Source organism: Sulfitobacter sp. PR48, assembly GCF_028807335.1.
Classification (GTDB): domain Bacteria; phylum Pseudomonadota; class Alphaproteobacteria; order Rhodobacterales; family Rhodobacteraceae; genus Sulfitobacter.
Genome location: NZ_JARAMM010000005.1, coordinates 1 through 57671, shown reverse-complemented (window position 1 = coordinate 57671; position 57671 = coordinate 1). Strand labels below are relative to the sequence as shown.

Below are 57671 nucleotides of genomic sequence, written 5' to 3'. Positions count from 1 at the left end.
TACCGTCGAAGTGTCGCCAACAGCTTTGACACGCACGCTCAGGTCACCTGGCCGGAACTGTCAAGAAACTGGCCGCAAGTGCCGTTCCCGGCTGTCCCGCGACCCGGTAACAATCAGTCACGTTTTGCCGCGGCTCCGCAGGTGGCCGGGTATTAAGACCATCGCGTCTTGCTGCCCGGGCAAGGGCCCGCGGCCTGCCCTGCAGGCGGGCGAACGGCACGAAAGACCAGGAGGAAGAAGCCATGAGTGTTTCCACCAAGATCGATTTCATCTACCTGTCCGAACCGGACATGGTCCGCGCGGGTGTGACCGATATGCCCGCCTGCGTGGATGCAATGGAAGAGATGTTCGCACTCCTGTCCAGGGGCGATTACCGCATGGCAGGCACGAACAACAGCTCGCACGGATCGCTGATCCTCTTTCCCGAAGACTCGCCATTTCCCAACATGCCAAAGCCCACGGTGGACCGGCGGTTCATGGCCATGCCCGCCTATCTGGGCGGCAACTTCGGCACCGCCGGTGTGAAATGGTACGGCTCGAACATCGAAAACCGCGAACGTGGCCTGCCGCGGTCAATCCTGATGTTCATCCTGACAGACACCGACACCGGCGCGCCCCTTGCGCTGATGTCGGCGAACCTGCTTTCGGCCTACCGGACAGGCGCCATTCCGGGCGTCGGCGCGCGCCATCTTGCACGGCAAGATTCACGGGTGGCAGGCATTCTCGGTCCTGGCGTCATGGGCAAGACCTCTCTCAGCGCCTTCATTGCGGCCTGCCCCGGGATCGACACGGTGAAGGTGAAAGGGCGCGGCCGCAAGAACCTGAAAAACTTCCTCGAATGGGTCAGGGAGACCTATCCCCAGGTCACGACGATCCGCGAAGTTGAAACCAATGAAGAACTGGTGCGGGGCTCCGATGTCGTGGCCTATTGTTCTTCCGGCGCGACAGGCGATCCGTCGGCCTATCCGCATGTTGAACGGGACTGGATCAGCCCCGGCACGTTTCTGGCCATGCCCGCACTGGGGAATTTCGACAAGGGCGTCGAAGGGCCGGAGGTGCGCAAGGTGCTGGATTATACCGGCCTGTACGAGGCCTGGTTTGATGAGGTGCCCAAACCGACCCACAATTCGATCCCCGTTGTCGGTATGCGTTTCATGGACCTTGTCGACGAAGGACGTCTGACAATGGACGATCTGGAGGATCTGAGCGACATCGTCGCAGGCATCGCACCCGGGCGCAGGAACGATGAAGAGATCATCATGCTTTCCGTCGGCGGCATGCCGGTCGAGGATGTGGCATGGGGGACGGTCCTTTATCGCAATGCGATCGAGAAGGGGATCGGCGTGAAGCTCAATCTCTGGGATACGCCGGTTCTGCGCTGATGCGTCGGACCGGGACCCGACACGCAGATATTGCCCGATGGAGTCCCGAGACGGGCCTGTCCGATGCCTGTTGCGGGCGGTCCTTGAAAAACCGGCCTTCAGAACGGCCCGTTCTGCCCCCAAACACCAAAAACTAACGTTTTTTCTGCGCTGACCAATAGGCATGGCTCTCTGCGCGGATGGCCTCGTAAGAAGCGATTCGCTGTCGCGCCGCATCGCCCCTGGCCGCCACCAGCTGGGTGATGAGCGCCTCGATAAGAGCCATGGCGCCGGCATAACAGCTGAAGTAATGCGGCGACAGGACAGAGGCGATCATGGTTTCGTCGGCACTGAAGTCCGGTGCGACGATCTCGCTGTCTGAAATCATGATAAGTTTCACACCCTTGCGCCGCGCCAGCTTGCAGGCCTCGATGGTCTCGCGGGAATAGGGGGTAAAGGTCAGGGCGATCATGACGTCCCCCGGCTGCGCGTCGTGCAGCTCGTCGACCGGGCTGTTCATATGTCGCGGGATCAGTTGCAGCGAGGGCAGCGCCATCCGGCCGACATAATGCAGGTAATAGGCCAGCGCATAGGTCGCCCGCACCGCGGTAAGGTAGACCGTCGGTGCCGCCATCAGCATGGTCACCACCCGCTCCATCTGCGCGGCGTCCTGCTGCTCAAGCGTGCGCTGCACGATGCTCATGCTGTTGAGCGCGGCCTCCGCCTGGATGCGCCCCACCTCATCCGCTTCGCGCAGCCGGTCGATCCACGCGGGCTTTTCCATCACACCCGCCGCCGAAACCAGCGCCTGACGGAAGGGTTCGCGCATCTCGTCGTAGCCGCCAAAGCCGAGACGTTCGGCAAGCCGGACAAGGGTATATGTGCTCACGCCCGCCTTCTTCGCCGTCTGCCGGATCGGATCCAGCCCGAAGTCGGACGGGTGATCGACGACATATTTGGCCACGGTGCGCAGCCCTTTCGGCAGATCCGGGATCTGGTCCTTGAGGGTCGCGAGGATGCGGCTGCGCAACGTGGGATCCATGTAAAACGGCTCCTCCGGACATAACATTCGTTATTTTGTGATGATATTGACGGAATTCGTTTTCGCCGCAAGGGTGAAGACAGACACAGCAACCCCGAACCGCCGCAAGACAAGGCAGGAACAGATGGCCGACACGCTCCCCCCGCACGCTTCCGTTGTCGTCAACGGCGGCAGCGCGGGAACGAACCGCGCCCATGACCCGACAGCAACCGCAGGAGGGTCTGAGCCATGACACGCCCCTTCATCATGGTCGCCCCGAACGGGGCCCGGCGCAGCAGGGCGGATCACCCCGCCCTGCCCGTCACCACCGATCAGATCGCCGCCACTGCCCTGGCCTGTGCCAACGCCGGGGCCGATGCCTTGCACCTGCATGTGCGGGACGACGACGGGCGGCATTCGCTCGACGCCGGACGCTACCGCGAGGCGCTGGCCGAAATCGCGGCTCGGGCGCCTGCCCTGCGGCTTCAGATCACGACAGAGGCGGGCGATATCTTTGACGTGGCCGACCAGCTTGCCTGCCTGAAGGCGGTGAAACCTGGCTGGGCCTCGATCTCGGTGCGCGAAATCGCCCGCGACCCGGCGCTGGCGGCACAGGTCTATGGCACCTGCGCCGACCTGGGGACCGAGGTTCAACACATCCTTTATGACACCGACGACATCGCGCTGCTGAACCGCTGGCAGGCCGAGGGCAAGGTGCAGCCGGATCAAACCGAAGTGATCTTCGTGCTGGGCCGCTACACGCCGGGCCAGGCGTCTTCCCCCGACGATCTGCAACCTTTCCGTGATGCCATGCCAAAGGCTGCGGGATGGATGGTCTGCGCCTTTGGCAGCCAGGAACACGCCTGCCTGCTGGCCGCAGCCCGCGCAGGTGGCGCGCTGCGCGTGGGGTTCGAAAACAGCCTGACCGATCACTGCAACCACCCCCACCCTGACAACGCCGCCTCCGTCGCGGCGCTGCGTTCCTTATTGGAGAACCATCTGTCATGACCCAGAGCCACGTCTTCCCCCGCCATTGCCACGCCACCCTGCCGACCGCCATCGGCGGTGAAGGCTGCTATCTGATCGACGCCGACGGCAAGCGTTACTTCGACGGCTCCGGCGGTGCTGCGGTCTCCTGCCTCGGTCATTCCAACGCGCGGGTGCGCGAAGCGATCAAGGCGCAGGTCAACCAGCTGGCCTTTGCCCATACCGGCTTTTTCACCTCCGACCCCGCCGAGAAACTTGCCGATCTGCTGATTGCCAATGCGCCGGGTGACATTGACCGGGTCTATTTCGTCTCCGGCGGTTCCGAGGCCGTTGAAAGCGCCATCAAACTGGCCCGCCAGTACCATGTCGAAAACGGCGAACCGCAGCGCCGCCATCTGATCGCCCGCCGCCAAAGCTATCACGGCAACACCATCGGCGCGCTTTCGGCGGGCGGCAACGCCTGGCGCCGCCAGCAATTCGGCCCTCTGCTGGTCGAGATGAGCCATATCGCCCCCTGCTACGAATACGCCGACCGCCCGGAAGACGAGACCCCGGAGGCTTACGGTCAGCGCGTCGCCAATGAACTTGAGGCCGAGATCCTGCGCCTGGGCGAGGACAGCGTCATGGCCTTCATCGCCGAACCGGTGGTCGGCGCAACGCTGGGCGCCGTGCCCGCCGTGCCGGGATACTTCAAGCGCCTGCGCGAGATCTGCGACCGCTACGGCGTGTTGCTGATCCTCGACGAGGTGATGTGCGGCATGGGCCGGACGGGCCACCTCTTTGCCTGCGACGGTGACGGCATCGCGCCCGACATCCTGTGCATCGCCAAGGGCCTTGGCGCGGGGTATCAGCCTATCGGGGCCATGCTCTGCTCGGCCCGGATCTACGACACCATCGCGGCGGGCACCGGGTTCTTCCAGCACGGGCACACCTATATCGGCCACCCGGTCGCGGCCGCCGCCGGGCTCGCCGTTGTCTCCGAACTGCTGGAAAGGGACCTGCCCGCGCAGGTCCGCACGCGGGGGCAGCACCTGCAGGCGGCGCTGGAACAGCGCTTCGGCCAGCACGCCCATGTCGGGGACATCCGCGGTCGCGGACTTTTCCGGGGGATCGAATTCGTGGCTGACCGCAGCACGAAAGCACCGCTCGACCCCGCACTGGGCATTGCCGGCAAGGTAAAGAAAGCCGCCTTTGCCGAGGGGCTGATCTGCTACCCGATGCCCGGCACCCGCGATGGACGCCACGGCGACCATGTGCTGCTGGCCCCGCCCTTCATCGCCACCGAAGCCGAACTTGACGAGATGGTCGACCGCCTGTCGCGTGCCGTCGATACCGTGATCCTGGGTCTCTGACCCGTCACACCATCTGCATCGGCGCAGCATGGCTGCACCGGTTTATCCGGTCATGACGCCGCAGTCAGGAACGACAACCGCTCGTCCGTACGTGCCGGGGCGACTTCCTGAATCTCGGGGATGGCGATACCTTCCTGTACAAAGGGGTCATCCGCAATGCGCTGCTCCAGCGCCGCCCGATCACTGCCTGCGGCAAGAATGGCGCCGCCTCCCTGGGGTTTCAGGCTGCCCACAAGAAGAAAGGCACCCTCATCAAAACCACGGGCGATCCAGGCATTATGGGCCGCCATGAACTCCGATGCCCTTGATTTCTGTGCCGTGAGGGAAAGCGTGACGATATACATGATCTGTCCTCGTATCAGTGGTGGTTGTTGTGCTGATCTGCCACGGCATCAAGCCACGCCAGCATCTGCGCGACTTCCCTCTCCAGGAAATCCTCGTCCGGATAGGCATTGGCCAAGGTCGCCACACCCTGGCTGCGGGCCAGAATATGCAGGGCAAGCGCATCGGCCTCTTTTCCGCAGCCCATGTCCTGAAAGCGGTGGCGCAGCCACACGCGGAACAGGTCGAACAGGCCGCGCGCACCGGTTTCCCCGGGATGGTCAAGCCTGGCCAGTTCCGAAAACAATGTGCCGACAGGGCAGCCGAAGGACCGGATTTTCCTGTTGTTCTTCAGCAGGATACCGATGAAATTCGCGATACAGTCCCGGGGCGGCTGGCCGTCATCGACCCAACCGCAAAGCATCTCGTGCCGGTCCCTGATACGGCGTTCGATCACCGCATCCAGAATCTGATCCTTGGTTTTGAAGTGATAATAGAAGTTACCGCGCGAAATGCCGACCAGTTCCGCGACATCCGCAAAAGACGTGGCTTCGAACCCCCGTTCGTAAAACAGCCTGTCCGCCGCCGTTACGATTTTCTCCCGCGTCGCTGTTGGTTTCGCTGTCATGCTTGCGCCCCGGATAATGCCTAGGTCAAACGTCCTAGGCATTATCATTAGGTCGCTTGTCCTAACCTGTCAATGGTGTGTTCACTGGCAGGCAAAGCAGCCGCGATCAGCCCGGGAAGAACCCCAGGATGGCCTTGGTCTCCAGACATTCCTCCATGCCAAAGACACCGTATTCGCGGCCATTGCCCGATTGCTTGTAGCCGCCAAAGGCCGCATGGGCATCCCAGGCCGGATGGTTGATATGGACCTGACCGGAGCGGATCTGGCGCGCGACGCGCCGCGCGCTTTCCAGATCGGCAGATTGCACGTGGCCGCCCAGACCAAAGACCGTATCATTGGCGATGGCCACGGCCTCCTCCTCGCTCTCATAGGGCAGGATGCACAGCACCGGGCCAAAGATTTCTTCCTGCGCGATGCGCATGGCGGTCTGCACACCCGAAAAGACCGTCGGCCGCGCATAAAGCCCCTGGGTGATTCCTTCGGCCCGGCCCGGCCCGCCGCAGATCAGCCGCGCGCCTTCCTCAATCCCGACGCGGATCATCTGCTGCACGCGGTCATATTGCGCCCGGTTGGCCACCGGTCCCATGGTTGTCTCCGGGTTCTTCGGGTCGCCGACAACCAGGGTGGCGACATGTTCCCGCGCCAGCGCCTCGACCTCCTCCAGACGATCGGCCGGCACGATCATCCGTGTCGGCGCACTGCAGGACTGGCCCACATTGCGCATGCCCGAAGCGATACCAAGCGGCACGACGCGGGCAAAATCGGCATCAGGCAAGAGGATATTGGGCGATTTGCCCCCCAGCTCCTGCACCACCCGCTTGACCGTCACCGCAGCCGCCTGCGCCACCTGCACACCGGCGCGCACCGAGCCGGTGATCGAAACCATATCCACACCCGGATGCGAGGCGATGGCGGCACCCACCTCCGGCCCGGTGCCGGTCACCATGTTGAACACACCCGCAGGCGTGCCCGCATCATGCATGACCTGCGCAAAAAGGATCGCACTCAGCGGTGACAGCTCACTGGGTTTCAGAACCACCGTGCAACCGGCGGCGATGGCGGGCCCGACCTTGGCGGTGATCTGATACAACGGCCAGTTCCACGGGGTGATCAACCCGCAAACGCCGATCGGCTCGCGCAGGATGGCGGTTGTGCCCTGCCGGACAAGAAAGTCGTAATCTCCCAGCACTTCGATGGCGGCACGGATATGGGCAATCCCGAAGGGCACCTGGGTGCTGCGGGAAAAGCTGATGGCCGCGCCCATTTCCCGGGTCATCGCCTGCGCAAGGTCTTCGGCCCGCGCCTCCAGCTGCGCCTGAATACGCCCCAGCAGGGCGCGGCGCTCTGCCACCGTGGTCAGCGAAAAACTGTCGAACGCCCGGCGCGCGGCGATGACGGCGCGGTCCACATCCGCAGCGGTGCCTGCCGCAATACTGCCTGTCTGCTGCTCCGTCGCGGGATCGGCAAAGGCGATACCGGCATCGGACGATGCATCGACCCATGCGCCGTCAATGTAGAATTGCCTGGTTCTGGTCATATCCATCGGGCTCACCTCTTTCATCATCAGTGCAGGTAATCCTGCAATTTGTAATAGGCCCCCACGAAGGGCAGGAACCATGTCGGGCCAAAATGCCCCGGGATCGCGGGCCAGTCGAAATCGCCCCAGGGATTGGCAGTGGTATTGCCGTCCATCACCTCTGCCATGATCTGACCCATGTAGGTCGCCATCTGCGTCCCGTGCCCGGAATAGCCCATGGAATAGAACAGCCCCTCGCGTTCACCCGCACGCGGCAGCCGGTCGGCGGTCATATCGACCATCCCGCCCCAGCAATAATCGATCCTGGTATTGGCAAGGTCCGGGAAGATCTCGACCATGGAGCGCCGCAGGATGGCGCCGCTTTTGACATCCGACCTGGCGTTGGATCCGGCAAACCGGGCGCGCCCCCCGAACAGCAGGCGGTTGTCGGGGGTGACGCGGAAATAGCTGACAAAGTTGCGGGTGTCCGTGGCATTGCGGCGGCCCGGCACCAGAGCGTCAAGCTGCTCTCTGGACAGGGGCTCGGTGACAATCAGGAACGCCCCCACCGGCACGATCCGGCGGCGGAACCACGACAGCGGCCCGACAGCCGAGGTGCCCGTGGCCAGCAACACCTGTCTGGCATTGACTGAACCGCGTGGCGTGGTCAACCGATGCGCCTGACCGTTCAGCCGCCTGATACCGGTGACCGGGCTGTTCTCATGCAGATGCGCGCCGTGGCGCGCCGCAGCGCTGGCCAGTCCATGGACATATTTGCCCATATGCATCTGTGCCGCATGCGGAAAGATCAGCCCCCCGAAATAACGGTCGGTGCCCACTTCCGCCCCCAGCTCCGCGCGCGAGACCAGCCGCGCATCGGGGTCTGCCCCCTGCACCATCAGCTCATGCGAACGGGCCAGCTTGTCATAATGGGCAGGCTTGGCCGCCATCTTCAGCTTGCCGACGCGCTGAAAGTCGCAATCGATGTTCTCCGCGCGGATCAGGGCTTCAACCGTATCCACGGCGGTGTTGAAGCTTTGGTAAAGCCGCAGGCTGGTTTCGGCCCCCAGCTTGCCGACCATACCGGCATAATCCTGGGCAAAGCCATTGTTGCACATGCCGCCATTGCGCCCCGAGGCGCAGCCGCCAAGCCGGTCGGCCTCCAGCAGGACCACGCTTGCGCCCTTGCGCGCCAGGGCAATGGCAGCGGACAACCCGGTAAAGCCGCCGCCGACCACGGCCACGTCATAATCGCCTTCCACAGGCCCCGTTTCGCAACCCTGGAACCTGGGGGCGGTGTCGTGCCAGTAAGGAACAAGTTTCATTTCTTTGCCTCAACCAAAGGATTGACTGGCCAGAGCGAACAGCCGCTCCGGCCCGGGAATTGCAGGGCGCTTGCCCCGCATCATGGTAGTGACCTGATCCACTTCGGGTAGGCCCAGCTCCGTCAGCCAGGCGCCCAGCCCGCTGTCGCCGCCGATGTCGATGCGCCGGACCTGACCGGCCCTGGACCGCAGGAAATACCGGATCAGCGCCTTGGCGTCCGCCGCACCGCCTGCCACCACCGGCCCGATCACCTGGCCAAGCCCGAAGGGGCGGCAGATGGCATAGGCCTGCGGGCCCGCGTCACCCGCGATCACCATGACGGAACCGGTCTGGAAGAATTCCGCGATCATCCGCTGACGGTCGGCCCCAAAGGCGCGCCGGTCCATCTGCAGGATCGCCTGCATGTCCTCGGCGCGGGCGGCACGCACCTGCGGATCTGCCGCATCCGGTGCCACGTTCAGGCTGGCCGGTGCCAGATGCTGATGAACCGTTCCCTGTGCCTCAAAACCGAAACTCTGATACAGCCGCATCCCCTCGGTCGTGGAATTCAGCATCACGGCGCGCCTGCCGGTAAGTTCCAGCAAACGGGTCAGCAAGACCCGCCCCAACCCGCGCCCCTGCATGGCGGGTGACACGATGATGCTGCCGCAGGTGGCAAAACCATCCCCGTAGGGCCAGCACAGGGCAGAGCCGATGACCGCGCCGTTTTCTTCGGCCAGAACCCCCTGCCCAAGGATCTGCGCGATGCGCCAGTCCTCCAGGCGATAGGCCCAGCCGACCGCTTGTGACAGGTGCAGCGCACTTTCCAGATCAGGCTGCGCTGCGGTCATCGGGCGCAGGGTTAAGGGCAATGTCTTTAGATCCATGTCTTCTCCTCACGCATGGCAGGCGGCGATGGCGTCGATTTCAACGAGATAGCCGTAGTGCAGCTCGGGCACCGGCACGACAGAACGGGCCGGGCGCAGATCGCCCAGCATCTGCGCATAGATCGCGTTGAAACGCGGCCAGTTGGCGACGTCCACAAGATAAACCGTCACCTTCAGCAGGGTCTCGGCCGAGGCCCCGGCGGCCCTGGTGACAGCCAGCAGGTTGGCGATGGCTTGCCGCGCCTGGGTCTCGAAATCCGCCTGCGGGTGGTGGCTGCCATCCGGGGCGACGGGCAGCTGCCCCGAGACATAGACCAGCCCGCCATGCCGCAGTGCCTGCACGTAGTGGCCTGCAGCAGCGGGGGCATCCTTGGTCGAAACCGGGGTGATCTCTGCCGCGCGCATCACCAGCCTCCGAACCGCGGCCAGACCGCTTCGACATCGCGGCTGTCACTGCGCAGCACATGATAGCGGTCATGCTGCGCGCCGGTGGCGCAGGCGTGATTGGGCAGGATCCGCAGGCGGGTGCCGATCGGCAGATCGGGCAGCACAGCGCCTGATCCGGGCCGCAGGGCAAGAATGCCATGTTCCTGATTGGCATCCACCATGATCAGATCCGCCAGCGGCGCACCATCAATGTCGCAGACCAGCCCATAGCCCTGATCAAGCGTCTGTTTCGATGTGCCCCGGTCGCGCGACATCGCCATCCAGCCGGCATCGACCAGGATCCAGCCCTTTTCCTGCTGATGTCCGATCACCGTGGCCAGCACCGAAACCGCGATGTCGTCTACCGCACAGACGCCGATCCCGGCCATCACCAGATCGAAGAAGACAAAGACACCGGCCCGCACCTCGGTCACACCGTCAAGGTTCTCGGCAAAATGCGCCGTCGGGGTCGACCCGACGCTGACCACCGGACATTCATAGCCGGCCTCGCGCAGAATGGTGGCCGCCGCGACCGCGCTGGCCCGCTCGCCCTCGGCACAGGCGCGCAGCGCCGCGTCGCCGCGCGCGCCATAGCTGTCACCGGCATGGGTCAGCACCCCGCGCAGGGCGCCCGCCTCTGTCAGCGCCCCCGCAATGGCCAGCAACCTCTCGCGGTCATGCGGCAGCACGCCGGAGCGATGGCCGTCACAGTCAATCTCGATCAGCGCCGGAATCGCAGCACCCGCCCTGCGCGAAGCCTCGGCCACGGCCTGCGCCTGAACCACCGTGTCCAGGGTCACCGCCAGATCCACCCCTGCCCCGCGCAGCGCCAGCACGCGGTCCAACTTGTCGGGAGTGATGCCCACGGCATAGGTGATGTCGGTGACACCGGCGGCGGCAAATTCCTCGGCCTCTTTCAATGTCGAAACCGTCGCCGGACCTGCTGCCGTGGTCATTACCCGCCGTGCGGCCTCGGGCGATTTGCAGGTTTTCAGATGCGGACGCAGCTCGGGCCCAAGCTGCGCCAGCCGCCCCCGCAACCGCGTCACATTGCGGTCCATACGGTCACGGTCAAGAACCAGACAGGGGGTGGCAAGGGTTTCCAGGCACTGACCGGCCTCAGATGGTGGATTTGCTGGGATTGAGGACATCTTCAGGCTCCGTAACTTGGGGTAATCGGCAGTGCCCGGCTCCGGCCCGGTCGCAACGCCGGTGATCCGGCCGGCGCGGCTTCCCACCAATGGGGCGTGTTCTTTCCGGCGGTTCTGTTGGCTGGCATCTGCATATCTTCTCTTTCGGGCGAACCGGACGGCCCTGGTGCCCTTGGGATCAGAATGACCATTCGCGCGCCGCAGGATTCTCCGTTTCCGCAGCCGGTCGCGACATCTTCTTTCGTACTTCCATGAAAAACCGCAGGGTTCACACTTGCCGCAAAGCTGCGGAAGTTTGCCTTGGATGGGAGGGTCAGCCCGGGGTGCGGTTCTCCGCGGGGAATACAATCCGGCAAGGGGATGGCGTGGCTCAGCCCCGCCCGATCAACTCAGGGCGTGGCCCGCCAGAGCAAAGACCCAGGGTGCGGTCGCAGAGCGGTTCAGGAACCTGCGGCCCTTCGACATCGTGATCGTCGTCTCGACCGGGGCGAGCCCGCATTGGGTCAGAAACTCGGCAAACGGGCCGGATTCTTCGCGGGTGTCGATCCGCACCTGACACCCCTTCATCGTTTTCAGATGCCAGGTGGCAAGCTGGATCGCATCTTCATCGCTGCTGGCGACAATCGGGCCAATCACCTCAAGCCCCCCGAAGGGACGGCGCATCGAATAGCCAACCACTTTTCCATCCCGGCGCAGAACGCAGATGGAAGACGTTTCCGCCAGTTTTTCCAGCACCGGCGCACGGTTCACGCCAAAGCCCTGGCTGTCGCAATCCATGATCTCATCGATCTGGGAGACAGGCAATTTGCCCAGACTTCCCTGCGCGGGGCCCAGTTCCGGCACAGCGGACACTTTGCCCGCGTTCAGGAAAACCGTCGCCTCATGTTCAAAGCCCAGAGAAAGATAAAGCGGATAGGCGGCCTTTGTCGCATTCAGGGCCAGGTTGCTGACTTTGCAACGCTCCAGCACCTGCGCCATCAGCCAGCGGCCCGCCCCCTGCGCCTGCGAGCGGGTCGTCGTGATCACCAGCCCGATTGTCGCAAAGTCTTCGCTTTGCTGAAACCACATCGCACTGCCAAAGACGCGACCAATCTCGTCTACCGCGACGATCCCCTCGCCAACCTGCCGCAGGAATTCCCAGTCGGCGGGCCGGTGCGGCCAGCCCACCCCGGCTGAAAGGGCATGCAACAGGTGAACATCGACATCGGAAATATCCTGCGCGACCAGTTCGAAGGACTTAATGCGAACGGATTTTCCCATCGAGACTCCTCCTCCAGCGATCTGATCCGCTATTTTCCCGGTCACATCCCACCGGTGAGTTTAGCGCGGGAACAATAGTTGTTGTCCTGATAATGGCTTCAATGCATCGGTAGAATTCACTTCATTTGGCCTGGCCAGCCAATTATTCTGCTAAACTGGTTTGATATTACGCACAACCAACATTGCCATCGGCTGTGAGCGATAGCTGAACCGCGCTTCCTGTTCCAACCGACGGGCATTTCCGGTGCAAGCCGGGCCACTGACAGTACATTTCAGGTTTCAAGCCTGCGGAGCAGCCCGATGGCCTCGTCCAACCCGGTCTTGTCACGCTCTGCGATCAGGACAAGTCGGCAGACGGGATCCACCCCTTCTTCTGCGCGGGCCAGCGTGGCGCGGTTGCCTGAAAGCTGGAACAGCATCATCTCAGTCTGGCCCTTGAACCGAATGAACCCTTTTGCCCGCAACAACCCCGGCGCGAGCTGGCCCATCACTTTCTGAAATGCGCCAAGATCAATGGCACCTTCATGGATCCATTCCGCATGGGCAAAGCGATTGTCCGGCGCCGGGTTTGTCCTGGGGAAGTTGCGGTTTGTCTCCTGCAGCTCAAGCAAGGCGGATATCGAGGGCGCCTCCGAAAGGTCGAGGATGGTCTTTCTGAAGCTGACGGACAGGCGGCTGCGCAATGCGCTCAGCGCTTCAGTGGTCGTGCAATCGCCCTTGGCCAGAAGCAGCACATCCGAGCCGCGGACCTGCGTCTGCCACAAGGGGTCATCCATACGGTGCGGGGCATCTGTGGCGTCGACGACGCCGATGACCGTCTGCAGGCGCGCGGACTGCCAGATCACCGGGTCCATGAGGGACTGGATGATGCCGGTGGGATCTGCCACACCGCTGGCTTCGACCACGATCAGTTCCGGTACCGGTGTCTGGCGCATGACCGTGCGCAGCGTGCGCAGCAGGTCGCCCTGAAGCGAGCAGCAGATGCAGCCGTTCTTCAGCCCGATCACCCCATCTGCCGATGCGCCGATCAATGTGGCGTCGATGTTGATCGACCCGAAGTCATTGACAATGGCCGCGATCCGCAGGCCATGACCGCTTTGCAGCAATGTGTTGATGAAAGTGGTCTTCCCGGCGCCGAGAAACCCGGTGACGACCAGGATCGGTACGCTCATGAGGTCTCGCGTCTGATCGGCCTGCCCGGCGCGGCATCGGGGTTGAGCATACCATCCGTGATGACAGCCACCCCGTTGACCAGCAGATGGCACACACCCACCGACGGGCGGTTCATTGCGGTGAAATCGGCCCGATCCTCCAGGGTTTCGAGGTTGAAAACGACGATATCGGCATCGCACCCTTCCTGCAGCCGGGCCTTGCGCGTCATCTGCGCTGCACATCCTTCGATGACCCGGGTGGGCAGGATCGTGCATTTTGCCAGACCTTCCATCAGGGACATGGTCTGGCGGTCCCGCACATAGCGGCTGATAAACCGTGTGAACGTGCCGGATGAACGCGGATGCGCGGAAAGGGTATCGGGCAACGGCCATTCCAGCCCTTCATAGATGCTGCCGTCCTCGTTGATCCAGGGCATCGCGTCCGAGGCGATCGAGCCGCCCGCATAGGTCACCGACAGGTCCAGCAGGCGGCGGTGCTCATCGTTCACCTCCACATCCAGGAAATGCCACATCACCAGGTCGGAAGGGGCGTTTTCGCGGGCTTTTTCAATATCCTCGCGTCCGGTGAACCGGTGGTGTTTCCGGATCAGCTCGACATTGGAATAATCGCTGCCGGTGCGCCGGGTAAAGTCCGGGTCACTGAAAAAACCGGCGCTGACAACAGTGGCCCCCGTGCCGTAGGGGTAGGCCTCGGTCGTGACCGGCAGGCCCTGGGCCTGCGCCTTGGCGACCAGTTCCGTCACCCGCTCGATGTCCATCAGCGAAGTCGAATTCAGGTGACAGATATGCATATGCGCACCGGTTGCCCCTGCCAGTCCAATCAGCCGTACATAGCTGTCGACCGAGCTTTGCGGGTCGATGTTGCTGAGATAGGCGATATGGGTGAAGGTCGGTGTGCCGTATTCAAAAGCCAGATCGCAGATTTCGGTCATTTCCTTGACCCCCGCGCCGGGGGCATAGCCGTTGGGGATACCGATGCCTATGGCACCTTCATCCAGCGCCTGCCGCACATGGGCGACGATGGCTTTCGTTTGATCCGCATCCGCAGCCTCTGTCGACCAGCGCATATCTTCCGCACCGGCGCCCATCTGGTCGATCGGATGCACGCCGGCGTCCAGTGTGATGGCACCCATCACCGCCTTGCGCCCGAACAGCCAGGCCGCTGCGGTGCCATAGTTCAACGCGCGTGGAATACCCGCCTGCCTGTCGTACCATCCCGCCACGGGAAGCGCGCCGACCTCCAGTTCCAGCGTTGTGGTAACACCGTCAAAAGCCTGCATCCGGTCCGCCGCTACCGACTGGCCATGTGCATGAATATCCACGAAACCGGGAGAGACGATCAGCCCGGTTGCGTCGATCTCTGTCTTGCCCTTGTCAGATACCGCGCCGATCCGGGTGATCTGCCCGCCCGAGATGGCGATGTCGCAGACCTGATCGAAGCCGCTGTCCGGGTCCATCACCCGGCCATTGCGGATTATGATGTCGGGGATATCTGTCATGGATTATTCCATTCTATGAGAAAGGGTTATCGACCCTTGGCCAATAGTTCCCGTCGCGTTTGGTCAGCGGAAGCCTGGTGAAATCCGGGGTGATGGCACCGGGGGTGCCGAGGTGGATAACCTCTGCCGCCATCGGGGCGAAGCCATCGTAGAAATGCTGTGAGGATTTCACGACCACGTATTTCATCGCGGCAAGGTTGATGCCAAGGTTTTCGAAGGCTTCAGGGTGGAAGGTCTGGGTGCGGCGCGTGTTCAGGACAAGATGCACACCATCCGCTTCGAGCCAGACGCAATCGCCCATGTTCATTTCCGCCTTGCCCAGATGCTGCACGGCATCATGGGCGATGCCGCGCACCGTCACGGTCAGATCGACCGGATCGCCTGACATGGGTCCGATCTTGCCCCCCACGCGCACGGCCATTGTGGCCCCGATGCCCGCGTCGATGCACATGCCGACAAGCACAGGATCCCAGAAGGTGCCGATGGCGACATCTTTCAGCCCGCGCTCCAGCACGGCCTTGAGGACATAGGTGGAATCCGAAGGCGCCCCGCCCCCCGCATTATCCGCGAAATCCGCCAGCACGACGGGTGCGGCGTTGGATGCAACGGCACGGTCGATCCCTTCGTCCATGCCGGGAAAGCGGCGCAGGTCGCCGCGCATGTCCCAAAGCTCCCGGCCCAGGGCTTCGGCCCGTTCTGCGGCAAGATCCGCGTCGCCATCGGTGATGACCAGCGTCCTTGTCCCGCAGCGCGGATTGTCCCCCCATGGAAAGCCATGCACCAGTGAGACAGAGAGGATACCGCCTGTCCCTTCCATCGCGCTCATCCGGTCCACGTAGCTGCGCACCGGCTCGAACGGCGTGTGATACATGGCCATCATCCGGCAGTCATAGTCGCGCATGACCGGCGTGACCCGGCCCGCCGCTGCATCGGCGCAGATGGTGAACAGTTCTTCGGCGCGTTCGGTCACGTCGATATGGGGGTATTCCTTGTAGCAGATGATCGCGGTGGCATTGTCCAGCATCGCTTCGGTAAGGTGGCAATGAGGGTCAACCTCCAGCCCCACTTTTGCATCGGGCCCGACGATGCCGCGCACCCGGTCGAGCAGGTCACCTTCGCAATCGTCGTAGCCTTGTGCGATCATCGCGCCATGCATCGACAAGAGCACCACGTCGACCGGCATGGCAGATCTGAGATCGCTCAGGATGTCATCGCGCATCGCCTCGTAGACATGCCCGACGGTGGGGCCCGCCGGTTGCGCATAGGTCGACAGGCTTTCGGCCACTTCCCATCCCAGCGCTTCGGCGCGGTGTCGCCAGACCGTTACGGCAGCGGCGTAAAGCCCCGCTTCGCCCCGAGATGCCTGCTTGGTGTAAAGATGTTCCTTGAACCCGCTCCACCCCGTCGGGATCGGGGAGAACGAATTGGTTTCAGTTGCCAGCGAAGCCATGAAGAGTTTCATCGGGTGTCTTTCAGTTCGGCGATGGCCCGCGCGATATCGGCCAGCACGTGCAGGAGAATGAGCGAAAAGGCGAGCGGGATCGCTATCCCGAAGACCACCATCGGCAGGTCCATCGTTTCGGTTTGCCTGCCCGCCAGCCGCGCGAGGTAGCCGCGTGCCGGATCGGCGCCGGGCCCGAGGAAGCTGAACCAGAGGATCGGCAGGATAAAGCACAATACGCCGAAGACGCGGACCAGAGTGGCCGCAAACCCGCGGGTTCCGGTGGCTTTCAGGGCGTCGGGGAAAAGGGTCGGGTCGCTGCGGAACCGAAAGGCGCAGGTCGCGCCCAGCAATCCGCCCCAGACCATGGAGAAGCGCGCAAGCTCTTCAGTCCAGATCGGAGGTTGGTTCAGAAGGTAGCGGGCGATGACCTGCCAGCCGGCCGCGAAGAGCATCAGCGCGACCGCCAGGGCAGCGCCCAGCAGTGCCACGCGGTTCAGCCCGCCCGACAGCCGGTCCAGCAGATTTGCCACCGCCCGCATGGGATCAGCGCCCGACCGCTGCGTTCCAGGCGGCAAGCGCGCCATCGGGCATTTCGGTGGATTCATAAAGCGGCTGGCTGGCGTCACGGAATTTCTGACGCTCCTCCGGTGTCAGTTCGATCACCTCGATTCCCGCCTCACCCAGTTGCTTGAGCACTTCGGTATCGTCGGAAACCAGCTTGCGGTTCGCCTCATGGGCCGCTGCGACGGCCGCCTGCACGGTCGCGCGCTCTTCGTCCGTCAGACCTTGATACCAGTCCTCGGAAGCAATCGCGACGCGGACAGACGGGCTCATCCGGGCATTGGTGAAATAGTTGATGAAGGAGGTGTGCCCGTAGGTCAGCGGCACGAAGGCCGGGTTGATATAACCGCCCGCGACGCCGGTTTGCAGCGCATTGGGCACTTCGGACCAGGATACGATGGTCCCTTTCGCGCCCCATTGTTCGAATGTGTTGATCTGCACCTCGTCCAGGGCACGCATCCGCACGCCACTCATGTCCTCGAAAGTGCGGATCGGCACTTCTGTGGTGAAGATACCCGTGGGGGTGCCGGTATAGACGATATCCAGCACGCGCACGCCCTTGGGGGTGGTGCCCGCGTTGATCTGCGCCAGCATGCCGCCTGCGTCCAGCGCCATGTCCAGTTGCGCCATGTCGTCGAAGAAGTAAGGCATCATCGAACCGTTGATCGTGGTGTCGAGCGCCCCTGCCGATTTCGCGTCGGACATGGAGACTTCGAGCAACCCCTGGCTGACCTGGTCCAGACGCTCTGCCTCTTCGCCCAGCGAGTTGCGTTCAAACTCCGTGGCTTCGATGCCATTGGCGTTGAGGTATTCGCCAAAGGTATGGGCCCACATGTAGGTGCCTGATTTCTCCAGATCAGGCGGGCTGTCGAGCGCAATCTTGACTTCCGCCGTCGCAGGCAGTGTCAGGGCGACGGTGATGGCTGAAGCGGTCAGAATGGTTGTCATTCTCATTTTCTGGTTCCTTCCCTTGTTGGTGTGGTCTTGAGCTATTTCCAAAGCCCCAGCGTGCGGGGCAGCCAGAGGCTGATCTCGGGCGTGAAAACCAGCACGCCCAGGACAATGATTTCGGCAAAGACAAAGGGCATGACCGCGCGGGCAAGCCGCCAGTAATCCACGCCCGTCACGGTGGAGACGATCAGCAGGCAGCCGCCCAGCGGGGGCGATACCAACCCGATGCAGAGGTTGAAGCAGATGACGATGCCCAGGTGTACGGGGTCGGCCCCGTTGGCCAGTGCGACAGGTGCCAGCAGCGGCACCAGCAAGGCCAGTGCAACGGGCACGTCCATCACCATCCCGGCAAAGATAAACAGGATGTTCATCACGATCAGGAAACCGACGGGGCCAAGGCCCATCTGATCGACCAGCCCGGCAATCGCCTGCGGAATTCTTTCCAGTGCGGCGAGATGGCCAAAGGCGGCCACGGCGCAGAGGATCATGAAGATCGACCCGGTCAGGACGGCGGTGCGCGAGAAACTCTCCCAGACATCGGAGGCCGTCAGCGGCGAATAGAAGAATGATGCGACGATCGCGGCGCCTACCGCGACGGAGGCCGCTTCGGTCGGGGTCATCCAGCCCAGAACGATGCCACCCACAATGACCAGCGGCAGGCACAATGCCGGAAGGGCGGCAAAGACTGCGGACAGCAGGTTCGGCGCTTCGCCTTTTTCGACGCGCGGGTGGTCGTCGCGCCAGGCAAAGAAACCATTGACCGCGAAAAGCGCCACAGCCAGCAGCAGGCCCGGCAGAATGCCCGCAACGAACAGCGCCGCAACCGAGGTCTGCATCAATGCGCCGTAGAAAATCAGGATGATGGAGGGCGGCACAATCGGGCCGATGATCGACGAGGCCGCAGTGATCGCACCGGCATATTCCGCCGTATAGCCCCGTTCCCGCATCGCCGGGACCAGGGTGTTTGACAGCGCCGCCGCATCGGCCACGGCCGACCCTGAAATGCCCGCGAAAAAGACAGAAGTCATGATATTCACATGCCCCAGCCCACCGCGCAGCCGTCCAATCAGTGCCATCGAGAGGTCGATCAGCGACTTGGTCACGCCCCCCCGGTTCATCAATTCGCCTGCAAGTATGAACAGCGGCATCGCCAGCAGTGAAAACACGCTGATCTGGGAAAACACCTTTTGCGGCAGGACTGCCAGGTAGCGGGTGTTGTCGGAAATGACAAAGCTGAGCACCGCCGCGCCGCCGATGACATAGGCAAGCGCAAGGCCAGAGGCCAGAAAGGCCGCAGCGATGAAGGGCACGATCCAGATCATGCCGGCACCGCCAGCCGGTTGGGCGAGACCTGCGAAGGGTCAAAGCCGGTGTCGGTCACCACCGCGGGCATCTCCGCGCCCAGGATCAGGGCCGCCGCAACCTCGGCGGCGGCGGGGGCGGACTGGATACCATAGCCACCCTGCGCCGCCATCCAGAAAAAACCGTCAACCCTCTGGGAGAACCCGATCACCGGCTCCTTGTCGGAGACGAAACTGCGCAGTCCCGCCCATTTGTTTTCGATCCGTCTGATATCCAGATCGAAGGCTGTCATGATCCGGTCGGCGCAGATGGCGACATCCATCTCTTCGGGCTGGGCATCACAGGGATCAGTTGGTGTTTCATCGGCAGGCGAGATCAGCAACCGGCCCGCGTCGGGCTTCAGGTAGAATTCTTCGTCAATGTCGATTGTGATGGGGGCATCGCGCCGGGTGAAACCTGCCGGTTCCGCCACAACCATCGCCGTACGCCGCTTGGGCACCAGTCCGATGTTTTCGGCACCTGCCAGCTGCCCGATCTGATCGGCCCAGGCCCCCGCCGCGTTGACGATCATCGGCGCGGTCATGTGGTCTTGGCCAGAGGTGCGGACAACCCAGGTGTTGCCTTCCCTCTTCAACTCCTCAACAGCGGCTTTTGTACGGGTCACACCGCCCCGCGCCCTGAACAGCCGCAGATAACCTTGATGGAGCGCGGCAACATCAATGTCCTGCCCGCCACAATCCAGCATCCCCGCAGTTGCATAGCCTTCGCGCAGCAAGGGTTGATGGGCGCGCAGACCGCTCGCATCAAGCCACTGCACCTTGGTCCCGGTTGCCACCGCAGCAATCGAGCTTTCCAGCGCGGCAAGCTGATCTGCACGGGCGATCATCAGGATCTGGCGGGGCGTCAGCAGCGCTTCGGATGCAAAACCTTCGGGCGGCTGATCGTAAAACCCGCGAGAGGCACGGGTCAGCGCGCGCACGGCTTCGGGCCCATAGCTGGGGGCAAAGACGGCGGCGGAACGCCCGGTAGTGTGATAGCCCGGCTGGCTTTCCATCTCGACCAGCACAACCCGCAGTGTGGCAGCCAGATGCGCCGCGACCGATGCCCCGGCAATGCCTGCGCCGATGATGATCACGTCCGCCGAGTGGGTCTGTCCAGCCATTGCAGCACTTTCTATGGGGTCGATTCCATTGCCGTCAGGCTAGGCAGGTTCTCGCAGGATGCAACAAAAATTTCTCACATACGAAAATAATTTCCTTCCAGGAGAATCCGGCTTAAAAGTATTCCGAAGCCTATCGGAGACCCGGAATCCATGACCACTGCCCAAGCTCTTGGCGCGCGCCTCAGGCATTTGCGCAAGTCGAAACAGATGACACTGACGGACCTGGGATCGCTTTCGGGTGTCTCCGTTTCAACCATTTCCAAGATCGAAAACGGCGCGCTGTCACCAACGCTCGACAAGGTTCTGCGTCTGGCCGAGGGGCTGGAACTGTCTATCGGGCAATTGATCGGGGATGAACAAAGCGCCTATGACAAGCGCCCTCCCAACAGCCGGATGCTGCCCTCCAGGATTGACGACGGCATCGTCATCGACACCGACAATTACGAATATAAATACCTCTGTGCCGAGCTGACGAACAAGCGCATGGTGCCGATCCTTGCCCGCATCAAATCCTCGACCCTTCACGATTTCGGCAGGCTGGAACAACACGAAGGCGAAGAATTCCTCATCGTGCTGAAAGGAACCGTCGAAGTGCGCAGCGAATTCTATGCCCCGGTGACCTTGCAGCAGGGGGAAAGCGTTTACCTCGACAGCACCATGGGACATGCCTATCTCAGCACCGGTGCGCAGGAGGCCGAGGTCCTGTGCGTCTGCACCGACTCCCAACGCCTCAGGCCCGGCGAGGCCGATCAGCCCGGTTGAAAGCCGGTCTGGTCCCGTCAGTCACCGGATGTGGGTGCGGCAGTGATCGAGGCCAGCAGCATCGAAACCTGCGCTTCGAACCTGGCAAGCATTGATTGATCGCCTGCAAGATATTTCTGCAGGTGAAACCGAAACGCGGCATCCAGCACGAGGTAGACCGGCGTTGCCTCCGAATGGGTGTTGCCTGTCCGGGTCAGAAACTCTCCGACGATGTCGATCAACCCGTTTTCGATGTCCTGCACGACCTCGTGAAAGGCGGGGTCGAACATCGCCTGGGACCGGATGTCATACCAAAGCCGGTGAGTCTCCGCATCGCGCCGGATTGACCGCGACAACCCCTTGATGAAGCGCTCGGCCAGTTGGGTGGCCTCCACATCATCCGACAGGATCGACTGCATTTCCTTCATGAAGCTGATCTTGTAGCGCCGGACGCAATAGGTAATCAGATCGACCTTGTCCTCGAAATAATAATGCAGCGTGCCCACGGCCACGCCCGACAGTTCGGCGATGTCGCGCAAGCTGGTGCGGGCATAGCCAAGCTGCTTGAGCGCCGCGATGGCGCTGTCGGCAAGATCGTCCTTCTTGCGCGCGCGCTTTGCGGATTTGGCGTCTGCCTTTTCCACGAGGCGGGACATTTTGTCGATTTTGGTCACGTCGTCATGGCCTCCAGGATCACCCCCTCAGTGCATTGACGAAAATCCGCGGCAACTTCAACCATCCCGGACTGTGCTGGAACCGCGTCAGCAACCGGCCAAGGACATGCTGGCGTCGGTTGGTGACGAACCAGGGCGGGCGTGGCAGCAGCGTTGCCTTGCCGGACAGGATGTTGCGCGGAAAGGGCCGCCAGGGGGCCTGCACCACGACCCGTTGCGGGCGGTCAAACATGAAGGTGTTATGGGCAAAGCCGATCCCGCTGCCGACGTCATCCAGCGTATGGCCGGGGAAGGCGCCCCAGGGGCAGGCCGTGGCAAGAAAGGCCAGACCTGTCCAGGCATTGATGGCAATGGTGCCATAGCGCAGGTCGGCGATGATCTCTTCGAACCGTCTTTTGCCGATTTCACGAATTGTTTTCGGATGGATCAGGATATTGGCGCCAAGCGTGCCGTGCAGGGTGTCGTTGGCATAGCGGATTGCCTCGATCAGGTAGGCCTCTGGTTTGGCCTCACTGATTTCATGCGTGGACATGGCCGGGGCGAAAACTTCGTTCCGGGTGAACCAGCTTTCGCCATCGCCCACCGGGGCCACGACGCAGGCGGGGGCTGCCCCCCGGTCGAACCGCTCGGCGTCCGGCGCGTGGCTGGCAAAATGCGCCATCCGGTCGGCGGCACCGGGATAATAGGCCTGGCGCGCCTCGACCTGCTGCATGACGTCGCGCAGGTGCCCCATCAGCGCCGCCTTTTGCGGCCATTGGCCGGGCAGGATCAACATCTGGCAGGCAACACAGTTGAAGCCGGAATTATGCAGCTTCTGCGTGGCGATATGTTCGGCCTGGAACCGCAGGTCGGCGGCAGACCAATCCCCCGGCACCACGATGGTCGGACAGACCGCGCCAAGCTCTGAGGTGATCGGTTTGGTCAGCTTCGGCGTGCCTGCTTTCTTGTTCTTTGCGCCCACCGCCCCCGGCCCCCAGACAATCACATCATGAGATGCGGCGGCACCGGTGATATGGATTTCGTCCACCGATTTGTGGGTGCAAAGATATCCGCCGACATCGGCACCGCCCCGGACAATGCGCAGCGCATCACGTTCGATGAGCGGCTGGAGCGCCGCCTCAAGATAGGGTGTCAGGTAGTCGTTCACCGGGTTCATCTTCAGAATGACGACCTTGTGTTCGGAGAATACCTTTTGGAACACGTCGAGCGGGGCGATAGAGGCGATGTTGCCCGCCCCCAGCACCAAGGAAACCCCGCTTTCGCGCGCCTCAGCCCGTCCATCGTAGGCAGTGGCCGTGTTGGCGGCGAGCGTGCCTTCGGTGACCTCGGGCTCCATCCAGACCTCCGCGTTGATGCCCGACAGCAGCAGATGGTCCCAGATTGTGTGCGGCACCACACGCACGGCAAGCTGACCGTTCGCAGTCTGGCGTTTCTTCAGATGATCGAGGAAGGTCTTTCCCTCAACCCCGGCAATCGTCTGCATCAGCCCGTTGCACGCCGCCATGACGGCATAGGGCCCCGATATCCATTCTTCGCCGGCAAGCGGTGAGCCCGGCGCGATCAGCTTGTGCCGCGCCGCCGTTTCGGCCCAGCCCTCGGCGACTGCCAGCAGCCGGTCCTTGATCTCTTCCAGCACCGCGATCCGCTTTGCATTCGTTGTGCGCGCCCAGGTGTCCTTGGCGGCGACCAGCGCATCGAGGTCACGGTCGAGAGCCGAATGATCCGGGATGAGGTCTGTGGTGATCTGATTCATCTCATGCCTCCTTTACCAGCACGTCGCCATAGGCTTCGCGCAGCTTGTTTTTCAGGACCTTTCCCGTTGCCCCCAGTGGCAGTTCACCGACAAAGATCACCCGGTCGGGCACCTGCCAGCTTGCAACCTTGCCATCGTAGGCTTCGAGGATCTCCGCTTCGGTCGGGGATGCGCCCTCGGCGGGGACAGCCAAAACAACGGGCCGTTCGTCCCATTTGGGATGGCGCGCGGCGATGGCGGCGGCATTTGCCACCTTCGGATGGGCGATGGCGATGTTTTCCAGCTCCACCGTCGAGATCCATTCACCACCCGATTTGATGATGTCCTTGGACCGGTCGCGGATCACCATGTAGCCGTCCCTGTCCAGCGTCGCCACATCGCCGGTGTCAAACCAGCCGTCCTGCGTCAGGGCCGTGGCGTCCTGACCGAAATAGCTGTCCACGATCCAATGGCCGCGGATGTGCAGCGCGCCCTGGGTCTTGCCATCACGGGGCAGCTCCTGGCCCGCGTCGTCCACGATCCGCAGGTCGACACCCCAGGGCGGACGCCCCTGCCCTTCGCGCAGCCTGGCCTGCGCGTCGGCGCTCAACCCGGCGTGTTTCTGAAGAAGCTGGTTCAACGTGCCCAGCGGCGAAGTTTCTGTCATCCCCCAGGCATGGATCAGCTCGACACCATAGGTGTCGCGAAATTCGCGGATCATCGACGGCGGCAGGGCCGACCCGCCGACCACCGTGCGTTTCATCGAGGTCGGCTTGATGCCGGTGGATTTCAGCCCTGCCAGCAGCCCCATCCAGATCGTCGGCACCCCCAAAGACAGCGTCACCTGCTCCTGATCGATCAGCCGTGCCAGGCTTTCACCATCAAGTTTCGGGCCGGGCATCACCAGTTTTGCCCCGACCGATGCGGCGACATAGGGCACGCCCCAGGCGTTGACATGGAACATCGGCACCACCGGCATCACCACGTCGCGGGCCGCCATGTTCAGGCCGTCGGGCTGGTTGCCACCGATGGAATGCAACACGAGAGAGCGGTGCGAATATTGCACGCCCTTGGGATTGCCGGTGGTGCTGGAAGTATAGCACAGCGCGGCGGGCGCATTCTCGTCCAGGTCCGGCCATTCGGCAGCGGGATCCCCCGCCTGCAACAGATCGTCATGGAACAGAAGTCCCTCGACCATGCCCGCCGCCTCTTCGTCGCGGGGGCCCATCAGGACGTAGTGCTTAACCGATTTCAGCAGCGGACCGAGCTTGGCTGCAACGGGCAGGAAGGTCTGGTCGAGAAACAGTACCTCGTCCCGGGCATCGTTCAGGATATAGACCATCTGTTCCGGCGTCAGTCGCGGGTTGATCGTATGCGTGACCCGTCCGCCGCTGCCGATGCCAAAGTAAAGCTCAAGGTGCCGCCGGTTGTTCCAGGCAATGGTCGCGCAGCGGGCGTTCGCGGAAACACCGAGGATGTCGAGCGCCGACTTGATCCGCCGGGCATTCGCGCCAATCTCACCCCAGCTGGAGCGCGCGATGCTGCCATCCGTCTCGACCGAGACAACCTCCGTACCGGCGTGATACTTCTCTGCATGTTCTATCAGTGAGCCCGTCGTCAGAGCTTGCCACATCATCGTTCCAGACATCCTGGTCTCCTTCATTCTGCCGCGATTGCAGCGGGTTTGATGCCGCGGATCATATCCGCCGCGCGCTCTGCGATCATGATTGTCGGGGCGTTGGTATTCCCGCCGATCAGTGTCGGCATGACAGAGGCGTCCACGACGCGCAGTCCCTCCATCCCATGCACCCGCAGTTCGGGATCGACCACCGCCATATCGTCCACGCCCATCTTGCAGGTGCCAACCGGGTGATAGACCGTGTCCGCGCGGGCGCGGATGTGGCTTTCCCACTCCTGGTCCGTCATCCCGTCTTTCACATTGAACAATTCCTTGTGCCGAAAGCGTTTCATGGCAGGGGCTTCCAGGATTTCGCGGGTCATCTTCGCCCCCTTGATCAAGGTCTCAAGGTCACGCGGGTCGGACAGGAATTGCGGGTCGATACCCGGTGCCTTCATCGGGTCGCTGCTGGCCAGAAACACCTCGCCCCGGCTGTGAGGCCGCAGGGTACAGACATGACAGGAAAAGCCATGGCCCAGGTGCAGCTTGCGCGCGTGATCGTCTACGATCGAGATCACGAAATGCAACTGGATATCCGGCCGGTCGAGGCTCGGCTCGGTCTTGAGAAACGCCGCCCCCTCGGCAAAAGGCGTGGCAATCATCGAATTGCCGTCCTTGCGCCATTTGAAAATATGTTTCGTCAGGTCGACGGTTGCCGTCAGGCCGATGCCGAAATTGTCGGTATCCTTTGATTTGTAGGCCAGGACAAAGTCGAGGTGATCCTGAAGGTTCTTGCCGACGCCGGGCAGGTCATGCACGACCTCGATGCCATGGCGCTGGAGCTCCGTTGCCGCGCCGATCCCGGACAACTGCAGAAGCTGGGGTGAATTGAAGGCGCCACCGCACAGGATCACCTCGCGTCTGGCTGTCACGCGCGCGTCCTTGCGGCCCTTGCGGTAGCTGACACCGGTGGCGCGTTTCCCTTCGGTCAGGATCTTTGTCGCATGGGCCCCTGTGATGATTGTCAGGTTCTTGCGGGTTTTCTGGATCGGGTGAAGATAGGCCGCCGCTGCCGAGCATCTTTCGCCGTTCCTGTCCTTGTCGTGAAACTGGGTGACCTGGTAAAGCCCGACACCCTCATTGTCGCCGGTGTTGAAATCCGCCGTTTCGCGGTGCTGGCATTCCGTGGCCGCCTGGACAAAGGCGCGCGAAATCGGACGCGGCGCTTTCTGATTGGAAACGTGGAGAGGCCCGCGGTTGCCGTGAAAGTCACCCGCCCCCGCTTCGTTGTTTTCGGACCGCCGGAAATAGGGCAGGCAGTCATCCCAGGACCAGCCGTCGCAACCCGCATCGGCCCAATCGTCATAGTCAGACTTGTGGCCCCGGACATAGAGCATCGCGTTGATCGCGCTCGATCCGCCCAGTCCCTTGCCGCGCGGCTGATAGCCCTTGCGGCCATTCAGGCCGGGTTGCGGCACGGTGTTGAAAGCCCAGTTCGAGATCTTTCCGTGTCCCGGCAGCATGGCGACAATACCGGCGGGCGCGCGGATCAGGATGTGATCGCCGTTACCTCCCGCTTCCAGCAGACAGACGGACAGTGAAGAATCCTCGGAAAGCCGTGCCGCGAGCGTAGATCCCGCAGAACCACCGCCCACGATCACGTAGTCGAATGAAGTCTTGAATGGCATAATCTTCCTCCCTGAACAGAGTCTCCCCACTCTGCCCAATAAGATGAACACATATTCTGAACACTTGTCCAGAAAAATTGTCAGAGTGCAGAAAGCAGCCTGTTCACGCCAATGGCGCACCCGGTTTCGGCGCAGGAATTTGCGCCGCGTTCAAAGGGGGTGCTCAACGCCCGAGAGACTTGTGGGAAAACGATCCGAATGCGGCTCTAACCGCAGTTTAGTCACGAAACGAGGCGCTGAATGCGTATAGAAAGCGGCGCCTCATATTCTCAGCGCCGCGCACCTGGATGATGCGATCTCAGCAGGTGGCGGGGCCAGTTACGGAACCCGGCTATTGCTGGTCGTGCTACGCCCCGGCCTTGCCAAGCTCTTCGATCATCCGGTCGCGCATGATGAATTTCTGCGGTTTGCCGGTGATCGTCATGGGCAATTCATCCACGATGCGGATATGGCGCGGGATCTTGAAATGGGCAATCTGGCCCTGGCAATGGGCCAATACGGCATCTTCGGTCAGGGTGCTGCCCTGTCTTGGAATGACCCAGGCGCAGACTTCTTCGCCCAGCCTTTTATCGGGAATGCCGAAGACCTGGACATCGCTGATGTCGGGATGTCCGTACAGGAACTCCTCGATCTCGCGGGGATAGATGTTCTCTCCCCCACGGATGATCATGTCTTTGACACGCCCGGTGATCGAACAGAAGCCTTCCGCGTCGAGAACGGCGAGGTCGCCGGTATGCATCCAGCCGTCCCTGATCGCTTCGCTCGTGCGGTCGGGGTCTTCCCAATAGCCTTTCATGACCGAATATCCCCGCGTGCACAGCTCCCCCTGGGTGCCGACCGGCACGATCTGCCCGTCCTCGTCGACAATCTTGACCTCAAGATGCGGATGTACCCGGCCCACGGTCTCGCAGCGCTGCCTTGTCGTGTCATCGACAAAGCTCTGGAAGGACACCGGCGAGGTCTCCGTCATGCCGTAGCAGATTGTCACCTCTTTCATGTTCATCCGGTCATTGACCTTTTTCATCACGTCCACGGGACAGGGCGCGCCGGCCATGATCCCGGTGCGCAGCGAGGACATGTCGCGCGGTGTCTCATCAAGGTTCTGGAGCATCGCCACGAACATGGTCGGGACGCCGTAAAGAACGCTGCAACTCTCGGTGGCCAGCACGTCCAACGTCCGCGCCGGGTCAAATGCTTCCCCCGGAAAAATCATTGCAGCACCTTTGCTGACGGCGCCAAGGACCCCCATCACCATCCCGAAACAATGATAAAGCGGGACCGGGATCGCCAGCCGGTCATTTTCGGTCAGCCTGATCCTGTCGGTCACGAAACGCGCATTGTTGACGATGTTGTAGTGCGACAGCGTGGCCCCCTTGGGCTGTCCTGTCGTGCCTGACGTGAACTGGATGTTGATCGCATCGTCGGGTTGAAGCGTGCGGTCGATTTCCGGCAGGCGGAGCTGTTGGGCGGGGCCGCCCAGATTTGAAACCTCGTCGAAACTCCAGGCACCCGCCGCCTGACCCGCCTCTCCCATCACGACGACATGGCGCAGATGTGGCAGCCGTGCAGCCTGCAACCGGCCCTTTTCGCAGCTGGCCAGTTCCGGGGCCAGGCTGCGCAGCATCTCGATATAGTTCGATGTCTTGAAGGATTGCGCCAGGACCAGCGCCTTGCAGCCCACCTTGTTCAGCGCATATTCCAGTTCCGACAGGCGGTAGGCCGGGTTGATGTTGACCAGAATGACGCCGATCCGCGCTGTTGCGAATTGCGTCAGGATCCACTCCAGGCGGTTGGGCGACCAGATGCCCAGCCTGTCGCCCTTTTGCAAACCCAGTGCCAGGAAACCCGAGGCAAGCGCATCCACCGCGCGGTCCATGTCATAATAGCTCAGCCGTGCCTGGGGAAAGACCAGCGCGTCGCGCGGGCCATACCGGGACACGGCATCGCGCAGTAGTTGCGGGATCGTGGCAAAGGCAAGTTCAGGTTGCTTGCCGCCCTGAACATAGGATTTACCGTCGCGCGGGGCGAGGGAGCCGTCCGTCTCTGACCGGGAGTCCAGGCCGAAATTCTGAATCCGGTTCGCAATGCTTTCATTCAGGATCGTCATCAAAGGCCTCCTTACATGTTGCGCCAGTCGCCCGATTGTTCAAATGCATGGGCCGCCTGGTAGATCTTCATCTCGCCGTAGTTCGGGCCGACCAGCATCATCCCGATCGGAAGCCCTTCGCTGAAACCGCAGGGCACGTTCATCGCGGGCAAGCCCCCGTTGAAAGGTGCGGTATTCGCGACCATCTCAAAAGCCCGTTGCACATACAAGCTGAGAGAACTGTCGGCAGGCGGATGCGGCTGCGGCTTGATCGGCAGGGTCGGCATCAGAAGCAGGTCATATTGTTTCAACGCGGCATGATAGCTTTCGTTGCAGCGGCGCATGATATTCTGTGCCTTGCCGTAAAAGCGTCCACGATACTGGCGCTGGAAATGTTCGCCGACGAACATGCAGGTCTTCAGCGAATGGCTCAGTTCGTCCGCGCGTCCGCGCCATTGCGCCATATGATCCGTCATCGACGGCAGGAACAGCCCGCGATAGTTGGTGCCGGTGGAATTGCCCCACATCATGCCATCCTGAAGCCCCTCCAGAGTGATCGCGGTCCAGGCATCCATCGCGACATGGTGGTCCGGCACCGAGACCTCTTCGACCCGCGCGCCCAGATCGCGGAACCGTTCGGCGGCCATCATGACCTTATGGTCCACGTCCGTTTCCGAGTTCGGGTGCCCGAAGCCTTCCTTCAGGACGCCGATCCGCATCCCCGCCACACCGCGCCCCAGCGCCTCGGTATAGCTGTAGACCTTGGGCTTGTACTGGCGCGGGTCCAGCCCGTCTTCGCCCGCCAGGACCTCCAGCAGCAGCGCATTGTCTGCGACGGTATTGGTCACCGGCCCCAGGTGGTCGATGGTCTGTTCGATCGGCATGGCCCCGGTATAGGGCACCAGCCCATGCGTCGGCTTCATCCCGTAGCAGCCGCAATTCGAGGCCGGGATGCGGATCGACCCGCCCTGATCGCCGGCGATGGCCATGTCCACCTCGCCCGCAGCCACCAGCGCCGCCGAACCCGAAGAAGACCCCCCGGCCATATAGCCGCGCTTGTAAGGGTTGTGCACCGGCCCCTTGGCATTGGTGTGCGATCCGCCCGACAGGCAGAAGTTCTCGCAATGCGCCTTGCCGACGATCACCGCGCCCGCGTCCAGCATCCGGGTCACGATGGTGGCGTCGATCTCGGGCGTATAGCCTTCCATGATCGACGATCCGTTCATCATCGGCACGCCGGCCAGACAGATCGTATCCTTCAGCGCAATCCGCTTGCCCCGCAGCTTGCCGTCCGGCGCGCCGCGCACCTCGGTCTTGACATACCAGGCATTGAGCGGGTTTTCCGACGGGTCCGGAAAGCGGCCCGGGCTGCGCGGATACCGCACTTCGGGCAGGTTGTCGGGCATGGCGTCCAGCCGGTCATAGGCCTGCATGTATGGCTCGATGATCTCGGTGTATTCCAGCAGATCCTCGTCAGAGAGTGACATGCCGAAGCGATCGGCCATGCTGCGCATTTGAGCCAGTGTGGGGCGTTTGATCGTCATTATGGTCACCGTTGAAGGGTTGGAATGTCGGGTATCAGAGACGGCTGGCGGGGCGCTCCCGGGGAAGCTCTGCCTGCGCACGGGTCTGTCCTTTGCCAGGGCCCGTGTGGGACCCGGCGCGGCAGTCTCCTGCCGCGTGCCCCGCGCGGCGCCAAAGCCGAGGAACTGGTCAACCTTGGCCTGATCCGACAGGTCGGTCCGGCTGAGCGTTCCGGTGATCCGGCCACGCTCCAGCACCAGCACCCGGTCGGACAGGTCCGCGATGAAATCGAAATTCTGCTCAACCAGCAGGATCGACAGCCCGCGTTTTTCGCGCAGCTTCAGCAGGGTCTCGGCCATCTCCTCGATGATCGAGGGCTGAATGCCCTCGGTCGGCTCGTCCAGCAGCAGGAAGTCGGGATCGCCCATCAGGCAGCGCGCCAGCGACAAAAGCTGCTGTTCGCCCCCGGAGAGTGCACCGCCTTCGCGGTCCAGCAACCGGGTGAGGCGCGGGAAATCGGCCAGCACATTCTCCATCACTTCTGCCTCGGTGCCTGCGCCAAAGTCGTGCCAGGCAAAGCGCAGATTGTCGCGAACGGACAGCTGCGGGAAAATCCCCCGCCCCTGCGGCACATAGCCCAGCCCCAGCCGGCTGCGCTCGTTTGGCGGAAGGCGGGTGAGATCGGTCTGGCGAAACCTGATCTGCCCGGAGGCCGCCGGCAGGAAACCCATCAATGTCTTGAGCAAGGTGGTCTTGCCCATGCCGTTGTGCCCCAGCACCCCGACAACCTCGTTTTCCGCCACCTCCAGGTCGATCCCGTGCAGGATCGGCACGCGGCCATAGCCGCCGGAAAGCCCCTTGGTCGACAGTAAAATCTCGTTCTCTTCGCGCATCAGGTCTTTTTCCCCAGGTAAACGGCCCGCACCTGGGCGTCTGACATCACCCGGTCCACGTGGTCTTCCATCAGCACGGCACCCTGGTGAAACACCGTCACCGTATCTGCGATGGACCGGATGAATTGCATGTCATGTTCGACAATCACCACGGCTGCCGTTTTGGTCAGGTCGTGGATGATGGCTGTCATGCGCTCCACATCCTGTGCGCTCATACCCGCCGCAGGCTCGTCCAGTAGCACCAGCCAGGGATCGGACACGGCGACAAGCCCAAGCTCCACCCGCTGCCGTTCACCATGTGCCAGCTGGCCCAGCGAACTGCGCGCAATGGATCCCAGCGCCAGCCGGTCGATCATCTCGTCACTGCGGGCGCGCGCCTCGCTCACGGGGTGAAAGCGCCGCGCCGCAAGCCAGATGTTTTCCCGCACGCTCAAGGCATCCAGGACATTCGGTGTCTGGGTCTTGATCCCGACCCCAAGTGACGCGATCTGATGCGGGTGCCATCCCGTCACCTCCTGACCCCGCATGAAGACATGCCCCTCGGTCGGGGTCAGCAGCCCGGTGACGCATTTGAAAAAGGTCGATTTGCCCGCGCCGTTGGGGCCGATCAGGCAGCGCAGCTCCCGCGCTTTCAGCTTGAAGTTGACGTTGTCGCTCGCGGTCACGCCGCCAAAGCGCATGGTCAGCCCCTGGGTTTCCAGTACCGTCTCAACCATGCCGCATCCTCCGCATCCGGCGGGCGTCCGGCTTGCGCCTTGCGCGGCCAAAAACAGCCCGAAAAAGTGCAGCGATGGCCGGAGCCAGCCCTTTTGGCAGGAACAGGACGAAGAGCACCAGGATCAGCCCGGTGATCAGCGTGTTGTCGATCAGGCTTTGCTGGCCCAGCAGGAACTTGAGATAGGCCAGCCCTGCCGCCCCGATGATCGGTCCGATCCGGGTGCCAAGGCCCCCGACGATGCACCAGATGATGATCTCGGCGGATTGACCCAGCGAAAACAGGCTGGGTGTGACGATCTCGCCCCAATTGGCAAACAGCGCCCCGGCCAGCCCTGCAATGGCGGCACCGATGGCGAACATCACGGTCTTGCGGGCTGCCACGTCATAACCCATCAGCCCCATCCGGACCTCGTTTTCGCGAATGCCCAATGCGATGCGGCCGAAAGAGGACCGCAACAGCCAGGTGACCAGCAGGAACACGATCACCAGTGCCACCGCGCAGACGTAGTAATAGGGATCACCCCAGATGTAGGCCCCCGGATCGCCCGGCACATTGAGGGTCTGGAAACCCGGAATCCCGTTGAAACCGCCCAGCCGGGCCTTGCCGATCACATAATGTGGGCCGGCAGTGGAATTGACGAACTTGAACAGGATCAGCGTGACCACCAGGGTGATCACCCCCAGGTAGACATCCGTCAGCCGACCATAGAACATCATCGCGCCGAGCAATGCCGCAAAGATGGCAGGCACCAGAACGGCCAGCAGCATCGGCAGGGTGCTTTCCCCGATGTTGATCGCCGCAATGGCATAGGTATAGGCACCCAGGCCAAAGAACGCCGCCTGTCCGAAGCACAGGATGCCGCCAAACCCCCAGATCAGCCCGAGGCTGAGGCCCAGCATCCCGTAGATGACCAACACCGTCAGCGTGTAGGTTCCGATCAGCATCGGCATGATCCAGATCAGCAGTGCCGACACGACAAGCGTCAGCAGCACGTCCTGCAGGGCTGTCCGCGCCATCACAGTTTCCCCTTGAAGAGCCGCCCGGTGATCCCCTGCGGCATCGCGCGCAACAGGATGACCGCCAGGACCAGAAGGGCGACTTCACCGATCACCGGCGAGATCGCAAAGGTAAAGACCTGGCTGACGACCCCGAAACTGGTGGCCGAACTGACCAGCCCGGCAATCAGCGCCGGGCCCCCGGCGATCACGGTGATAAAAGCCTTGGCGATATAGGCCCCGCCGGAGGTCGGCACCAGACCGACCAGCGGTGCCAGGACCGCGCCTGCCAGCCCGGACAGGGCCGAGCCGCAAAAGAAAGTCGCCATATAGATACGGTCGGGGCTGTAACCCAGTGCGGCGGCCATGTCGGAACGCTGCATCGCGCCGCGTGCGATCAGCCCGGCACGGGTGCCCCGCAAAACCGCGTAGATCCCGATGACCAGCGCGATGGACACAAGGATGATAAAGAAATTATAGCCGTTGATCTGGTAATTACCGACAGTAAAACCCGCGATCGGGGTCGAGATGCCCGTGGTGGTATTGCCAAAGATCATCGTGGCAAGCCCGATAAAGACAAGGCTCAGCCCCCAGGTGGCAAGCATCGTATCCACCAGCCGCCCGTAAAGATGGCGAATCACCAGACGCTCAACAACAAGACCGATGAGCCCGACGACAAGGGGCGCGATGACAAGCATGGCGACAAAGACATTCACCCCCAGACCCACGGCGGTGATGGTCACATATCCGCCCATCATCATGAATTCGCCATGGGCAAGGTTGATGACCTTCATCATCCCGAAGACAACGGCAAGCCCCGCGCTGATCAGCACCAGCGATGCCACCGCGTAGAGCGTTTCGACTATGATTACGAATGTGAGGTCCATGATACCTGCCGTTCAGAGAAATGGGTCAGGGCCGCCAAAGCCGCCCCGACCCCGGGGAGAACCGGATCAGATCTCGATCTCATATTGCGTGTTGTCATCGGGGTTCGCGCTCAGATCACAGACCGCCTGGGTGTCAATCGGCTGGCGCTGGGGCAGCGTTTCGATGACCTCCATCTTCTGGTCCCGCATCTCCATCAGATGCACGTCCAGCACCGCGTGGTGGGTCTTGGGGTCGACGGTGACCTTGCCCCCCGGTCCGGTGATGGAGATGCCGGTTTCCAGCGCCTCGATCACGGCATCGCGGTCGATTGTGCCCGCTTTCCGCACCCCCTCTGCCCAGGTATGCAGCCCATGGTAGTGGGAAACCGCAATTTCATGCATCGACTGGTCGCCGTCGAACATCGCCGCCCACCGCTCCTTGAAGGCCGCGTTTTCGGGGGTGTCCAGCTCCTGGCTGTAGTTGTAGGCACACATGATGCCGTTGCCCTCTTCGGGTGTCAGCACCTTGTGCTCATTGCCGACACCAAGGGTGGTGGAGGCCAAAGCGATCTTGTCCTTCATGCCGGCCGCCGCCCATTGGCGGAAGAATGACAGATGCGCACCGCCAACCAGAGGCGCGATCACCAGATCAGGCGCCGCCGTCTGGACCTTGGCGATGGTCGAGCCGAAGTCGCTCACGTCGAGCGGGAAGAAATCGGTGCCCACGACCTCGCCGCCATTGTCGCGCACGAACTTCTCGATCCAGCGCGCGGTGATCTGGCCATAGTTGTAATCGGCCGCGAGTATATAGACCTTCTTGCCCGAGTTGTTCATCGCATAAGGCACCAGCGCCTCGACCTGCTGGGCCGGGGTGACCCCGTTGATAAAGATGTTCCGGTCACAGACGCCGCCCTCGTAGAGCACGTTATAGAAATAGAGCGTCTTGCTCTTGCGCATGGTCTGACGGATCGCCTCGCGGGAGGCCGACAGGATGCCGCCATGCACCACATCTACCTTGTCTTGCCGGGTCAGCTGCTGTCCGTATTGTGAATACAGCGCCATGTCGGATTGGGTGTCATAGGCAATGATCTCGACTTCGCGACCCAAAAGGCCACCGGCCTCGTTGATCTCTGCGACAGCCAGCCGCGTCGCCATGTCCATCGGTTTGCCATAGGCATCGAAGGGCCCGGATTTGTCGAGGATTGAGCCCAGCTTGATGGCGTCAGCGGCAAAAGCCACCCGTGGCAGCAGGCCCGCCGTGGTCAGGGCGGCCGCACCGCCAAGCAATTCTCTTCTGTTCAGAGACATATATTGTCCTCCGTTGGTGAGTTTCATTGAAGGTGACTGCGGGTCACTCTTTTGAATTTTGTGGGTCGTCTTTCGCCTTGATGCGGTTTGCGTAATCTGCGGTCCGCCCCGCATTGGGCACGTCGAAATCAAACCCGATCTCTTCGCCCATCTGTTTCATCGCGGGCAGGCGCACGGCCATTCCCAGGATCTGGTCCATCGCCGCACCAAAGGCGCTGTCTGCCCCGTCGCCGCCCGACCCCGCACCACCGCCAAACCCGCTGATCTGGTTGATGCGGATGGAATCGATCTTTTCGACCGGCTTCATCATCTGGGTCATGATCTCCGGCATCTTGTCGAACTTGCGCTCCTCAAGACGCATGCGGATGACGGCATCGCTCAGGGTATTCTCCGCCTTGTTCAGGGCAACACGCCCGGCGGCTTCGGCTTCCATCGCGATCTTTTCGGCATTGGCCGTTGCCGTGCGCGCCGATGCATCTGCCTGGGCCCTTGCCAGCAGCGTGCTGACATCACTTTTCACCCGCGCGTCCTCAAGCTCGATGTCGCGTGCCTGCTTCAGTTTCGCAATCTCACGCTCGCGTTCCGTCACGGCGCGGTCTTTCTGAGCCTGAACACTCTCGGCAGCCAGAATCACCTGCGCCCGCGCTGCTTCTTCCTCGGCTTTCACCTTGGCTTCCTTGGTGCGCGATTGTGCCAGGCTGATACCATGCGCGATCTTCGCTTCTTCCAGCTCAAGCAGCGCCTTCATCTCGGCCTTGCGCAGGGCCTCGTCGGCTGACACCTGGGCTGTCTTTGCTTCCTGTTCTTCCCGGATGCGGATGGTCTCGGAGGCGCGATGTTGCTCGGCGCGGGACTGGGCAGAGCGGCTTTCCGATTCCGCCTCCAGCCTTGCGAGGTGCTCACGCTGCGCAATTTCGGCCTCACGCTCGGCGCGTTGCAATTCGATCTGCCGCTGATGCTGGGCCAGGCGATGCTCGCGCACGGCGATCTCGGTGCTTGTCTCTACCGCGATGCGGGCCTTGCGTTCTTCGGCAACCATCTCGGCCAGCCGCCGCATGCCCCGCGCGTTGAAGCTGTTGTTCTCATCCCGCTGCGCGAAGTCGCTTTGATCGACGGAAACCAGCGCCGCCGTGACCAGCTCAAGGCCCAGCCGTGCGGCGTGCTCCGAAACCATCGTTGAAACCTGCGCCGTGAACGCGGCCCGTTCCAAATGAATCTCGTTGATGCCTCGGGCGGCAGCGGCGGTCTGGATGGCGTTGGCGAGGGGGCCCGCCAGCACGGTCTCGAATGCTTCTCCGCCGCGTGCAATCCTGTGACCGAAAGCCTGTGCCGCGGTTGCGATGCTCTGCACATCGGAGGCCACGCGCAATTCGAACTCCATCACCAGATCGGCGCGCATCGCGTCAGCCGTCAGAACCGCATCGCGGCCGGTGCGCACCATCGTGACGGCAGCAGTCTGCATCGACACCCGTTGCAGCTGATGCACGATCGGCAGGGCCACACAGCCGCCATCGGTCAGCACCCGACGCCCGCCCATGCCCGTGCGCACCACGGCAGTCTCTAGCGTGGCCTTGGCGTAGAACCGCTGCAGGAACCATATTCCGCCCAGCAGGACGACGATGAAAACGACAAATGCCAACAGCCAATACAATGTGATCTCTCCTGCCGCGCCCTGCCCCCCGTGCGGGGTCATGGCCTGTAACGGCAACGGTGAGCGATTTTAATTTCCATTTCAAGTAATTTATTTGAATTGGAAATTAATAAGGTAAATATGTTTTATTTACAGTATCTTGAAGTCACAAAAGTTGATGCCATCGGCCCGGGCGAGGTAAACATCGGGCCGCTGCGCGGCATCGTTCCGGGCAAAGGAACGGCCGCTGGAATGAATCACCGGCAGCAGGTCCTGGCTGGTCCGCATCCGCCAGACAGCGCCGAAATCCCGCAGCAGAGAGGCCAGATAATGTATCCCTTCGTAGGTCGATTGACCGATGGAATTCAACGCAGGCGCGGCGTCACCGTGCAGCGCATAATAGCGTTCCTTGAAACTGGCATTCGCCTCTGTCGATATCGACCCGAAGTAGGAGGAGACCGAGAACATTCTTTCCAGATTGGACCGGCCACAGGCCATCAGACCGTTCTCTTCCAGGGCACAGGACAATCTGACCGCCTTGCGGTGCAACCCACGCTTTCCGAACAGCCGGTTGAAGTTCACGGCGTCCTGCCCGACCAGCGAGACCAGGACAGCATCGGCCCCCGAGGCCTCGACCCGATCAACCAGATCGGACATGTTCGGCAGCCCGAAAGGCACGTAACATTCCATCGCCAGCTCAACCCCCGCTGTCCTGAGAACGCTCTTGGCCAGGGAATGGGAACTGCGCGGCCAGACATAATCATTGCCGATCAGCGCCCAGCTTTTCGGGTGATATCTGGCCTGGATCTCGGCCAGGGCCGGGGCAAGCTGTTCCTGCGGCGTCTCGCCAATGGCAAACAAGCCCGGTGTCGTTTCGCCCCCCTCGTAGAGCGGCGTATAGATGTAGGGGATGCGCTGGCGGACAACCTTGGACAGGCGCTGGCGCACGGCACTCAGATGCATCCCCACGATTGCGTCAATCGCATTCAGCTCGATCAGATCGTTTACGGTTTCCTCGATCGGCTCATCGGCCTCCACCGCCGCATCTATCATGATCAGCTGAACCCGCCGCCCGCCGATGCCATTGGCGCGGTTCAGCTCTGCGGCGGCGACCTGTGCGCTGGAAATGCAGGAGGGTGCCCAGATACCCGCCGGGCCACACATCGGGATCAGCAGCGCCACACGAAAACTGCCCGAGGCGGCCAGCAGTCCGCTCTCGCGGAAATCCGCAAGTTCGATCGGCAGCGCAACGTCGTCCGTGCTATATCCCAGCGCCCTGTCTCCCCGGATCAGGATGGCAATTCGCACATTGCAATTGAAATTAATTTCCAAGTCAACTAATTTCAAAGACCTAACAAGCGGATACGATCATGACGACTGAGCCGATCTCATTTGAACGCCATCTTTCCTATGCACTGGAAGCCGCGCATCGTTCGGTCAGCAATTCGCTGAGTGCCCGGCTGAAGGCACATGGCATCCAGATCACCGCATGGCGCGTGATGGAATGCCTCGACATCGACCGGCGGCTGACAATGGGGGAACTGGCGAAACGGGCGCTGATCAATCCCCCGGCGCTGAGCAAACTGGTGGATCGCATGGTGTCGGATGGCCTGGTTCACCGTCAGATTTCCGCCGCCGATCAGCGCCAGATCAACCTGCTGCTGACCAACCTCGGCCGCAGGCGCATGCTCCAGATCCGCAAGGACGCAGAGGAACAGGATCGCGCGCTCAGCGCGCTTCTGGACTCGGACAATGGCGAAATGCTCAAGCAGCTGTTGCTGAAGCTGGCATGACACAATCTGGGCAGGCATCCCGCCCTTGAGAATCCTGTTCCCATCGACTGAGGGCGCGTTCTCTCTGAAGCGTCAGAAAGCACCCTGCAGGATCGTTTCATAGGCCTGCACCGGGAGCGGCACCGCATTTTTCTGACTGGAAGAGGCTTTGCTGCCCAGTTCCGCCAAAGCTGCGATGCGATCTTGGGACAGCCCCATCTCTGACAATCTTGGCAAACCCTTCGCATTCACCCAGGCCTCAAAACCCGACAGCGCGTCGGCGGCGCGTGTTGGGGCAAACGCATCTGAAATGGCCTGCAGGCAATAGGTGATCCTGTCCTGTATTTCCGGGGTTTCGCGGCTGTATTCAAGATTCACGCGCAGCGTCGGGATCAGCAATCTGCCACAAAGCGCGCCATGCGGTGCGCCGAGTTGCGCACCCAGCACAGAGGCAAGCCCATGCGCCGCACCCAATCCAGAGTTGGCCAGCGCAAGCCCGCTGGACAGGCTGGTCCAGCACATGTTTTCCCAGGCCCCGATGTCGGGCGCTTCGATAACCTGCCGCAGCGCGGCGAGGCCCAGTGGTATCGCAGCGCGGCACAATGCCATCGAAAAAGGCGTCGCGGCACAGGAGGTATAGCTTTCGATCACCTGTGTCACGGCGTCCAGCCCGGAGGCGAGCACGACACCCGCAGGGGCCGTTTGCGCCAGCAAAGGGTCGATCACCGCGATATCGGGGATCAATGCGGCCCCCCTGATGCTGATCTTCGCGCCTTTGGCGGGCACATCGATCACGGCATTGGCGGTCACTTCCGCCCCGGTGCCCGCTGTTGTTGGCAGGGCCAACAGGCGAATGTTCCGCCGGGCGGTCAAGGGCGGCAATGTTGCAAAATCCATTGGCAAGGTCAGGCCCAGCTCAGCCAGCGCCGCCAGCGCCTTGCCCATGTCGATCACCGCGCCGCCGCCGCAGGCGATCACATGCGTCGGATCGTCCAGCTGTGCCAATGCCGCATTGACCGCATCAACAGAAGGTTCGCCGGGGCAATTGACAAGGGTGATATCGTGACCGGCCGTGCGCAGCGCCTTGAGGACACCTGCCGCGGCATGACCGCTTGCCCCCTGGACAAAGAGGATACGCGCGGGCGCGTCAGGCAGCAGGCCGGGCAGATCTGTGGCTTTGCCCGCGCCAAAATGCACCGACGTCGGGCATGAAATGCCGAAATGCTGACGAGCCCCTGGCAATGTCAATACGCCAGCGTAGAGTCCACGGCACGCTTCCAGCCGGCATATTTCCGGTCGCGGGTCCGAGCGTCCATTGCCGGTTGGAATTGCCGGTCCAGCGCCCATCCCCTGGCAAAAGCTTCCTGGTCCGGCAGCGCGCCCGCCTTCATCCCGGCCAGCCAGGCAACACCAAGGGCGGTGGTTTCCAGCACCTTGGGCCGGTCAACCGGGGCGTCGATGATGTCGGACAGGAACTGCATGGCCCAGTCCGATGCGCTCATCCCGCCATCGACGCGCAACACCGGGTCGGCCCCCTGCCCGGTCCAGTCGGCATGCATCGCTTCCAGCAGGTCGCGGGTCTGGTAGCCGACGCTTTCCAAGGCGGCCTTGGCCAGTTCCTGCGGGCCTGAGTTTCGTGACAGCCCAAAGATTGCGCCCCGGCAGTCAGGGTTCCAATAAGGTGCGCCCAGCCCGGTAAAGGCGGGCACAAGCACGACTTCCTGTGTGGGGTCGGCGGCTTCGGCCAGCGGTTGGGTCTCTGACGCTTCGCGGATGATTTTCAGCCCGTCGCGCAGCCATTGCACCACGGCCCCTGCCACAAAAATCGACCCTTCCAGCGCATAGGTCGGCTTGCCATCCAGTTGATAGGCGATGGTGGTCAGCAGACGGTTTTGCGACCTCACCGGTGTATCGCCCGTGTTCAGCAAGGCAAAACATCCGGTCCCGTATGTGGATTTCAGCATGCCCGGTTCAAAGCAGGCCTGCCCGATGGTCGCGGCCTGCTGGTCGCCTGCGACACCCAGAATGGGAATCGGGCGGCCAAAAAGATCGGCGCGGGTGGTGCCGAAATCGGCGGCACTGTCGCGCACATCCGGCAGCATCGACATGGGAATGTCGAACAGGTCGCAGATGGTCTGGCTCCAGCGTCCCTTGCGAATGTCATAGAGCATGGTGCGCGCGGCGTTGGTGGCGTCGGTGGCATGCACCTCGCCGCCTGTCAGCTTCCAGATCAGATAGCAATCGACGGTGCCGAACAGCAGATCGCCCGCCTGTGCGGCGTCACGTGCGCCATCCACGTTATCCAGGATCCACTTGACCTTGGTCGCGGAAAAATACGGGTCCAGCAGCAGGCCGGTGCGGTCGGCCACCATGTCGGCGTGCCCCGCATCGCGCAAAGATCTGCAGAATTCGGCGGTGCGGCGGTCTTGCCAGACGATGGCATTATGGACCGGCTTGCCGGTATTCTTGTCCCAGACGACGGTGGTTTCGCGCTGGTTGGTGATGCCGATGGCAATGATATCGCGGGCGTCGATGCCCGCGCGTTCGATCACGGCGCGGCAGGTGCCTGCGGTCGTGCTCCACAAATCGGAAGGATCATGTTCGACCCAGCCGGAGTTGGGAAATATCTGGCGAAACTCCTCTTGCGACATCGCCTTGAGGTTCAGGGTTTCGTCAAAAAGGATGGCACGGCTCGATGTGGTGCCTTGGTCGATCGACAGGATATATTTCATGGGGCGCACGCTCTGGATCAAAGGGCAAAACGGGGGGCCGTTCAAGGCCCCCCGCAGTTTCTTGCAAACCGGGTGTTATTCCCAGGATTTGATCAGCTCGTCATAAGCGACGGTTTTCGGCTCTTCGTCCTCGTTCGCCAGCTTGGGATAGGGCGCGCCGGGCTGTTCGAACCAGTATTCGGCACTTTCCTCCGGGTTCAGCTTCGGACCAAGGTCACCTTGCACACCCGCGCGCTCCAGACGCTCAAGCACTTTTTCCTGATCTGCGCAGAGCGCATCCAGAGCCTGCTGCGGTGTTTTCGCACCGGACATGGCGTCGCCGATGTTCTGCCACCACAGTTGGGCCAGCTTGGGGTAATCCGGCACGTTTGTACCAGTGGGCGACCACGCCACGCGGGCGGGTGAGCGGTAGAATTCCACCAGACCACCCAGACGCGGTGCGCGTTCGGTGAAATGGTCGCTGTCGATGGTCGATTCACGGATAAAGGTCAGACCCACATCCGATTTCTTCAAATCAACCGTTTTCGACACCACGAACTGTGCATAAAGCCATGCGGCCTGTGCGCGGTCCACGGGGGTCGATTTCATCAGCGTCCAGCTGCCTGCGTCCTGATAGCCGATCTTCTGGCCCTCTTTCCAATAGGCACCGTGGGGCGAAGGGGCCATGCGCCACTTGGGCGTGCCGTCTTCGTTCATCACCGGCAGGTCGGGTTTCACCGTGTCGGCGGTGAAGGCCGTGTACCAGAACATCTGCTGAGCGACGTTGCCCTGAGCGGGGATCGGGCCCGCTTCGGAGAATGTCATACCGGCCGCAGCGGGCGGCGAGTATTTCTGCAGCCATTCGATCGCCTTGGTCACCGCATAGACGGCAGCAGGCGAGTTGGTGGCACCGCCACGGGTCACGCAGGACCCGGTCGGTTGCGACTGGTCGTTCACGCGAATGCCCCATTCGTCGACCGGCAGGCCATTGGGTTCACCCACGTCGCCCATACCGGCCATGGACATCCAGGCATCGGTGTAACGCCAGCCCAGGCTGGGGTCTTTCTTGCCATAGTCCATGTTGCCGTAAACTTCGCCGTTCACGTCCATATGCGACAGATCACGACCGGTGAAGAACTCGGCAATGTCCTCATAGGCCGACCAGTTGACCGGAACGCCCAGATCATAGCCGTATTTCTCTTTGAAGTCGGCCTTGTTCTTTTCGTCGTTGAACCAGTCGTAGCGGAACCAATAGAGGTTCGCGAATTGCTGGGTCGGAAGCTGGTACAGCTTGCCATCGGGACCGGTGGTAAAGGAGGTGCCGATGAAATCGTCCAGATCCAGCGTCGGCAGGGTCACGTCCGCGCCCTCACCTGCCATCCAGTCGGTCAGGTTTCGCACCTGCTGATAGCGCCAATGGGTGCCGATCAGGTCAGAGTCGTTGATGTAGGCATCATAGATGTTCTCGCCCGACTGCATCTGTGTTTGCAGCTTTTCGACAACATCGCCTTCGCCGATCAGGTCATGAGTGACCTTGATGCCGGTGATCGCAGTGAACGCGGGGGCCAGTACCTGGCTTTCATATTCATGCGTGGTGATGGTTTCGGAGACGACCTTGATCTCCATGCCTTGATAGGGTGCTGCAGCATCGACAAAGAACTGCATTTCAGCTTCCTGATCGGCGCGGCTGAGCACCGATGTATCGCCGATTTCGGCATCCAGAAACGCCTTGGCGGCATCCATGTCGGCAAATGCCGGGCCGCTGAGCATTCCAAGTGCCAGCACAACGGCTGTACTTGATTTCAGATTAAGTTTCATCGTTTCCTCCCTAATTTTCGAAACGTTATGTAATCGTATGCGGCCGGATGACACCCGGCCGCGGTGGAACCACATTGCCTAGACCCAGCGAAACACCGCCACGGCATAGACAAGGCAGACAATCAGGGCATACGGCTGGTTCGCCCCGACAATTCCAAGCCACGCCAGATTGATGAAGGCGCTGCCCAGAAGTGTGATGAAAAGACGATCGCCGCGCGTCGTCTCCATGCCCAGAACGCCCCGGCGTGGCGTTTCGGGAAATTTGATCGCCAGAAAGGTGAAAGTGATCAGGGTGCAGGCAATGACGATAAAGAAGATCGCCGTCGGCCAGGTCCATGCCATCCAGTCCATGTCAGCGTGCTCCTGTCTTTGCGGTTGTATCTGTGGGTGTGATGCAGGCACTGATGCACGAGGTCCACGGGTCAGACCCGAAGATCACGGGGTATTTGTTAACCATTGGTTGCATCACACCCTCCCGAGGGCAAAGCCCTTGGCGATGTAGTTGCGCACGAAATAGATGACCAGCGCACCGGGCACGACAGTCAGGATACCGGCCGCTGCCAGCACGCCCCAGTCGATGCCGCTGGCGCCCTGGGTCCGGGTCATGATCGCGGCAATGGGTTTCGCGTCCACCGTGGTCAGCGTGCGGCTCAGCAGCAGTTCGACCCAGGAGAACATGAAGCAGAAGAAGGCCGCCACCCCGATGCCACTGGCGATCAGGGGCATGAAAATCTTGATGAAGAACCGTCCAAAGCCGTAGCCGTCGATGTAGGCGGTTTCGTCAATCTCCTTGGGCACGCCGCGCATGAAGCCTTCGAGAATCCAGACCGCCAGCGGCACGTTGAACAGGCAATGCGCCAGTGCCACGGCAATATGGGTGTCGAACAGGCCCACGGAAGAATAAAGCTGAAAGAACGGCAGCGCAAAAACGGCGGGCGGCGCCATCCGGTTGGTCAGCAGCCAGAAGAACAGGTGTTTGTCGCCCATGAAGCTGTAGCGGCTGAAGGCATAGGCCGCAGGCAGCGCCACGGTCAGGCTGATCACGGTATTCATCACCACGTAGATCAGCGAATTGACGTAGCCCATGTACCATGCGGGATCGGTCAGGATCGTCGCATAATTGTCAAACGTCAGATTGCGCGGCCACAGGGTAAAGCTGTTCAGAATCTCCGTGTTCGTCTTCAGGCTCATGTTCAGCAGCCAGTAGATCGGCAACAGCAGGAACAGCAGATAAAGCGCCATGACCACGGCCGAACCGTTGATGCGCGGCCGACGGCGTTTTGCAGATGCGCTGCCGGTCATGTCGGCGGGGATGGTTGCGGTATCGGTCATCTTATCCCTCCTTCGCGTCGATGGTGGTCATCACTGTGTAGAACACCCAGGAGATCAGCAGGATCACCAGGAAATACATCAGCGAGAATGCCGCGGCGGGGCCAAGGTCGAACTGTCCTAGCGCCATCTTGACCAGGTCGATTGACAGCAGCGTCGTGGCGTTGCCGGGTCCCCCGCCGGTGACCACGAACGGTTCGGTGTAGATCATGAAACTGTCCATGAACCGCAGCAGGATGGCGATCATCAGAACGCCTGCCATCTTGGGCAGTTCGATGAACCGGAAGACGGCCCAACGGCTGGCCTGGTCGATCTTGGCGGCCTGATAATAGGCATCGGGGATCGATTTCAGCCCGGCAAAGGCCAGCAACGCCACCAGAGAGGTCCAGTGCCAGACATCCATCACCACGATGGTCGCCCAGGCGGCGAAGGTATCCTGCGTATAGTTGTAGGAGATCCCCAGCGCGTCGAGCGTATGGCCCAGCAGACCAATGTCCACCCGCCCGAAGATCTGCCAGATGGTGCCGACCACGTTCCACGGGATCAGCAGCGGCAGTGACATCAGCACAAGGCAGAAGCTGGACCAGAATCCGCTTTTCGGCATGTTCAGCGCCACGAAGATGCCCAGCGGCACCTCGATGGCCAGAATGATGCCTGAGAACATCAATTGCCGTCCCAATGCCGTCCACATGCGGTCGGAATCGAGCATCTCCTCGAACCATTCGAGACCCGCCCAGAAGAACTGGTTCTGCCCGAAGGTGTCCTGCACCGAATAGTTCACCACCGTCATCAGCGGGATCACGGCGGAAAAGGCGACCAGCAGCAACACCGGCAGCACCAGGAACCATGCTTTTTGGTTGACTGTCTTGTTCATCAGGCGGCCCTCTCATCTATTTTCTGCCCTTGGCAGGCGCGTCCGGCCCGGCATGCTGTGTGGCGGATGTGCTTTGTCATGCCGCCGCCCCCTGTTGACGCCAGTCGTTCACATAGACGTTCACATGATCCGGGGCGAAGGTGATGTGGTTCATGTCAGGCGAAATCTCTTGTCCTTCCGGGGACACGATATTGATTTCCTTGCCAAAAAGATCGGCGCGCACGATTTTGTGGCGGCCGACGTCTTCGACCCGGCGCACCTTTACCGGCAGGCCATCGCCTTTTGTCAGGCTGACGAACTCGGGCCGCACACCCAGGGCGACATTGCCTGTCGGCGCACCATAGTTCTGCTGCAGGGTCAGCGCGGTGCCATTGACCACCGCCTGCGTGCCGGAGATTTCGGCAGGGATCACGTTCATCCCCGGCGAACCGATGAAATAGCCGACAAAGGTATGCTCGGGCCGCTCAAACAGCTCTTGCGGGGTGCCGATCTGCACCACGCGGCCGTCGTACATGACCACCACCTTGTCGGCAAAGGTCAGCGCCTCGGTCTGGTCGTGGGTCACATAGATCATCGTGTGGCCGAATTCATGGTGCAGGGATTTGAGCTGCGTGCGCAATTCCCATTTCATATGCGGGTCGATCACCGTCAGCGGCTCGTCGAACAGCAGCGCGTTCACATCCTCGCGCACCATGCCGCGGCCCAGTGAAATCTTTTGCTTGGCGTCAGCGGTCAACCCCCGCGCGCGGCGGTTCAGCACGTCTTCCATGCCGATCATCTGGGCGATCTTCTGGACCCGTTCCGCGATATAGCCGGGTTCCTCGCCCCGGTTGCGCAATGGAAAGGCCAGATTGTCGCGCACCGTCATCGTGTCGTAGACCACCGGAAACTGGAACACCTGCGCGATGTTGCGCGCGGCGGTGGTGGCCTGTGTGACGTCCTTGTCATCAAACAGGATGCGCCCCTGACTGGGGTGCAGCAGGCCAGAGATGATGTTGAGCAGCGTGGATTTGCCACAGCCCGAAGACCCCAGCAGGGCATAGGCCTCGCCGTCGGTCCAGACGTGATTCAGCTCCTTCAGGGCAAAGTCATCCTCACCCGTCGGATTGGACAGATAGGAATGTGCGAGGTTGTCGAGGGTGATCTTGGCCATGTCCCGCTCCTCAGGCTGCCAGCGCGTAGGACGCTGGTGCCACCAGGTCGCCCGTTACGCTGAAGATGTAGATGTGACGTGGGTCCAGATAGACGGGCAGCGCGCTGCCCAGTTTCAGATCATGCACGCCGTGAATAAGGCCGACCCATTTGCGGTCAGCATAATCGAGGTGGACGAAGGTTTCGGACCCGGTCAATTCGGTGACGGAAAGGCGGGTGTCGAACGTAACGGCGCCTTCCGCAGGCTGCGCGATTTCGACGTGGTTGGGCCGGAAACCTGCAATGTAGATGCCATCGGCAAGGTCTGCCAAGGGACCAGTCGCCGGGGCTGTGTGCCCCTGCCCGTAGGTCAGCGTGCCACCCTGTTTGGTAATATCGAGGAAATTCATCGGAGGATCGCTGAACACCCGCGCAGTGGTGGCATCGACCGGCTGGCGATACACCGTGGGGGTCGGGCCGAACTGGGTCACGCGCCCCTCCCACATGGTGGCGGTATTGCCGCCCAGCAGCAGCGCCTCTTCCGGTTCGGTGGTGGCATAGACGAAGACCGCGCCGGATTCCTCGAATATCTTGGGGATCTCCACGCGAAGTTCCTCGCGCAGCTTGTAGTCGAGATTGGCCAGCGGTTCGTCCAGCAGGACGAGGCCCGCGTTCTTGACCAGCGCCCGCGCCAGGGCGCAGCGCTGCTGCTGCCCGCCGGACAGTTCCAGCGGCTTGCGGTCCAGCATCGGTTCCAGCTGCATCAGCGCGGCGGCCTGTTTCACGGCCACGTCGATCTCTGCCTTTGACTTGCCCATCAGCCGCAGTGGCGAGGCGATGTTGTCATAGACGGTCATCGACGGGTAATTGATGAACTGCTGATAAACCATGGCGACCTTTCGGTCCTGCACCCGCATCCCGGTCACATCGGTGCCGTCCCAGAACACCTGGCCGCCGGTTGGCACGTCCAGCCCCGCCATCAGTCGCATCAGCGACGTCTTGCCCGACGAGGTCGGGCCAAGAAGCACGTTCATCGTGCCCGCCTCAAGTGTCAGGTTGGTCGGGTGAATATGTGTCTCACCATTGACCACCTTGGACACGTTTTTGAATTCCAGCGCCATCTTTCCCCCAGTTACTCCGCGGCCTTTGAAACGGGATGATCCGACGCCTTGGCGATCCACCCGTCAAGTGCCTTGATTTCCGCTGCTGTCATCCGCAGACCCAGCTTGCTGCGCCGCCAGACCACGTCTTCGGCACGCTGCACGTATTCATTGTCCATCAGCCAGCGCACTTCGCGCTCGGTCAATCCCGCCCCGAACTGCTGCCCCAGATCGGCGGCGACAGTGGCATCGCCAAGGACCATACGGGCCTGGGTGCCATAGGCGCGCACCAGACGGCGGGCCCATTTCGGGTCAAGAAAGCTGTAGTCGCGCATCAGCCCGTCCATCAGCGGCAACACCCCGTCGACCGGGAAATCGCCGCCCGGCAGGGCCACACCGGCGGTCCATGGCCCCTTGACGTGCAGAACCTCGCCAACCTTTTCCAGCGCGCTTTCAGCCAGCCGCCGATAGGTCGTGATCTTGCCGCCAAAGACGTTTACCGCAGGGGCGCCCCGGCTTTGATCCAGATGGATGGTATAATCGCGGGTCGCCGCCGTCGCGCTGCTGGCCCCGTCGTCATAGAGCGGGCGCACACCGGAATAGGTCCAGACGATGTCATCGGTCGAAATCGGGTTGGCCAGATATTCGTTCACGAAATCAACCAGATAGCGTTGTTCTTCCGGGGTGCATTCCGGCTTCACGTCCGGGTCGTGATGTTCCTGATCCGTGGTGCCGATCAGGGTAAAGTCGGTCTCATAGGGAATGGCAAAGATGATCCGCCCGTCCATCCCCTGAAAGAAATAGCATTTGTCGTGATCGAACAGCCGCTTGGTCACGATATGGCTGCCGCGCACCAGCCGCACCCCACCTGTCTGGTTGCTTTTGATCGTGCCCCGCAACACGTCGCCAACCCAGGGGCCTGCCGCGTTCACGATCATCCGCGCGGTGACAGTGATGTCCTGCCCGGTGTTGGTGTCCTGTATCGTCACGGTCCAGCCGTCGCCGGAAGGGTCCGCGCTGACGACCTTGTGACGCGGCAGGATACGTGCGCCGCGCATCTCCGCATCGCGGGCATTCAGCACCACAAGGCGCGAATCCTCGACCCAGCAATCCGAATATTCATAGGCATGTTCGAATTTGGCATTCAGCGGCGCGCCTTCGGGACTGTTGCGCAGATCGACGCTGCTGGTCCCCGGCAGGATCTTCCGACCGCCAAGGTTGTCATACATGAACAGCCCCAGCCGGATAAGCCAGGCGGGCCTGCGCCCTTTCATCCAGGGCATGAAGGTGTTCAGCAGTTTCGACGTCGGTGTGGTCGTGTCGAACCGCATGGAATCGTGGTAGGGCAGCACAAACCGCATGGGCCAGGAAATATGCGGCATCGCGCGCAACAGCGTTTCCCGCTCCACCAGCGCCTCGCGCACAAGGCGCACCTCGAAATATTCCAGATACCGCAAGCCGCCGTGAAACAGCTTGGTGGAGGAGGCCGAAGTGGCCGACCCGATGTCGTTCATCTCGGCCAGACAAACGGACAGCCCCCTGCCCGCCGCATCGCGCGCAATGCCGCAACCGTTGATGCCCCCGCCGATAACCAGCAGGTCGAAATCGGGCGTCATGGTGTCCTCCCCCAGCGATTGGATGCTCGCTTTCGGGGAAGGTGACAAAAAACGCATCAAAAAGGAAGAGAAAAATGTTCGTTATTGCGCGTTTTCGATAGTAAATTGAAAAATATCAACTATTTTCGCTGACATGACGGATGAGACCCCTTTGACCGAAGGCGGACAGGCGCGAATATCCCCGTGAAAAGCGTGACTGAGCCGGATCAAACGGTGTAGCAAGGTCGTATTCTTTCGATTCGAGGGGTAGAATGAGTCAAACCTTGCGCAAACCGGAGATCATCCAGATCGCCCGCCGTGAGGGGAAGGTCACGGTCGACGGGCTGGCGGAACATTTCAGTGTAACGCCGCAGACCATCCGCCGCGATCTGACCGAACTTGCCGACGATGGCAGGCTTGAGCGTGTCCATGGCGGCGCGGTCCTTCCCTCGACCACCACCAACATCGGCTACAGCGAGCGGCGCGAGCTGAATCAGGCCGCCAAGGTCGACATCGGCAGTGCCTGCGCAAAGTTCATTCCCAATGATTGCTCCGTCTTCCTGAACATCGGCACCACCACAGAGGCTGTTGCAGCAGAACTGCTGCATCATGAGGGGCTGCTGGTCGTGACCAACAACATCAACATCGCGATGATCCTGTCGCAGAACCACAATGTCGAAGTAATCGTCACCGGCGGCCACCTGCGCCGGTCGGACGGCGGGCTGGTCGGTGACCTTGCCACCCAGACGATCCGGCAATTCCGGTTCGATTACGCGGTGATCGGCTGTTCCGCGCTGCGCCACGACGGCGAAATCCTGGACTTCGACGTGCAGGAGGTCGGCGTCAGCAAAACCATCATCCAGCAATCGCAAGAGGTCTTCCTGGCCGCCGACAGTTCGAAGTTCGGGCGCAAGGCACCGGCGCGTATTGCCTCCATGGCCGATGTGGACCGGTTTATCACCGACCGGCCCCTCTCTGAACAATGCAGGTTGTTCTGCGAAAAAGCAGGCACCAAGGTTCATTATGCCTGACCGCCACCGTGGCACCTCATGAGCGGCTTTATCGGGATCCTGATGCTGGACACGGCCTTTCCCCGCGTTGTCGGGGATGCGGGCAATGCTGACAGCTATCCTTTCCCGGTGCGGCTGCATGTGGTTGCCGGCGCCGGATCACCCGACATCGTGCGAGGCCGCGCACCAGACCCGGCGCTGATCGCCGCCTTTGTTGCCGCCGCCCGCACGCTGGAAGCCGAAGGTGCCCTTGGCATCATTTCGACCTGCGGATTCCTGGTGCATATCCAGGACGCACTGGCAGCTGCGGTGGAGATTCCGGTGATGGTCTCGGCGCTGTCACTTTATCCTGCCCTGCGGCTGTCCTTTGGCACGAAGCCCATCGGCATCCTGACCGCCTCGCGGGACAGTTTGCTGGGCGGCGCACTGCAATCGGCGGGGATTGATCCCGGCGCGGTACATGTTGCGGGCATGCAGGACTGCGCTGCCTTTGCCGGTGCCATCCTGAGCCACAAATCCGACCAGCCGGATGTGCTGGACAGCGGCGCAATCGCGCGCCATTGCACCGATCTGGCCCGGGGCATGGTGGCGCAGCACCCCGGGCTGGGCTGCTTTCTGCTGGAATGCGGAAACCTGCCGCCCTATGCCGCCGCGATCCGGCGGGCCACGGGGCGGCCGGTCTATGGTATTCTGGATGCCGCCGCACTGTTGTGGCGCGGTGCGCAAGGTTGAAAGCCGCAGCGCCGAAAGGTAGCCTTGCAAGGCACCCTTGGTGCGGCAACCGAAGGAATTCGCAATGCGCGACACCACTTTGTCCCGCAGACGTCTGCGCACCTGGATCAGGTTGCTGCGTCTGACCCGGCAGACCGAAAACAGCCTGCGCGAATATATGCGTGTCAGCCATGGCACCACCCTGCCCCGCTTTGACGTGATGGCCGCACTCTACCGCGCCGATGCACCCATCAAGATGAGCGCGCTCAGCCAGATGTTGCTGGTCTCCAACGGCAATGCCTCTACCGTGGTGGACCGGCTGGAAAAGGACGGTCTGGTGGTCCGCATCGCCGCTGCAAGCGACAGGCGTGTGGTCAATGTCAGCCTGTCCGACAAGGGCCGCAAGCAGTTCGAGGTTCTGGCCGCAGGACATGAGGCGCTGGTCGACCGGATCTTTGCCAGACTGGGGCATGACGACCTGGACCTGATCCGCGACCTTTTGCACCGCGCCGATGCCGCTGCCGCACCGGAAAGCTGATTTCGCCCCGCGTGAACAACAGAGGTACGGTTAGGCTCTGGCCTCAGCGCGTCCTGCCTGACAACAGATGCTACGGCAGCACCGCCGTTGCTTCGATCTCAACCAGCGCCTCATCCTCGATCAATCCGGCGACAACGACCATCGCCATGGCCGGAAAGTTACGGCCCAGGACCCTGCGATAGGCTTCGCCCATCTCACGTTGCTTCGCCAGGTATTCGCGCTTGTCGGTGATGTACCAGGTCAGGCGCACCAGATCCTCCGGCTTGCCACCTGCGGCCTCAAGCACCGCCCGGATGTTAAGCAGGGCCTGTTCGGTCTGCCCGATGAAATCGTGGCTTTCGAACTTCTGCTCGGCGGTCCAGCCGATCTGGCCACCGATATAGATCTGCTGTCCTGCCGCTTTCACACCATTGGCATAGCCTTTGGCGGGGGCCCATCCTTCCGGCTGAATAACCTCATTTGCCATTTGGCGTCTCCTTCTTGATAAATCTGTCCAGCCGGGTGCGGATTGCATCCGTCCATGGGGCGGGCCGGCCTTTGTCGTCGATGAAGACAACTGTCGAACCCGCCGTGAAACGTGGCGCGCCTTCGCAGCGCGCGTCATAAGCCAAACCGAGGCTGCTCCGCCCCAGTCGCGTGATGGTCAAGGCGATCTCCAGCTGATCGCCCAATCGGCTGGGGGCCTGGAACTGCGCCTCTATCCCTGCCGTGGGAATACCGCATTTCTGCTGCATCCCGGAAAAGGGCAGCAAGGCGACCTTTTCAAAGAAATCTTCGACCGTGTCGTTCATCATCTCGAAATAGCGGGGGTAAAAGACGATCCCCGCCGGATCACAATGCCTGAACTTGACCTTCTGGTGATACACAAACGGCATGGTTCAGACCCCCAGGTACTGATCTTTGACGGGGCCGGACAGATCGTCCATGCCACCGGTCCAGACAGATTTGCCGCGTTCCAGGATCACCACCCGATCGGCGATCCGGCGCAATTCGCTGATTGTCTTGTCCACCACGAGGATCGACAGGCCCGCGTCGCCCTTGAGCGTGGCGATGGCGGCCCAGATCTCCTGCCGCACCACGGGGGCCAGCCCCTCGGTCGCCTCGTCCAGGATCAGCAGCCGGGGGTTGGTCATCAACGCGCGGCCAATCGCGAGCATCTGCTGTTCGCCCCCCGAAAGCGATCCCGCCAACTGGTCGCCGCGTTCTTCCAGCCGGGGAAACAGCCCATGCACACGGGCAAAATCCCAGGCGCCGGGCCGGGCCGAGGCATGAAGGTTCTCGCGCACGGTCAGATTGGTGAAACACCGGCGCCCTTCGGGAACCAGGCCCAGGCCCAGCTTGGCCGCACGATGTGCGGGCATCCCGGCCAGGTTCTGGCCTGCGAACTGCACCTCGCCATGGGTGTTTTGCAACAGGCGGCAGATCACCTTGATCGTGGTCGACTTGCCCATGCCGTTGCGGCCCATCAGCGCCACGACCTCGCCCTCGGCCACACTCAGGTCCACCCCGAACAGGGCCTGCGACGCACCATAGCTGGCGGTGATCCCGTTGAGCGAAAGCAGGCTCATGCCGCGTCCTCCTCGCCCAGATAGGCGGTTTTGACATCCGCGTTGCTGCGGATTTCGTCAACGCTGCCGGTCGCGATGATCTTGCCATAGACCAGCACGCTGATCCGGTCGGCGAGGGCAAAGACCGCGTCCATGTCATGTTCTACCAGCAGGATCGGGGCCTGATGTTTCAGGTCCTGCAGAAACCCGGTCAGCTCGCGCGAGCCTTCGGCCCCCATGCCGGCCATCGGTTCATCCATCAAAAAGGCCTTTGGGGCCAGTGTCAGGGCAACTGCGACTTCAAGCTGCCGTCGCTGGCCGTGGGACAATTCCGACGTGATCGTGCTGGCATGTTCGGTCAGTCCGACCCGCTCCAGCGCCGCCGCGGCACTGTCCAGCAATGCGCGGTCCTTCATCGCCGGGCGGAAGAAACCAAAGGTGCGCCCGCTTTGCCCGATCGCCCCCAGCACGGCGTTTTCCATGACGGTATATTCCATCGCCAGGGCCGAAATCTGAAACGTCCGCGCCAGACCCGCATGGGCCCGCTGCGCCACTGACAGCGCGCTTACATCGCGCCCCATGAAATGCACCGCCCCCCGGTCGGGCTTCAGCCCGCCCGCAATCTGCTTGATCAGGGTCGATTTTCCCGCCCCGTTCGGCCCGATCAGCGCATGAATCTCGCCCGCCCGCAGGTCCAGCGAAATGCCGTCGCTGGCCTTGAGCGCGCCAAAGCTCTTGTGCAGGTCGCGCACATCCAGGATCACCTCAGCCGGCATGGCGCACCTCCCGGCGGGACAATCCGCCAACCAGCCCGCCCTTGGCAAAGAGCACCACAAACAGCAGGATCGCACCCAGATAGATGTGCCAGTATTCCGACAGCCCCCCCAACACATGTTCCAGCAGGATATAGACCGCCGCACCCGCCACCGGGCCACAAAGCCGCGCAACACCGCCAAGGATGATGAAGACCATGATCTCGCCCGACGTCTGCCAGCTGAACATGGTCGGGCTGACGAACCGGTTCAGATCGGCAAAGAGCGCCCCGGCCAGCCCGGTGATCGCACCGGAGATGACAAAGGCGGTCAGCCGCAACCGGTAGACATTGATGCCCACGGTGCGCGCGCGTTCCTCATTCTGGTGGGCACCGTTCAGGGCCAGACCAAAGGGCGATTTGTTCAACAGGTTGACGGCAAAAAGCACGATCAGCAGAACGGCGAAACACAGACCGAAGAACTGGATCGGGTCCAGCGTGTTCAAGCCGGGAAATCCGTTGCGCACATAGATCGACAGCCCGTCCTCACCGCCGTAGGCCGGCCAGGAGATTGCGAAGTAATAGAGCATCTGGCCAAAGGCGAGCGTCACCATGATGAAATAGACCCCCGAGGTCCGCAGCGACAATGCGCCGACCAGCAGGGCCACCAATGCGCTGGCGACAATCGCCACCAGCCAGATCACCAGCATGGATTTGGTTCCTTCGATCAGGAACGGTGCCTCCATCAGCGGTGTATAGCTTTGCGCGTGGCTGGCGAGGATGCCCATGGCATAGCCGCCCACCCCGAAATAGGCGGCATGGCCAAAGCTGACCAGCCCGCCCTGCCCCAGGGCAAGGTTCAGCCCCACGCCCGCCACCGCAAGCACGGCGGCCTTGGTTGCCAATGTGATGATAAAGGGCTCATCCATCGCCAGCGCCACCAGTGGCACCGCCAGCAACAGGCCAAGGATCAGCAGGTTGATCATACGTTCCGGCAACATGTCAGGCGCTCCCGAATAGGCCGGTGGGTTTGAACAGCAAGACCCCCGCCATGAGAATGTAAATCAGCATCGACGCCAGCGCCGAGCCGACCGTGGTCGCGGCAGAAGGGTCCATGAAACTGGCGAAAAGGACGGGCAGCAGCGTGCGCCCGAGCGTATCGGTCAGCCCGACCAGAATTGCACCGGCCAGCGCCCCCTTGATCGACCCGATGCCGCCGATCACGATGACCACGAAGGCCAGGATCAACACTGGTTCGCCCATGCCGACCTCGACCGACTGGATCGCGCCGACCAGCGCACCGGACAGGCCGGCCAGCGCCGCCCCCAGGGCAAAGACCATTGTATAGAGAACCGAAATATCGACCCCCAGCGCGCCGATCATCTCGCGGTCGTTTTCACCGGCGCGGATGCGCATGCCGACACGGGTCCTGGAGATCAGCAGGAACAGGCCCACAGCCACCGCCAGCCCGATCAGGATGATCGCAAGGCGGTACTTGGAATACAGGATGCCTCCTGGCAGGGTCACGGTGCCGGACAGGAAAGCAGGCGTGTCCAGAAACAGCGGGAAAGAGCCAAAAACCCAGCGCGTCGCCTCTGAAAAGATCAGGATCAGGGCAAAGGTTGCCAGCACCTGATCCAGGTGGTCGCGTGCGTAAAGCCTGCGGATCACGGTAAGTTCGATCAACGCGCCAAACAGCGCCGCCGAGGTCAGGGCGGCAATCAGACCCAGCACAAAGGATCCTGTCGCGGCGGCTCCGGCCGCAGCAGCAAAGGCGCCGATCATGTAAAGCGATCCATGCGCCAGGTTGATCAGCCCCATGACGCCAAAGATCAGCGTCAGGCCGGCCGCCATCAGGAACAGCATCACGCCGAACTGCAGGCCGTTCAGGATTTGCTCTATCAGCAGAATTATCGACATGCTTGCCCCGGAACCAATGTGGCGGCCCGATGCGGGCCGCCGGTAATTGCCTTAGTCGCTCAGGCCGCAATCGGCCGCATAGACATCCTGGTGATCGGTCAGGATCGTCGAGATGATCTTGTTGGTGTAAACGTCACCTTCCTTGATCACTTCGCGCACATAGATGTCCTGGATCGGATGCTGGTTGTTGCCGAACCTGAACTTGCCACGCACCGAATTGAAATCAGCCGCCTTCAGCGCTGCCCGGAACGCATCACGGTCCGCGATGTCCGCCTGCCCCGCCGCCGCAAGGATCAGGTTTGCGGTGTCAAAGGCCTGCGCCGCATAAAGCGTCGGCAAACGGTCGTAGGTTTCCTGAAACGTCTCCACAAAGGCCTTGTTGGTGGGATTGTCGATGTCCTTGTTCCACTGCGAGGTGTTGTGGATGCCAAGGGCCGCATCGCCGACCGCCTGCAGAATTCCCTGATCAAAGCTGAAGGATGGCCCGATCACCGGCAGTTCGATCCCGCTGTCGGCATATTGCTTGAGGAACGAAATCCCCATGCCGCCCGGCAGGAAGAAAAAGATGCTGTCGGCGCCCGAGGCGCGGATCTGCGCAATCTCGGCGGCATAATCTGTCTGGCCAAGCTTGGTGTAAAGCTCCCCTGCCAATTCGCCTTCATAGAGACGCTTGAAGCCTGTCAGTGAATCCTGCCCGGCCGGATAGTTCGGGGCAAGGATGAAGGCGTTGGTGTACCCGGATGCAGTGGCATGCGCGCCTGCCGCCTCGTGCATGTTGTCGTTCTGGTAGGACACGGCAAAATAGTCCTTGTTGCAACCCTTGCCCGCCAGCTGCGCCGGGGCGGCATTGGTCGAGATATAGAACTTGCCCTGCGCGTTTGCGGCGGGTGCCACGGCCAGCGCCAGGTTGGACCATACGATACCGGTCAGGATGTCCACCTTGTCGGACTGGATCATCTTGTCGGCAACCTGCACGGCCACATCCGGCTTGCGCTGGTCGTCTTCCACCACAACTTCGACGGCGTCATTGGCTGCCTGGTTGATGGCCAGCATGAACCCGTCGCGGGTATCGACACCCAAAGCGGCGCCGCCGCCGGTCAGGGTGGTGATCAGTCCGATCTTTACTTTTCCTGAATGCGCATCTGCCAGCGCGGCGTTGCCAAAGGTCATCGCCAGTGCAGCAGCGGCAAGGGCTGTGAATTTCATTGTCATCATAATCTCCCAATTGGACCGGCGCATTTTTGCGCTCGACTGAGCTTGTAAAAGTTCTGCGCCACACGCAAGCGACCGCATGACTCCCTTTTGGCTCAGACTCCAAGTTAGCGGTCGGGTAAATTTACTTCAAGCAAAAATATTTTGAGCTTGAAATTAATTACCGTAAAACAGCCGCCCCACCCCATGGTCAGGGTCACGCGTTGAAACCGTCTCTAATTGGGATCGCCATCCGTCAAACGTGAATTGGCGGCACTGCCTTTGCAGCACCGCCAATTTTCAGCTTCCTGCGGCAGATCAGTTCGACGCTTCAACCTCGGGTCCGACGGACACCAGATAGGCCCAGAGATTGCGCGCGTCATCTTCCTTGCGCAGTTTGAACGACATCTTGGTCCGCGCCTTGCGGTCATCAAGATAGTTTTGCAGGAACGCGCGCGGGTCCTGCACATAGGCAATGAAATCCTGCTCGTTCCACGCCAGCCCGGCCTCACCGGCTTCGATCATCGAACTGCCGTATTTGCTGGCAAAATCTTCATCTGCGCCGGCAACGCGGGTGTAGATCCCATAAAGGTTCGGTCCCGTCCGGCCCCCTTTGACAATCGTGTCGCCACCCGCATCGACAATCGAATGACATGCCTTGCACTTGGCAAAGACTTTCTCGCCCGCAGCGGCATCACCCGTTGCGTGACTGTCAGCAAAAGCAGGACCTGCGGCCAGCGCAACACCAAGCACGGCTGTCTTTACAATATTCATGACGAACTCCTGTTCATATGCTTCACCCGCTACCCTAGGTCGTGTTGACATTCATTGTCGCCCACCCGTTTCAGTCCAAAATTGCTCAGTTCCAGGCAAGAGAGCGCAGGAATAGCCAGC

At 61.8% G+C, this 57671-nt stretch carries 53 protein-coding genes; 8 read left to right on the top strand and 45 right to left on the bottom strand.

The annotated features are described in order from the left end of the window. Positions 1-242 precede the first annotated feature (242 nt). Complete coding sequence (locus PVW51_RS08135; protein WP_274574470.1) at positions 243-1382, top strand: tyramine oxidase subunit B; 1140 nt, start codon at positions 243-245, stop codon at positions 1380-1382. 133 nt (positions 1383-1515) lie between these two features. Here PVW51_RS08135 and PVW51_RS08130 read toward each other — a convergent pair whose 3' ends face one another. After that, a complete protein-coding gene (locus tag PVW51_RS08130; RefSeq protein ID WP_274574469.1) occupies positions 1516-2403 on the bottom strand; it encodes a MurR/RpiR family transcriptional regulator in 888 nt (295 codons plus the stop codon). Positions 2404-2631: 228 nt separating this feature from the next. Here PVW51_RS08130 and PVW51_RS08125 point away from each other — a divergent pair, with 228 nt between their 5' ends. After that, positions 2632-3390, top strand: a complete 759-nt coding sequence (locus PVW51_RS08125) for a 3-keto-5-aminohexanoate cleavage protein (RefSeq protein ID WP_274574468.1) — start codon at positions 2632-2634, stop codon at positions 3388-3390. Next, positions 3387-4721 (top strand): aspartate aminotransferase family protein, encoded by a 1335-nt coding sequence (locus PVW51_RS08120; RefSeq protein ID WP_274574467.1) that lies wholly within the window; start codon positions 3387-3389, stop codon positions 4719-4721. The genes PVW51_RS08125 and PVW51_RS08120 overlap by 4 nt, the downstream gene beginning before the upstream one ends. 50 nt (positions 4722-4771) lie before the next feature. On the opposite strand, the gene PVW51_RS08115 is transcribed toward PVW51_RS08120, so the two are convergent. The 15 genes from PVW51_RS08115 to PVW51_RS08045 form a co-directional block, all read right to left on the bottom strand. Then, positions 4772-5065 carry a YciI family protein gene (locus PVW51_RS08115; protein ID WP_274574465.1) on the bottom strand — a complete coding sequence of 98 codons (294 nt, stop codon included), beginning with the start codon at positions 5063-5065 and terminating at the stop codon, positions 4772-4774. A 14-nt stretch (positions 5066-5079) separates the two neighbouring features. Continuing rightward, positions 5080-5670 (bottom strand): TetR/AcrR family transcriptional regulator, encoded by a 591-nt coding sequence (locus tag PVW51_RS08110; RefSeq protein ID WP_274574464.1) that lies wholly within the window; start codon positions 5668-5670, stop codon positions 5080-5082. Positions 5671-5776: 106 nt separating this feature from the next. Further along, entirely contained in the window at positions 5777-7207 is a 1431-nt protein-coding gene (locus PVW51_RS08105) for an aldehyde dehydrogenase family protein (protein ID WP_443287805.1), read from the bottom strand. Positions 7208-7233: 26 nt separating this feature from the next. Further along, positions 7234-8511: an NAD(P)/FAD-dependent oxidoreductase gene (locus tag PVW51_RS08100; RefSeq protein ID WP_274574462.1), complete on the bottom strand. Its 1278-nt coding sequence runs from the start codon at positions 8509-8511 to the stop codon at positions 7234-7236. 9 nt (positions 8512-8520) lie between these two features. Beyond that, a complete protein-coding gene (locus tag PVW51_RS08095; RefSeq protein ID WP_274574460.1) occupies positions 8521-9378 on the bottom strand; it encodes a GNAT family N-acetyltransferase in 858 nt (285 codons plus the stop codon). A gap of 9 nt (positions 9379-9387) precedes the next feature. Beyond that, positions 9388-9783, bottom strand: coding sequence for a RidA family protein (locus tag PVW51_RS08090; RefSeq protein ID WP_269360724.1), 396 nt, complete (start codon positions 9781-9783; stop codon positions 9388-9390). Continuing rightward, a complete protein-coding gene (locus PVW51_RS08085) occupies positions 9783-10955 on the bottom strand; it encodes a DSD1 family PLP-dependent enzyme (protein ID WP_274574459.1) in 1173 nt (390 codons plus the stop codon). Before PVW51_RS08085 ends, PVW51_RS08090 begins: the two co-directional genes overlap by 1 nt. Before the next feature lie 384 nt (positions 10956-11339). Continuing rightward, complete coding sequence (locus tag PVW51_RS08080; RefSeq protein ID WP_274574457.1) at positions 11340-12215, bottom strand: GNAT family N-acetyltransferase; 876 nt, start codon at positions 12213-12215, stop codon at positions 11340-11342. A gap of 272 nt (positions 12216-12487) precedes the next feature. Next, positions 12488-13387, bottom strand: coding sequence for a CobW family GTP-binding protein (locus PVW51_RS08075; protein ID WP_274574456.1), 900 nt, complete (start codon positions 13385-13387; stop codon positions 12488-12490). Beyond that, positions 13384-14886, bottom strand: a complete 1503-nt coding sequence (locus PVW51_RS08070; RefSeq protein ID WP_274574455.1) for an amidohydrolase family protein — start codon at positions 14884-14886, stop codon at positions 13384-13386. The genes PVW51_RS08075 and PVW51_RS08070 overlap by 4 nt, the downstream gene beginning before the upstream one ends. 13 nt (positions 14887-14899) lie before the next feature. Beyond that, positions 14900-16348 (bottom strand): M81 family metallopeptidase, encoded by a 1449-nt coding sequence (locus tag PVW51_RS08065; protein WP_274574453.1) that lies wholly within the window; start codon positions 16346-16348, stop codon positions 14900-14902. Beyond that, positions 16345-16869 carry a TRAP transporter small permease gene (locus PVW51_RS08060; protein WP_274574452.1) on the bottom strand — a complete coding sequence of 175 codons (525 nt, stop codon included), beginning with the start codon at positions 16867-16869 and terminating at the stop codon, positions 16345-16347. Before PVW51_RS08060 ends, PVW51_RS08065 begins: the two co-directional genes overlap by 4 nt. A gap of 4 nt (positions 16870-16873) precedes the next feature. Continuing rightward, entirely contained in the window at positions 16874-17845 is a 972-nt protein-coding gene (locus PVW51_RS08055) for a TRAP transporter substrate-binding protein (protein WP_269360736.1), read from the bottom strand. A 35-nt stretch (positions 17846-17880) separates the two neighbouring features. Then, positions 17881-19164, bottom strand: coding sequence for a TRAP transporter large permease (locus PVW51_RS08050; RefSeq protein WP_269360737.1), 1284 nt, complete (start codon positions 19162-19164; stop codon positions 17881-17883). Further along, positions 19161-20306 carry an NAD(P)/FAD-dependent oxidoreductase gene (locus PVW51_RS08045; protein ID WP_274574451.1) on the bottom strand — a complete coding sequence of 382 codons (1146 nt, stop codon included), beginning with the start codon at positions 20304-20306 and terminating at the stop codon, positions 19161-19163. Before PVW51_RS08045 ends, PVW51_RS08050 begins: the two co-directional genes overlap by 4 nt. A gap of 150 nt (positions 20307-20456) precedes the next feature. Here PVW51_RS08045 and PVW51_RS08040 point away from each other — a divergent pair, with 150 nt between their 5' ends. Next, the gene (locus PVW51_RS08040; RefSeq protein WP_274574450.1) at positions 20457-21068 is read left to right on the top strand and encodes a helix-turn-helix domain-containing protein; all 612 of its coding nucleotides are present in this window, start codon (positions 20457-20459) and stop codon (positions 21066-21068) included. Between the two features lie 17 nt (positions 21069-21085). On the opposite strand, the gene PVW51_RS08035 is transcribed toward PVW51_RS08040, so the two are convergent. The 12 genes from PVW51_RS08035 to PVW51_RS07980 form a co-directional block, all read right to left on the bottom strand. Beyond that, complete coding sequence (locus PVW51_RS08035; protein ID WP_274574449.1) at positions 21086-21721, bottom strand: TetR/AcrR family transcriptional regulator; 636 nt, start codon at positions 21719-21721, stop codon at positions 21086-21088. 19 nt (positions 21722-21740) lie between these two features. After that, positions 21741-23474 carry an aldehyde dehydrogenase family protein gene (locus PVW51_RS08030; protein WP_274574447.1) on the bottom strand — a complete coding sequence of 578 codons (1734 nt, stop codon included), beginning with the start codon at positions 23472-23474 and terminating at the stop codon, positions 21741-21743. A 1-nt stretch (position 23475) separates the two neighbouring features. After that, positions 23476-25101, bottom strand: a complete 1626-nt coding sequence (locus tag PVW51_RS08025; RefSeq protein ID WP_274574444.1) for a long-chain fatty acid--CoA ligase — start codon at positions 25099-25101, stop codon at positions 23476-23478. 11 nt (positions 25102-25112) lie between these two features. Next, positions 25113-26759 (bottom strand): GMC family oxidoreductase, encoded by a 1647-nt coding sequence (locus PVW51_RS08020; protein WP_274574442.1) that lies wholly within the window; start codon positions 26757-26759, stop codon positions 25113-25115. Positions 26760-27105: 346 nt separating this feature from the next. After that, a complete protein-coding gene (locus PVW51_RS08015; protein ID WP_274574441.1) occupies positions 27106-28866 on the bottom strand; it encodes an AMP-binding protein in 1761 nt (586 codons plus the stop codon). A gap of 11 nt (positions 28867-28877) precedes the next feature. Continuing rightward, the gene (locus PVW51_RS08010; protein ID WP_274574440.1) at positions 28878-31262 is read right to left on the bottom strand and encodes an amidase; all 2385 of its coding nucleotides are present in this window, start codon (positions 31260-31262) and stop codon (positions 28878-28880) included. Next, complete coding sequence (locus tag PVW51_RS08005; RefSeq protein WP_274574438.1) at positions 31262-31978, bottom strand: ABC transporter ATP-binding protein; 717 nt, start codon at positions 31976-31978, stop codon at positions 31262-31264. Before PVW51_RS08005 ends, PVW51_RS08010 begins: the two co-directional genes overlap by 1 nt. Beyond that, positions 31971-32996, bottom strand: a complete 1026-nt coding sequence (locus PVW51_RS08000) for a branched-chain amino acid ABC transporter permease (RefSeq protein ID WP_274574437.1) — start codon at positions 32994-32996, stop codon at positions 31971-31973. The genes PVW51_RS08005 and PVW51_RS08000 overlap by 8 nt, the downstream gene beginning before the upstream one ends. Beyond that, on the bottom strand, positions 32996-33862 hold the full coding sequence (locus tag PVW51_RS07995; RefSeq protein ID WP_269360758.1) for a branched-chain amino acid ABC transporter permease: 867 nt from the start codon (positions 33860-33862) through the stop codon (positions 32996-32998). The genes PVW51_RS08000 and PVW51_RS07995 overlap by 1 nt, the downstream gene beginning before the upstream one ends. Before the next feature lie 66 nt (positions 33863-33928). Then, a complete protein-coding gene (locus tag PVW51_RS07990) occupies positions 33929-35149 on the bottom strand; it encodes an urea ABC transporter substrate-binding protein (RefSeq protein WP_274574436.1) in 1221 nt (406 codons plus the stop codon). 43 nt (positions 35150-35192) lie between these two features. Beyond that, positions 35193-36800, bottom strand: coding sequence for a flotillin domain-containing protein (locus tag PVW51_RS07985; RefSeq protein WP_274574435.1), 1608 nt, complete (start codon positions 36798-36800; stop codon positions 35193-35195). A 129-nt stretch (positions 36801-36929) separates the two neighbouring features. Then, positions 36930-38111, bottom strand: coding sequence for a substrate-binding domain-containing protein (locus PVW51_RS07980; RefSeq protein WP_274574434.1), 1182 nt, complete (start codon positions 38109-38111; stop codon positions 36930-36932). 38 nt (positions 38112-38149) lie between these two features. Here PVW51_RS07980 and PVW51_RS07975 point away from each other — a divergent pair, with 38 nt between their 5' ends. Continuing rightward, complete coding sequence (locus PVW51_RS07975) at positions 38150-38572, top strand: MarR family winged helix-turn-helix transcriptional regulator (protein ID WP_274574433.1); 423 nt, start codon at positions 38150-38152, stop codon at positions 38570-38572. Positions 38573-38644: 72 nt separating this feature from the next. Here PVW51_RS07975 and PVW51_RS07970 read toward each other — a convergent pair whose 3' ends face one another. The 9 genes from PVW51_RS07970 to glpD all read right to left on the bottom strand — a co-directional run bounded on the left by PVW51_RS07970 (position 38645) and on the right by glpD (position 49130). Further along, the gene (locus tag PVW51_RS07970; protein WP_274574432.1) at positions 38645-39748 is read right to left on the bottom strand and encodes an iron-containing alcohol dehydrogenase; all 1104 of its coding nucleotides are present in this window, start codon (positions 39746-39748) and stop codon (positions 38645-38647) included. Positions 39749-39795: 47 nt separating this feature from the next. Further along, positions 39796-41283, bottom strand: coding sequence for a glycerol kinase GlpK (glpK, locus tag PVW51_RS07965; protein WP_274574431.1), 1488 nt, complete (start codon positions 41281-41283; stop codon positions 39796-39798). 75 nt (positions 41284-41358) lie between these two features. After that, positions 41359-43080 (bottom strand): ABC transporter substrate-binding protein, encoded by a 1722-nt coding sequence (locus PVW51_RS07960; RefSeq protein WP_269360770.1) that lies wholly within the window; start codon positions 43078-43080, stop codon positions 41359-41361. Between the two features lie 78 nt (positions 43081-43158). Beyond that, positions 43159-43431: a DUF2160 domain-containing protein gene (locus tag PVW51_RS07955; RefSeq protein WP_269360772.1), complete on the bottom strand. Its 273-nt coding sequence runs from the start codon at positions 43429-43431 to the stop codon at positions 43159-43161. Positions 43432-43545: 114 nt separating this feature from the next. Beyond that, the gene (locus PVW51_RS07950; RefSeq protein ID WP_269360774.1) at positions 43546-44412 is read right to left on the bottom strand and encodes a carbohydrate ABC transporter permease; all 867 of its coding nucleotides are present in this window, start codon (positions 44410-44412) and stop codon (positions 43546-43548) included. A gap of 1 nt (position 44413) precedes the next feature. Next, positions 44414-45283, bottom strand: coding sequence for a carbohydrate ABC transporter permease (locus tag PVW51_RS07945; RefSeq protein ID WP_269360775.1), 870 nt, complete (start codon positions 45281-45283; stop codon positions 44414-44416). Positions 45284-45359: 76 nt separating this feature from the next. Then, positions 45360-46436 (bottom strand): ABC transporter ATP-binding protein, encoded by a 1077-nt coding sequence (locus tag PVW51_RS07940; RefSeq protein WP_269360777.1) that lies wholly within the window; start codon positions 46434-46436, stop codon positions 45360-45362. A gap of 10 nt (positions 46437-46446) precedes the next feature. Next, complete coding sequence (locus tag PVW51_RS07935) at positions 46447-47535, bottom strand: ABC transporter ATP-binding protein (protein ID WP_274574430.1); 1089 nt, start codon at positions 47533-47535, stop codon at positions 46447-46449. 11 nt (positions 47536-47546) lie between these two features. Next, the gene (glpD, locus tag PVW51_RS07930) at positions 47547-49130 is read right to left on the bottom strand and encodes a glycerol-3-phosphate dehydrogenase (RefSeq protein ID WP_274574429.1); all 1584 of its coding nucleotides are present in this window, start codon (positions 49128-49130) and stop codon (positions 47547-47549) included. Positions 49131-49381: 251 nt separating this feature from the next. On the opposite strand from glpD, the gene PVW51_RS07925 reads away from it, so the two are divergent. From PVW51_RS07925 to PVW51_RS07915, 3 genes are all read left to right on the top strand, one after another. Continuing rightward, entirely contained in the window at positions 49382-50140 is a 759-nt protein-coding gene (locus tag PVW51_RS07925; RefSeq protein WP_114276744.1) for a DeoR/GlpR family DNA-binding transcription regulator, read from the top strand. A gap of 18 nt (positions 50141-50158) precedes the next feature. Beyond that, complete coding sequence (locus PVW51_RS07920) at positions 50159-50851, top strand: aspartate/glutamate racemase family protein (RefSeq protein ID WP_274574428.1); 693 nt, start codon at positions 50159-50161, stop codon at positions 50849-50851. Between the two features lie 64 nt (positions 50852-50915). After that, complete coding sequence (locus tag PVW51_RS07915) at positions 50916-51368, top strand: MarR family winged helix-turn-helix transcriptional regulator (RefSeq protein ID WP_274574427.1); 453 nt, start codon at positions 50916-50918, stop codon at positions 51366-51368. A 70-nt stretch (positions 51369-51438) separates the two neighbouring features. On the opposite strand, the gene PVW51_RS07910 is transcribed toward PVW51_RS07915, so the two are convergent. From PVW51_RS07910 to PVW51_RS07875, 8 genes are all read right to left on the bottom strand, one after another. Beyond that, positions 51439-51834 carry a RidA family protein gene (locus PVW51_RS07910; protein ID WP_114276740.1) on the bottom strand — a complete coding sequence of 132 codons (396 nt, stop codon included), beginning with the start codon at positions 51832-51834 and terminating at the stop codon, positions 51439-51441. Beyond that, the gene (locus tag PVW51_RS07905; protein WP_274574426.1) at positions 51824-52243 is read right to left on the bottom strand and encodes an acyl-CoA thioesterase; all 420 of its coding nucleotides are present in this window, start codon (positions 52241-52243) and stop codon (positions 51824-51826) included. The genes PVW51_RS07910 and PVW51_RS07905 overlap by 11 nt, the downstream gene beginning before the upstream one ends. 3 nt (positions 52244-52246) lie before the next feature. Next, entirely contained in the window at positions 52247-52936 is a 690-nt protein-coding gene (locus PVW51_RS07900; protein WP_274574425.1) for an ABC transporter ATP-binding protein, read from the bottom strand. Beyond that, entirely contained in the window at positions 52933-53691 is a 759-nt protein-coding gene (locus tag PVW51_RS07895; protein WP_274574424.1) for an ABC transporter ATP-binding protein, read from the bottom strand. Before PVW51_RS07895 ends, PVW51_RS07900 begins: the two co-directional genes overlap by 4 nt. After that, on the bottom strand, positions 53681-54667 hold the full coding sequence (locus tag PVW51_RS07890; RefSeq protein WP_269360787.1) for a branched-chain amino acid ABC transporter permease: 987 nt from the start codon (positions 54665-54667) through the stop codon (positions 53681-53683). The genes PVW51_RS07895 and PVW51_RS07890 overlap by 11 nt, the downstream gene beginning before the upstream one ends. Before the next feature lies 1 nt (position 54668). Further along, the gene (locus tag PVW51_RS07885) at positions 54669-55586 is read right to left on the bottom strand and encodes a branched-chain amino acid ABC transporter permease (RefSeq protein ID WP_274574422.1); all 918 of its coding nucleotides are present in this window, start codon (positions 55584-55586) and stop codon (positions 54669-54671) included. A 51-nt stretch (positions 55587-55637) separates the two neighbouring features. Next, on the bottom strand, positions 55638-56792 hold the full coding sequence (locus tag PVW51_RS07880) for an ABC transporter substrate-binding protein (protein ID WP_443287803.1): 1155 nt from the start codon (positions 56790-56792) through the stop codon (positions 55638-55640). A 303-nt stretch (positions 56793-57095) separates the two neighbouring features. After that, positions 57096-57551 (bottom strand): c-type cytochrome, encoded by a 456-nt coding sequence (locus tag PVW51_RS07875; protein ID WP_274574420.1) that lies wholly within the window; start codon positions 57549-57551, stop codon positions 57096-57098. Between the last annotated feature and the right edge of the window lie 120 nt (positions 57552-57671).

Bases quoted from the DNA above. Each gene is read 5' to 3' on its own strand.
- PVW51_RS07875 (WP_274574420.1), bottom strand. From the start codon at position 57,551: ATGAATATTGTAAAGACAGCCGTGCTTGGTGTTGCGCTGGCCGCAGGT.
- PVW51_RS08110 (WP_274574464.1), bottom strand. From the start codon at position 5,670: ATGACAGCGAAACCAACAGCGACGCGGGAGAAAATCGTAACGGCGGCG.
- PVW51_RS07995 (WP_269360758.1), bottom strand. From the start codon at position 33,862: ATGGACCTCACATTCGTAATCATAGTCGAAACGCTCTACGCGGTGGCA.
- PVW51_RS07960 (WP_269360770.1), bottom strand. From the start codon at position 43,080: ATGAAACTTAATCTGAAATCAAGTACAGCCGTTGTGCTGGCACTTGGA.
- PVW51_RS08010 (WP_274574440.1), bottom strand. From the start codon at position 31,262: ATGCGCGAAGAGAACGAGATTTTACTGTCGACCAAGGGGCTTTCCGGC.
- PVW51_RS08050 (WP_269360737.1), bottom strand. From the start codon at position 19,164: ATGATCTGGATCGTGCCCTTCATCGCTGCGGCCTTTCTGGCCTCTGGC.
- PVW51_RS08070 (WP_274574455.1), bottom strand. From the start codon at position 14,886: ATGACAGATATCCCCGACATCATAATCCGCAATGGCCGGGTGATGGAC.
- PVW51_RS08130 (WP_274574469.1), bottom strand. From the start codon at position 2,403: ATGGATCCCACGTTGCGCAGCCGCATCCTCGCGACCCTCAAGGACCAG.
- PVW51_RS08065 (WP_274574453.1), bottom strand. From the start codon at position 16,348: ATGAAACTCTTCATGGCTTCGCTGGCAACTGAAACCAATTCGTTCTCC.
- PVW51_RS07900 (WP_274574425.1), bottom strand. From the start codon at position 52,936: ATGAGCCTGCTTTCGCTCAACGGGATCACCGCCAGCTATGGTGCGTCG.
- PVW51_RS07945 (WP_269360775.1), bottom strand. From the start codon at position 45,283: ATGAACAAGACAGTCAACCAAAAAGCATGGTTCCTGGTGCTGCCGGTG.
- PVW51_RS08115 (WP_274574465.1), bottom strand. From the start codon at position 5,065: ATGTATATCGTCACGCTTTCCCTCACGGCACAGAAATCAAGGGCATCG.
- PVW51_RS07940 (WP_269360777.1), bottom strand. From the start codon at position 46,436: ATGGCCAAGATCACCCTCGACAACCTCGCACATTCCTATCTGTCCAAT.
- PVW51_RS07920 (WP_274574428.1), top strand. From the start codon at position 50,159: ATGAGCGGCTTTATCGGGATCCTGATGCTGGACACGGCCTTTCCCCGC.
- PVW51_RS07990 (WP_274574436.1), bottom strand. From the start codon at position 35,149: ATGTCTCTGAACAGAAGAGAATTGCTTGGCGGTGCGGCCGCCCTGACC.
- PVW51_RS08060 (WP_274574452.1), bottom strand. From the start codon at position 16,869: ATGCGGGCGGTGGCAAATCTGCTGGACCGGCTGTCGGGCGGGCTGAAC.
- PVW51_RS08090 (WP_269360724.1), bottom strand. From the start codon at position 9,783: ATGCGCGCGGCAGAGATCACCCCGGTTTCGACCAAGGATGCCCCCGCT.
- PVW51_RS07950 (WP_269360774.1), bottom strand. From the start codon at position 44,412: ATGACCGATACCGCAACCATCCCCGCCGACATGACCGGCAGCGCATCT.
- PVW51_RS08000 (WP_274574437.1), bottom strand. From the start codon at position 32,996: ATGGCGCGGACAGCCCTGCAGGACGTGCTGCTGACGCTTGTCGTGTCG.
- glpK (WP_274574431.1), bottom strand. From the start codon at position 41,283: ATGAAATATATCCTGTCGATCGACCAAGGCACCACATCGAGCCGTGCC.
- PVW51_RS07935 (WP_274574430.1), bottom strand. From the start codon at position 47,535: ATGGCGCTGGAATTCAAAAACGTGTCCAAGGTGGTCAATGGTGAGACA.
- PVW51_RS07885 (WP_274574422.1), bottom strand. From the start codon at position 55,586: ATGTCGATAATTCTGCTGATAGAGCAAATCCTGAACGGCCTGCAGTTC.
- PVW51_RS08075 (WP_274574456.1), bottom strand. From the start codon at position 13,387: ATGAGCGTACCGATCCTGGTCGTCACCGGGTTTCTCGGCGCCGGGAAG.
- PVW51_RS07880 (WP_443287803.1), bottom strand. From the start codon at position 56,792: ATGAAATTCACAGCCCTTGCCGCTGCTGCACTGGCGATGACCTTTGGC.
- PVW51_RS08095 (WP_274574460.1), bottom strand. From the start codon at position 9,378: ATGGATCTAAAGACATTGCCCTTAACCCTGCGCCCGATGACCGCAGCG.
- PVW51_RS07955 (WP_269360772.1), bottom strand. From the start codon at position 43,431: ATGGACTGGATGGCATGGACCTGGCCGACGGCGATCTTCTTTATCGTC.
- PVW51_RS07910 (WP_114276740.1), bottom strand. From the start codon at position 51,834: ATGGCAAATGAGGTTATTCAGCCGGAAGGATGGGCCCCCGCCAAAGGC.
- PVW51_RS07905 (WP_274574426.1), bottom strand. From the start codon at position 52,243: ATGCCGTTTGTGTATCACCAGAAGGTCAAGTTCAGGCATTGTGATCCG.
- PVW51_RS08025 (WP_274574444.1), bottom strand. From the start codon at position 25,101: ATGTCTGGAACGATGATGTGGCAAGCTCTGACGACGGGCTCACTGATA.
- PVW51_RS08030 (WP_274574447.1), bottom strand. From the start codon at position 23,474: ATGAATCAGATCACCACAGACCTCATCCCGGATCATTCGGCTCTCGAC.
- glpD (WP_274574429.1), bottom strand. From the start codon at position 49,130: ATGACGCCCGATTTCGACCTGCTGGTTATCGGCGGGGGCATCAACGGT.
- PVW51_RS07915 (WP_274574427.1), top strand. From the start codon at position 50,916: ATGCGCGACACCACTTTGTCCCGCAGACGTCTGCGCACCTGGATCAGG.
- PVW51_RS08085 (WP_274574459.1), bottom strand. From the start codon at position 10,955: ATGTCCTCAATCCCAGCAAATCCACCATCTGAGGCCGGTCAGTGCCTG.
- PVW51_RS07890 (WP_269360787.1), bottom strand. From the start codon at position 54,667: ATGTTGCCGGAACGTATGATCAACCTGCTGATCCTTGGCCTGTTGCTG.
- PVW51_RS07975 (WP_274574433.1), top strand. From the start codon at position 38,150: ATGACGACTGAGCCGATCTCATTTGAACGCCATCTTTCCTATGCACTG.
- PVW51_RS07925 (WP_114276744.1), top strand. From the start codon at position 49,382: ATGAGTCAAACCTTGCGCAAACCGGAGATCATCCAGATCGCCCGCCGT.
- PVW51_RS08055 (WP_269360736.1), bottom strand. From the start codon at position 17,845: ATGAGAATGACAACCATTCTGACCGCTTCAGCCATCACCGTCGCCCTG.
- PVW51_RS07895 (WP_274574424.1), bottom strand. From the start codon at position 53,691: ATGCCGGCTGAGGTGATCCTGGATGTGCGCGACCTGCACAAGAGCTTT.
- PVW51_RS08125 (WP_274574468.1), top strand. From the start codon at position 2,632: ATGACACGCCCCTTCATCATGGTCGCCCCGAACGGGGCCCGGCGCAGC.
- PVW51_RS08020 (WP_274574442.1), bottom strand. From the start codon at position 26,759: ATGCCATTCAAGACTTCATTCGACTACGTGATCGTGGGCGGTGGTTCT.
- PVW51_RS08120 (WP_274574467.1), top strand. From the start codon at position 3,387: ATGACCCAGAGCCACGTCTTCCCCCGCCATTGCCACGCCACCCTGCCG.
- PVW51_RS08135 (WP_274574470.1), top strand. From the start codon at position 243: ATGAGTGTTTCCACCAAGATCGATTTCATCTACCTGTCCGAACCGGAC.
- PVW51_RS08040 (WP_274574450.1), top strand. From the start codon at position 20,457: ATGACCACTGCCCAAGCTCTTGGCGCGCGCCTCAGGCATTTGCGCAAG.
- PVW51_RS08080 (WP_274574457.1), bottom strand. From the start codon at position 12,215: ATGGGAAAATCCGTTCGCATTAAGTCCTTCGAACTGGTCGCGCAGGAT.
- PVW51_RS08105 (WP_443287805.1), bottom strand. From the start codon at position 7,207: ATGACCAGAACCAGGCAATTCTACATTGACGGCGCATGGGTCGATGCA.
- PVW51_RS08005 (WP_274574438.1), bottom strand. From the start codon at position 31,978: ATGGTTGAGACGGTACTGGAAACCCAGGGGCTGACCATGCGCTTTGGC.
- PVW51_RS08015 (WP_274574441.1), bottom strand. From the start codon at position 28,866: ATGACGATCCTGAATGAAAGCATTGCGAACCGGATTCAGAATTTCGGC.
- PVW51_RS08045 (WP_274574451.1), bottom strand. From the start codon at position 20,306: ATGGCTGGACAGACCCACTCGGCGGACGTGATCATCATCGGCGCAGGC.
- PVW51_RS08100 (WP_274574462.1), bottom strand. From the start codon at position 8,511: ATGAAACTTGTTCCTTACTGGCACGACACCGCCCCCAGGTTCCAGGGT.